Genomic DNA, 57,671 nt, shown 5'->3' on the forward strand with positions numbered 1-57,671 from the left:
GTGATGATGTTTAGCGGTATAATGTAAGTGGTTCATTTGGATAACTCCTGTTCGTTTGATCACTAACAGCATAATCCAAATGGACTTTTTTGTGAACTAAAAAATAAACTAGCACCACGGGTATATATAATATTTCTATCAATTAGATGGGAGTTCTAAGATATGAAGAAATTAAAAGGTTGTTTAAGTGTTATTGTATTGCTGCTGATAATCGGTGCGATTGGTAGTACATTTGGGAAAGATGATGAGAGTAGTGCGAACACTAGCAGTGATTCTAAGGTACAAAAAGAAGTTACCGATACGATTAAAACTACTAAAAAGAAAGCCAGTCAGAAAAAGGCTCGCAAGACATACGGAGTTGGTGACGTTGTCAAAGTTGGCAATGTAGAGTATACGGTTAATTCAGTATCACAAGCAACTAGCGTAGGCTCTGAATATTTTGGAGAGACTGCCCAAGGTGTTTATCTATTGGTAAATATTACTGTGAAAAATAATGGTAAAGAGTCTTTAAGTGTTTCAGATGATTTCTTTAAAATTTATAAGGGAGATACTGAATATAAATCTGATTCTGAGGCTTCTTTGTATGCTAATGATAATACTGGGTTTTTCTTGGAAGAAATTAACCCAGGAAATTCTGTAACAAGTACAGTAGCCATTGATGTCCCCCAAGATGTTGCAAATGCTAAAGGCCTTCAATTACAAGTCCAAACAGGTGTGTGTGTGGGGAACTGAAAAAGAAAGAATTAATATTCAATAATTTTTAAGGCCTAGTAAGGGCTATTATGAGTATGTGTTAAATTAAAAGGTTTGGTTGTGCTCCGAGCCTTTTAATATTATTTGAAATAGAAACGCTAGATTGTTGTTGATTGGACACGCCTATGCTTTTAGTAGTGCTTTAAATAATCACAAAAAAGAGAACCAATTGATTCTCTCCTGCATCTAATTATTGGCTATCAACTATTAATTAGCAAGAAGAACTATAGCTGCTAATTCAATAGTTATCACAAATGACACTTTATGCTTTACGACTCTAAATTGGCTAGACAATATGCTAAATGACAGACTTTAAAAGTCTTTAATATGTGACCTTTTAAAGAAGGCATATTTCACAAATACCCATCAGAATCATTTAGGTACAGCCAATAATTAATATAACTGCCTTTTTCTAGTATTAAAGATACATAGCAAAGTAAAGGTCAACCTTTTCATGGGCATCATAAAAGTTAGAACCAGCGATTCAAGTAGCTTATAATCTAGTTATTTAAACTTTATTATACCTAATTTATATAAGATAATAGATGCTACAATTGCAACTAAAACACCAATAATAAAATACTTCATATTAATAACTCCATCATCAGTCCCAACAGGTAGACAAATATGTGGCTGCACCAGCAGCTGCAGTTAAGCATTCCTGCTTATATGACCTCCTTCTGAAAAAGAGCGATAAAGTCTGTATCTACAGCTTTAAAGTTATTAGGAACCATGTTGCTGTGTTCATAAATTTCTCCTATTTCTAATTAATATCTCTTATTAATATGTAGTTATTAAAGAGAGATGATTTAAGTTTTTAGAGGTTCTCTTTATTTGTTGCAGAAAAAAAGATAGTAAATTATTACTAAGGCAGAAGCAGATATATTTACAAAAAAAAGCAGTTATTTTAGCTATTTTTGTACTAAACTTTTTTGAAAATTTACTAGCAGTATTAATAGAAAAAAGCCAAAAAAGAGCAATTATTAGTTCTTTCATTTAAAAGTTACCTCTTTTTAGTTAATCCGTCTCATTAAAATAACTTATCTCCTTGTTTTAAAGTTATCCAAAGGATAAAAATAATCACATATTTCATAACTAATTAGTCAAACAATCTTCTGCTCTATAACTTAAAACTGAGAGCCATATTTCCTTCAAACGATCCAGCTCCTAACGCCTCTGAATCATTATAAAAAGGCCCCCGACACCATGATGGAGGCGGGGAAATCTAAGTATGGACTACTTTTTTCTAAAAAGTTGAAAAAACTTATTGAGTAAATGATTATTATACTTAAAACCGCTAATGCCAGTAAGATAAACACAAATTTTCCAAAATGTTTATTTGGCAAACAGCAACAAGGCTAATAAAACGATTAAATAGATCAGGAAATTTTCTTTTTAAAAATTTTTCATAACAATAATTAAAGCTGTGAACCAGCAATACCACAGGTAGTTCCTACTACCATTCCTTCACCAACACCGCCAAGAACAGCACCTACAACACTTCCAGCTCCTTTTTCTACAGCTGTACCGGCGATTAAATCTTTACCCGCACCGTCAATTACTCCGCCAACAAATCCTCCAGCAAAGCCAATCTTCACAACAAGTTATTTTGGTTTTTTCCGATTTATCAATTGTATAATTATTATGACAACTAGTGCTGTAATAGCTCCCGTAATGCAATATTTCATATTAACCTCAACAATTCAGTAAATAGTTCACTCCTCCACCAATTCCGCCGGCAACTGCACCAATAAATCCATTTGCAACACCACAAGCAAATGCACCTGTTACAGTCCCTACACCAGGACAAACGGCAGTTCCCCCCATTGCTCCTACCATCGCTCCTTCAGCGGCACCGGTGGCTGCTCCGGCAAGTCCACCATTACCTACGGCATCGTTGAAGCCTTTCCAACTAAAGTTCCCACCTTCAACGTTAACCAAGTAGTTGCTACCTGCTACTTCAAAATTATCAAATGCCATTAAATTTAAAGTTAATGTGTCCATAAAAATTCCCCTTCTTTAAAAATTACGTGGCTATTTTAACGCTTAAAATTTACTTATGCAAGAGAAATCAGGGCGACTTTGTAATATTTAGCATAAATGGTAATAAACCGAAAAACAAAGACAATTTTTCTGATAACTATCATAAAAAGTAAATCAGTGGTTTGAGCAGTGAGTTGATTAAGGCTAGCTAGTTTTCAGACATCAAGAATTGGTTCTACAATTTCTGTAGTCAGTAACCCTACTATGAAAATGATTGAGGTTTTGAGTCCTTATACCTCAAGGCTCTGTCTATCTTTGATTTTTCTTAGATATTGAAATTGAGTTGGGCACTACAGTTTATAAGATGACTGGTATATACCATTTACAAAATGATACAAAAACATTATAATGAAGAAAGGAAATCTCGTTGAAAGAGGGGAATAATAGATGGCAACCTACATTAAGGCCGATCGTTTTTATTATGCTCATGAGACTAAGCCAGCTGGCTATCTTGAAATCCTTGATGGCCGCTTTGGTCAGTGGGTTGAGAATGTACCAAGTGCTGCTCAAATCTTAGATTACACAGGTTATCAGATTGCATCGGGACTAATCGATACCCATATCCACGGTTACGCCGGTCATGATGTGATGGATAATTCCAGAGAGGGACTTCTTACGATCAGTCAGCACTTGCCAGAAGCTGGGGTGACTTCTTTTTTACCGACGACTTTGACGGCTAGCAGTCAGCAGCTGGAGGATATCTGCGCGACTATCGCTGATGTATCGGGATCTGAGATAGGTGCCAAGATTCAAGGGATCTACTTCGAGGGCCCCTATTTCACAGAGAAATATAAGGGAGCGCAAAATCCTTCCTACATGAGAAATCCGAGCTTTGAGGAGCTGGAGCGCTGGCAAAAGGCTGCAAAGGGTCTGCTGTGCAAAATCGGTTTAGCACCTGAGCGTGAAGGAACGGTTGAATTTATCCGCAAAGCCACAGCTTCCGGAGTCATTGTCGCGCTGGGGCACTCTGATGCTACTTATCAGGATGCCAAGCGGGCCGTCCAAGCAGGTGCTAGTGTCTGGGTGCATGCCTATAATGGCATGAATGGTCTCAACCATCGTGAACCTGGTATGGTGGGTGCTGTTTATAATCTTGATAATACCTATGCTGAGCTCATCTGCGATGGCTATCATGTGTCGCCAGTGGCTTGTCAGATTCTTTTCAGGCAAAAAGGTATTGATCATGTGGCTATGATCACCGATTGCATGTCAGCTGGAGGTCAGCCAGATGGTGATTATATGCTGGGTGAGCTGCCTGTGATCGTTAAGGATAATACTGCCCGTCTCAAGGATGGCGGTAACCTAGCCGGTTCCATCCTCAAACTAAAAGATGGCCTTAAAAATGTCGTTGACTGGGGGATTGCTACAGCTGAGGAGGCTGTCCATATGGCCACTTACGTTCCGGCCAAATCTGTCGGTCTTGAAGACAAGTGTGGCCAGCTGAAAGCAGATCTCCCAGCAGATTTTATCGTTTTAGATGCTGACTTGGAACTTAAGGCTACTTATATTAATGGTCAACAGGTATGGGGAAACTAGTTGAGTCGCTATTTGGTCTCGTTTGAGTACTTTAGTATCAGCCGTAGTGCTTCAAACAGTTGGTGCTAGAATTTTGCACCAGCTGTTTTCTTTTGTTAAACTATTAATGGTTTAAGGCAAAAGGCTAGTCTTGCCCAACAGGATTTAATATGGGGAAATTTCAGTATTTTCTGATATACAGCAGTTTTTGGCGATAAACCTTTCTTACTAGAATAACTTTTAGGAGGAATAGATGATGGAATTTATGAAAACACGCGCGGCTGTAGCTTGGGCCCCCAATGAGCCCTTAAAGATCGAAGAGGTCGACCTTATGATGCCCAAGGCGCATGAAGTCTTGGTTCGTATAACAGCAACAGGGGTTTGCCATACGGATGCTTATACACTTTCAGGTCAGGATAGTGAAGGGGTCTTTCCCTGTATCTTAGGGCATGAAGGTGCAGGTATTGTCGAGGCAGTCGGTGAAGGCGTTACTGAGTTTCAGGTCGGTGACCATGTCATTCCGCTTTATACAGCTGAGTGCGGTAAGTGTGAGTTTTGTTTATCCGGCAAGACTAACCTTTGTTCATCTGTCCGTGAGACCCAAGGCCGCGGTCTCATGCCAGATGAGACTGTTCGTTTCTACAAAGATGGTCAGCCTATCTACCATTATATGGGAACCTCTACCTTTGCGGAGCATACGGTGGTTGCTGATGTGTCCTTGGTTAAGGTCCGTGACGATGCTCCTCTTGAGGAAGTCTGCCTGCTTGGTTGCGGCGTGACGACTGGTATGGGGGCTGTGCTCAATACAGCCAAGGTTGAAGAAGGTTCAACTGTAGCTATCTTTGGTTTGGGCGGTATCGGACTTGCCGCGATTATCGGAGCTCGTATGGCCAAGGCTGGCCGTATCATTGCGATTGATACCAATCCTGATAAGTTTGAAAAAGCTAAGGAGCTTGGGGCGACTGACTTTGTCAATCCAAACGATTATGACCGTCCAATCCAAGAGGTTATCGTCGAGATGACCAACGGTGGCGTGGATTATTCCTTTGAATGTATCGGAAATGTCGAGGTCATGCGTTCTGCCTTGGAAGCTTGCCATAAAGGTTGGGGAGAAAGTATCATCATCGGGGTTGCCCCAGCAGGTGCTGAGATTCATACGCGCCCATTCCAGTTAGTGACAGGCCGTGTTTGGCGTGGGTCAGCCTTTGGCGGTGTCAAAGGGAAATCAGATCTTCCGGGTATCGTTGACCAGTACATGGATGGTGAATTCGCCCTTGATGATTTCATCACTCATACTATGCCGCTTGAAGATATCAACAAGGCCTTCGACCTTATGCATGAGGGCAAATCAATACGAACAGTAGTTCATTACTAAGATACCACTGACTTACTCGAACTAAGAGCTAAAGCTCTTATTCTCCTACGAGAATTTCTATGGAAATTCTCTATGTCACTGACTAATCCTAAACTTTCAGTATTATTGACTGAAAGTTTAGGATGGCGCCAAGCCGTTACGCGACTAGAATCTTATTTAAATCCCGAGCTTTAGCCTGTGTTCAGTTAGTCAAAATACAGCAGAGGCCAATAACTCTTAACTAGTGTCTCAATGAAAGACAAGAGGGGCTGGGACAAAAGTCCTTCCTCCTTTAACTATTTAAGATATAGCAGTTTGACGCAGTGGTTGATTAGAGCTAACACTTGCATGAACTTTGTTCATATTATTTCCAACCTCAAAAGGTCTCCCAGACCGCAGAGGTGGGATTGAAATACTCCGGTGGAGGATTTCAATCTGAGCCTAACAATAGGAGAGCAAGGAAAATCAAAATCGTGATTTTACCACGATTTACTGATTTTTGTCCCACTTTCTCTGGTTATCAAATATTTACTTAAACCTATGAAAAATCTAGAATTAATTTCAAGCAACCGCTCTTTTGGCGGTCAACACCAGCGCTATAGGCATTTGTCAACCAGCACTAAGACCCGGATGACTTTTGCCATCTATCTGCCGCCTCAGGTAGAAGCGGGAAAGAAAGTGCCGGTAGTGTATTTTCTGTCAGGTTTAACCTGCACTGATGAAAATTTCTCAACCAAGGCTGGTGCCCAGCAATGGGCTGCTAAGTATGGCCTAGCTCTGGTCATGCCAGATACTTCACCGCGCGGTGAAGGTGTAGCAGATGCAGAGAGTTATGATCTGGGGCAAGGAGCAGGCTTTTATGTCAATGCCACTCAGGAACCTTGGGTTAAACATTACCAGATGTATGATTACATTGTCGAAGAGTTGCCTGAGTTGATCGAGGCCAATTTCCCAGTTACTGACCAGCGTTCGATTTTTGGGCACAGTATGGGTGGGCACGGTGCCCTCCAGATTGGTCTTAAGAATCCTGAGCGCTACGCAGCTATCTCGGCCTTTGCGCCTATCGTTAATCCTCTGGAGACCCCTTGGGGGCAGAAGGCCTTCACCGCCTATCTCGGTGAGGATAAAAAAGCTTGGGAAGTCTATGACAGCACCCAGCTGCTGGCTCAGGTGGATCCTGATAAGTGCTTGCCGATTTTAATTGATCAGGGACTGGCGGATGGCTTTTATCCCGAGCAGCTCCAGCCCGAGCGCTTTGAAGCGGTGGCTAAGGAGCGTCAGCTTCCTGTCACTCTCAATCTGCACGAAGGCTATGATCACAGTTATTATTTTATTGCTAGTTTTGTCCAAGAACATCTAGCTTTTCATGCCGAACATTTGGGGTTAGGGGAAGACTAGCTTTTAAGTCATGAGAGATTTTAGAACAATCGGGTGGTAATTTTTAGAGAGCAGTTTGAGCTGCTCTTTTTTTGTCCAAGACAAGAAAATTTCATTTCTTGAAGTTAGGAAGTTAGGGAAATTGCAATATCCGAGGTCTTGACGAATATCTTTGATAAACTTGTTAGTTGCTTAGAGCTTAATGTTTGAGAAGTCTAGTTCAAGTGCATTTGTGATGTATGGTATGGTTTATATTTATATTTTTTAAAGGTCTTAAAAACAGATAGTAAGAGAACGAATAATTATGAGTAACTAAGAAGCTAGTAGACCTGCTCACATTATTTGAGACTATAGTAATCTTTTTGCTGTTGAATCTAGTAAAAAATGGTTAAACAGAGGAAATCAATTCCTGTGGATCTACGGATTTAGCTTGGTAATAATCGACTGTAACTCTATCTAACACTGAACGAATTGAAGGTAATTTCTTGCTTTTTTATTTACAATCTTTTAATTATTATCAGTATTCGATAAATAACTTATAAATTCAGAAATAGGAAAAGATTTATTAGAAAAGACGGACACACTTCGAGTGAAAGTGTGTTCAAGTTCTTTCATAGAAAGATTTAAAGCGCTATTTTCTACCTTTGTTAAAGCTAATGATTTTGGAAGTATTGTTAAAAAATCAGAATTAGCAACAAATGCTATCGTTGACTCGCTATAGTCTATTTCAAATATAGTTGGCAATTTCATACCTAATTGCTTATAAGAATGGACAAAGTGCTGATGTATGGGACAATACTTTGGGTACATTATTAGTTCGTATTTTTGAAGCTCATCTGTAGATAATGTGTTTTCATAAGAATTAATCTTGCTATTTTTATTAGAAAAAACAGCAACGCAGGGCTCTTTAAATAGTAATACCTCTTCATAATCTCGAATAAGTTGTTCTCTTAGTAGCGAATCCATGATGATGACATCTAAGTTACCATCATTAAAAGGCTCAACCAATTCAGAAATTTTGTTAGTAAGTACTGTACGATTCACTTTGGATAACGAGTCGACAAAGAATTTAGGAAATTTAGATGAAGCAACACTATCCAAAGAACCTATATTTAAATCATTAAAAGTCTTGACTGTCCCTAAATTATGCAAAGATGAAAATTCTTTTAAAATCTTCTTTGCTTTTTGATATAAAATTTCTCCTTCGGGTGTCAAAGTGACCCCTTTCGAGGAACGTATCAGAAGCTGTGCATTTGAAAAGTCTTCCAGCTGTTTAATTTTTTTACTAATTGCTGGCTGTGAAAGGAGTAAGCTCTCACTACTTTTATTGATACTTTTACTTTCTGCTACAACTGTAAAAACAGTCAATAAGTCTAAATTTATTGAATCAAACATAGTGATATTATACTCTAAATTTATTTAGAAAAATGTTACTATTTCAAGTCACATTTTTAATTATATATTGTTTTTACTAATTTCTTTCTGTCTATATGCCATTTAGTTATAAGGGTATAACAAAATGAGTATTCCATTTTGGAAAGTAGCATGTTAAACTCTGTCATAAGAACGTGAGGAGGCTAGAGCAATGAATAGCAGGTTTATATTAAGTAATAAGATAATTGAGCTAGGTAAAGAGAATGTTTCGTCTTTCCATGCTCTACCGATTTCAAGTTATAGCAAAAATATTGCTCAGGGCATTATAAAAGAAAAATTAGATGCTCTTTTAGGTGAAACATATTTACAAGATGAGGTTACCTATAATTGGATAGATAATCCAGTGTTTCCATCTAGTAGTTTAAGAATATCTGAGGAGCTTACAGCAGACACATTTAAAGCAAAAAGGAGTTTATATATTACCTCAGGGACCTCTTCAGCTAATCAAATTTCACTATTTGCAACCGTACAAAGAGGAGATAAGGTGTTAGTTGATAGGACATGTCACCAATCAATCCACTTTGTTTTATCCTTATTGGGAGCGGAAGTACATTATATGGAATTGAATAGTGAGTTTGAAAAGCTTAATAGACGGTTCACGAATTATAGAGAAGCTATAAGTCAATATAGAGATGCTGCCGTAAAAAAGCAACCGTTTAAGATGGTCATTATTAATTCTTGTTCATATGAAGGAATTTGTTGTAAATCAAGTGAACTAATAAAGAAAATGTTGAAAATAAATAGTGATGTTACTTTTTTGATTGATGAGGCTTGGCTGGCATTTTCATTATTCCATGCAGAAACTTCCCACTTATCGCTTCTTAGTAACTTTCCACAATTATCTTGGTCTTTTCCAAAAGCAAATTTTATCATTACTCAATCGGCTCATAAATCTACTATATCATTGAGGCAAGGGTCATACATACATCTAGTAGGGACGAGACAGTTTATTAAAAGAATTGAAGAGAGTAAGTATAAATATCATACTACATCGCCAGATTTTTTGATTTTGGCTTCACTAGAGCTTGCTAGGGAAGATATGGTTTTAAATGGTAGGAGTTCTATTGATAACTCCATAAAATTAAAAAAATATTTTTGTGAAAAGATAAGAAATTTAAATCTGTTTTGTCCTTATGACTTTGATGATGTGGACTACCACTACGATCCTTTGAAACAAATTGTTCTTTTTGAGAAGAAAATTTCTCCAGAAGAACTTAAAGAAAAATTTAAGGTGGGGGGGGTATACATTAGTCTAATTTGTGAGAGCTACTTTTTAGTTAATTTCCATATTGGAATATGTCAGAAAGATGTAGATAAACTGGTTAGCGTATTACAAAAAATTGATACCTCTTTATACCCGACAGGGCAAAATTCTAAAGTATCAGACGAGTTTATTATTCCATATCCGCCTGGAGTTCCTATAGCCGTTCCTGGCGAAGCTATAACTACTGGTCTAAAACAAAGGATAGAAGAATATAGACACTCAGGAAGTAGAGTGGTGCGAGTAAAGAAAGAGGTAAAATAATATGTTAGCATTAGAAAATTTAATTCAAATTAAGAATAGGAATCCAGATAAATTAATTTTAATTTCTGATGAAAAATCGTTTAGTTGGAAAGAATATACCAATTTAGTCATCAATAATTTAATAAATCCGACTTTGAAGTCAATATTGGATAAAACCAATAGGGCAATCATAATTTCTGAAAATACTTGGAAAGTATTTTCAATTTATTCTTGCCTTTCAACACTAAAAATACCGTATTCAGGGATTGATTATTCTATGGAAGACGATAAAAAGATTGCAGCAATAAACAAATCAGGAGCAAATACAGTCTTTTATTCCAAGGATCAAAAACCACCTCAAAATTTAATAGATTCGTTGGGGAATGTTTCGTTTATTTCTCTCGATATTCTTCATGATAATATTGAGGAATCTAATCTATTGGATTTTAATATTAAAAAGCATAGTGATTCAATCGTTAGTTTTGGATTTACTTCTGGAACAACAGGATTACCTAAATGCATATATCGGGATTATTCATTTGCTACAGAAAGAATGAAGGAACTTACTAAATTATATAACTTCAATACCTCTGATGTGTTTTTAGTAACAATGCCGTTTTATCATGTATCTGTCAATGGTTGGGTCAAGCTAACACTAAATAATGGAGGAAGTGTGGTATTAGGGGATTTCAATAACCCAATTGATTTATCATCGAAAATAAAACAATATGGTATTACAACAATGTTAATAACTCCATCAGTTTTAAAATCATTAAATTTTGTACTTGATCAGCAAGGATTTATAAATTCAACAGTACGCTTTATCATGGTAGGGGGAAAAAATTTCCCTCCAGAATTAAAAGAAGAGACTCAAAATTTATTTGGGCCAGTTTTACATGAATATTATGGAAGTTCTGAAACAGGTATTAATGTTTTAGCAAACTCATCAGATATGATGTTACATCCTAGTAGTTCAGGTCGTGTGATGAAAGGGAGCGATGTAATCATTGTTGACAGTGATAATCGTAAGGTTCCAAATAATCACATTGGTAGGGTTGCTATATACAGCTATCAAAATGCAACAGGATATATAAATCAATCATTGGAAAAATTTAATTTCAAACAAAAAGAATATATTTTGACATCCGACTATGGTTACATGAATGATGAAGGGTATATCTTTATTGTTCAGAGGGTCTTAAGTCATGAAAATAATGAAATTATTAATGTATTTCAAATTGAAAACCGACTAAGATTAATCAAAGGTATAGATGATGTAGCAATCGTACAGAAAAATAATCTACTACTAGTCAACGTTAAGCTTAAAAAAATATCAGAAATGAAAAGAAGCTTGGTGAATGATTTGGTATGTTGGATCTTAGAGAAGACAAAAATGTCATATGATTTGAAATATACAGATGAAATTCATTACAGTATGTCTGGGAAAGTCAAATATACTGAAGTTATTAATTCTGAAGGAAGGTAAAAATGAAGAAGAATTACTTGATTGGCGTAGTAATGTGTTTAATTGCAGTCCTATCATGGGGTGGAATGTTTCCGATAATGAGTCCAGCACTTAAAATTATGGATCCATTCTATTTTACGTTATTTAGGTATGGTAGTGTTGCAATTATTTTTTCAATATTATTGTTAATTTTTGAAGGTAAGCAAGCGTTTAAGCCTGAGGGAAATTCATTAAAACTATGGTTTTTAGGGACTTTAGCATTTGCGGGATTTAGTTTCTTAGTTTTTCTAGGGCAGAAGATAGCTGGGGCTTCAGGATCGTTAATTGCTTCTGTGATGATGGCAGTTCAACCTTTGCTAGGAGTATTGGTTGCCTGGAGGTTTCGTGGAGTAAAACCTACAGCGGTATCATTTATTTCAATGGTAATTGCTGGAACTGGGGTCTTTATGGTCGTAACGAAAGGAAATCCGGCTAGTTTATTTAGAAGTAGCTCTTCTTTGCTAGCCGCTCTCTTTATTCTGTTGGGAGCTTTGTGCTGGGTAATATACTCTTCAGGTGGAGCAGAATTTCCTACTTGGTCAATTTTGAGGTATTCAACTCTAACTACAATATATGGGATATTCTCAGTCATCATTATTTTAATGATTGCGACTCTATTAGGACTTCTATCAGTCCCAAGTGTTTCGCAAATTACTGGAGTGGGTGGAGCTCTAGCCTATATGATTTCATTTGCAGGAGTAATTGCTGTTTTTACATGGAATATGGGAAATAGGTTGATTGATTCAATTAATGGTATTTTATTTATGAATTTAGTCCCTATAACTTCATTTGTAATCACAATCTTTATGGGGTATAAAATTTCTTTTTTTGAGATGATTGGGTGTATTTTAACAATTTGTGCGTTAGTCGGTAATAACATATACAATAGGTATCAACTCAAATTAAGTAAGGATAATTAAATTTTTTGGAGGAAATAATAATGGCAGTAAAAATAGGTATTAACGGTTTCGGACGTATCGGACGTTTAGCTTTCCGTCGTATTCAAAATGTTGAAGGTGTTGAAGTTGCTCGTATCAATGACCTTACTGACCCAGCAATGCTTGCACACTTGTTGAAATACGATACAACTCAAGGTCGCTTTGACGGTACTGTTGAAGTTAAAGACGGTGGATTCGAAGTTAACGGTCAATTCGTCAAAGTTTCAGCAGAACGTGATCCAGAACAAATTGACTGGGCTAACGATGGTGTTGAAATCGTTCTTGAAGCGACAGGTTTCTTTGCCACTAAGGAAGCTGCTGAAAAACACTTGCACGATGGTGGTGCTAAGAAGGTTGTTATCACTGCTCCTGGTGGATCAGATGTTAAAACAGTTGTATTTAACACTAACCATGATGTTCTTGATGGTTCTGAAACAGTTATCTCAGCTGGTTCATGTACAACAAACTGTCTTGCACCAATGGCAGATGCATTAAATAAAAACTTTGGCATTAAAGCTGGTACTATGACTACAGTTCACGGATATACTGGTGACCAAATGATCCTTGATGGACCACATCGTAAGGGTGATTTCCGTCGTGCTCGTGCCGCTGCAGTAAACATAGTTCCAAACTCAACTGGTGCTGCTAAGGCAATTGGTCTTGTCTTGCCAGAATTAAATGGTAAACTTCAAGGTCATGCTCAACGTGTTCCAGTTCCAACAGGATCATTGACTGAATTAGTTTCAGTTCTTGACAAGACAGTTACTGCTGATGAAGTAAATGCAGCTATGAAGGCAGCGGCCAACGAATCATTTGGTTACAACGAAGATCAAATCGTTTCATCTGATATCATTGGTATGTCATTCGGTTCATTGTTTGATGCAACTCAAACAGAGGTAACTGAAGGTACTGATGGCACTCAATTGGTTAAAACAGTATCATGGTATGACCACGAAATGTCATACACTTCACAGTTGGTTCGTACTCTTGAATACTTTGCAAAAATCGCTAAATAAATTTTATTGAATAGTGAACACAAAAAGAATCAGTTTGAACTGCTCTTTTGTGTTGCTGTTTAATGGTAAGATCATAACATGAAATACTAGTTACCAAAAAAGTGCCTACTTTACAGTGGAGGCAGAAGAAGAAATCAAACAGTGAGATGGCTTTATGTTTCGCCACCTGCCGAGCTAAGATTCGGTCAGCCCAAGGTGGGTAAAACGGTATTATCGGACGATCATTTGAGGGACAATGCTAGTGGCAAAAGTACTTTAACTTATGCGGACTATGCAGAAGCCTTGATAACAGAAGCGCTTTCTTCTAAGCCTCATGTGCGGGAACATATTTCTTTTTTGGAATCTTAGGGAATGAAAAGAGAATGAGATTGGAAATAGGATGAACAGCGTTCATGGGATTAGATAACCTCCAACAGTTTCATATACTGTTGAGGCTATCCCTTGCATGGCAGCTAAACAGTCTAGTGGATTGTTTAAGGGGGCGCCTGAAAGTGGGCGCCCCAAGATAAGGACCACCAGTCTAGTAAAACTAGAGGAAGATGAAAGAGGCAGAGATTTTTTGTACTGACCTCTTTTTCTTGACATATATTATAAGTTAGCTTATAATATAAACACTTATTAACAAGGAGGAGTTTCTATGAAATTTTCTTTTGAGTTGGCTGTCAATGCTAAAAAAGAAGAAGTTTGGGTCTACTATTCTCAAATTGATCAGTGGTTTGTCTGGGAGAGTGATTTGGAACAGATTGCTTTGGACGGTGATTTCACTACAGGACAAAAGGGGCAAATGAAGCTGGAGGGCATGCCTGAACTTGCCTTCACTTTAGCTGAAGTGCGTGAAAATCAGTGTTTTTCTGATGTAACAGCAACGCCTTTTGGCAATGTTCTCTTTAAGCATGAGATATTTGAAGATCCTGCCGGTGGCATCAGCCTGAGACATTCTGTTTCTTTGACAGACGGTGAGATGACAGAGGACGCTTTGGCCTTTTTGAAACAGGTTTTTGACGATGTGCCAGAAAGTGTTGGAAAACTAAAACAAATTTTGGAGGCGGCATGACAAAAGCTTTTCATTCCCAATATGCGGACAACCATCAGGAATCGACAGGTCTTTTATTTGCCCGGGTCTACAATGTTTGGCATGGCAGAGTAAAGAAAGCTCTGCAAGACGTTGATCTGACGCATCCGCAGTTTATTATTCTGACGAGTTTAGGAGCTTTGGAAGCGAAACAAGATTGGATTACCCAGGTTACTCTAGCCGTTTTTTCGGATATGGATGTGATGACGGTCTCTCAAGTTCTCAAGCTCTTGCTGAAAAAAGGCTTGGTTGAACGGCGGGAACATCCGCAGGACAGTCGGGCAAAAGTTGTCTTTCTGACAGATACGGGCAGAGAGTGCATGAATCAGGCTTTGCCTCTCGTTGAGGCGATTGATCAGGATTACTTTGGCCAGCTGGACAATCAGCTGGCGGATTTCAATCAGCTTTTAATAAAACTGGAGAAAAGAGATGGTTAAATTTTGGGTCGGAGTGGTTTCGGAAAACCATGTTAAACGCGGTGTTGACAGCGGTTTTTGCCAGGTCTGTCATGGCAAGGGCGGGCCCTTGAAACGCATGAAAAAAGGAGACTATCTACTCTATTATAGTCCCAAGGTAGCACTTGATTCTGACCAGAAATTGCAGGCCTTCACAGCTGTGGGGAAAATGAAGGATGACAAGGTCTACCAATTTGAAATGACGCCGGACTTTGTTCCTTTCAGGCGCGATGTTGAGTATTACAAGTCTGTCCGTCCCTGCCCGATTGAAGTGGCAAGACAGCACCCAGACTGGAAAATCTATGCCAGTCAGTTGCGCTACGGGCATTTTGAAGTCAGTCGAGATTTCTTTATGTCTATTTTTGAGTATATGAAAGCGAGGTAAGCCTAGACAATCCGTATCTTTTCTGCTACAATGTACCCCAAGAAGGAATGTTGTTTCAATCGTTTCTCTCAGCGAGTTCGGAATGGTGGAAGCCGAATAGAAAAAAGGAATAACTGGCGCTTTCTCTTAGTTGCTCAACTAAGTTTAATTGTAATAAAATGAAGTAATAAATTAGGGTGGAACCGCGTTTTTAACGCCCCTATGTCACATGGCATGAGGGTTAAAGACATGGTTCTTTTTGTATCCTGGCTTTGCCATTTAATAGAGGAAAAAGGAGGACAGCAATGTCAAAAAAACTAACCTTCCAAGAGATTATTCTTAGCCTACAACAATACTGGAATGATCAGGGTTGTATGTTGATGCAGGCTTATGATAATGAAAAGGGGGCAGGGACTATGAGTCCGTACACCTTCCTGCGGGCTATCGGACCTGAACCTTGGAATGCGGCTTATGTGGAGCCCAGTCGTCGTCCGGCTGATGGGCGCTATGGAGAAAATCCTAATCGCCTTTACCAGCATCATCAATTCCAAGTGGTCATGAAACCATCGCCAAGCAATATTCAAGAGCTTTACCTTGAGTCTTTGGAAAAACTGGGGATCAACCCTTTGGAGCATGATATTCGCTTTGTTGAAGACAACTGGGAAAATCCTTCAACAGGTTCGGCTGGTCTCGGCTGGGAAGTTTGGCTGGATGGGATGGAAATTACCCAGTTTACTTATTTCCAACAGGTCGGTGGTTTGGCAACTGGTCCTGTAACAGCTGAGGTTACATACGGTTTAGAACGCTTGGCTTCCTATATTCAGGAGGTTGATTCTGTTTATGATATTGAGTGGGCGCCGGGTGTTAAGTACGGCGAAATCTTCAAACAACCTGAATACGAGCATTCAAAATACAGTTTTGAAATCTCAGACCAAGACATGCTCCTAGAAAACTTTGATAAGTTTGAAAAAGAAGCTGGCCATGCCTTGGAACAAGGTCTGGTTCACCCAGCCTACGACTATGTTCTCAAGTGTTCACATACCTTCAACTTGCTTGATGCGCGTGGTGCCGTTTCTGTAACGGAACGTGCGGGTTATATCGCCCGCATTCGTAATTTAGCTCGGATCGTTGCTAAGACCTTTGTGGCTGAACGCAAAAAATTGGGTTACCCACTTTTGGACGAAGAAACACGAGTTAAGTTATTAGCTGAAGACGCGGAGTAGTTCAAATTAGGCATTTAAAAAGCGAACGTAGTGAGCTCCAAAGGAGATCTTTCGCCGTGGTGGCAGTGCGATTTATCGTACAAGGGAATCGGCGAGACCTTAGGCTCGAAGATTAGCAATGGAACACCGAAGGTGGTCGCTTGCGACCTCACCACCAAGAAAGATGTCAAAGAAAGGAACATTCGGAGAAAAAATATGACAAAAAATTTATTAGTAGAACTTGGTCTGGAAGAACTTCCAGCCTATGTCGTAACCCCAAGTGAAAAACAATTGGGTAAAAAAATGGCAGACTTTTTGGAAGATAATCGCCTGTCATACGAGGCTATCCAAACTTTTTCAACACCGCGTCGCTTGGCAGTTCGTGTGATTGGCTTGGCTGATGCCCAAACGGATTTGAAAGAAGATTTCAAAGGTCCTGCTAAGAGAATCGCTCTAGACAGTGATGGTAACTTTACCAAGGCAGCTCAGGGATTTGTGCGCGGTAAGGGTCTAACAACAGATGATATCCGCTTTGAGGAGGTTAAGGGTGTTGAGTACGTTTATGTGACTAAAAACGAAGCAGGTAAACCTGCTGAAGATGTTTTGGCAGGCATCCCTGAGGTGCTTAACAGTCTTACCTTCCCCGTCAGCATGCACTGGGCTAAGAATACCTTTGAGTACATCCGTCCTGTTCACACCTTGACCGTACTTTTGGGTGACAAGGCGCTTGATATGGATTTTCTCGATATCAGCTCTGGTCGTATCAGTCGTGGTCACCGTTTTTTGGGTCAAGAAACTGAGATTGCTTCTGCAGATTCTTATGAAGATGTCCTTCGTAAAGAATTTGTGATTGCAGATAGCCTTGAGCGTGAGCGCATGATTGTGGAACAGATCAAGGCTATTGAAGCTAAGGAAAATGTCCAAGTTGATATCGATCCAGATCTTCTCAATGAAGTCCTTAACTTGGTTGAATATCCGACTGCTTTCATGGGGAGTTTTGATGAGAAATATTTGGAGATTCCAGAAGAAGTCCTTGTAACTTCCATGAAGAGTCATCAACGCTACTTCGTTGTCCGTGATCAGGAAGGTAAGCTCAGGCCTAACTTTATCTCGGTGCGTAATGGTAATGATGTCGCTCTGGAAAACGTCGTCAAAGGCAATGAAAAAGTGTTGGTTGCACGCCTTGAAGATGGGGAATTCTTCTGGCATGAGGATCAAAAACTTCGGATTGAAGATCTTGTGGCTAAGCTGTCTCAGGTGACCTTCCACGAAAAGATCGGCTCTCTGGCTGAACACATGGCGCGTGTTGGTGTTATTGCGGACTATCTTTCAAAACTAGCAGAGCTTTCATCAGATGAGGCGGCAGCTGTTGCTCGTGCAGCTGCTATCTATAAGTTTGATCTCTTGACTGGTATGGTCGGTGAGTTCGATGAGCTGCAAGGCATTATGGGTGAGAAGTACGCTCTTCTTGCAGGCGAAGAAGCAGCTGTTGCGACAGCCATCCGTGAGCATTATCTGCCTGATTCGGCTGATGGTGAGCTTCCAGAAACAAAGGTCGGTGCTGTTTTGGCTCTGGCTGATAAATTGGATACGCTCCTTAGCTTCTTCTCAGTCGGCCTTATCCCAAGCGGTTCTAATGACCCTTACGCTCTTCGTCGTGCGACACAAGGGATTGTCCGCATATTGGATACCTTCGGCTGGACCATTGCGATGGATGAGTTGGTGGGCAACCTCTATGGTCTTACGTTTGACAGCTTGACTTACGATAATAAAGCTGAAGTCCTTGATTTCATCCGTGCCCGTGTAGATAAGATGATGGGCAAGACACCAAAAGACATCAAGGAAGCGGTTCTCGCTGGCTCTACTTTTGTTGTATCAGACATGTTAGCTGCAGCGGATGCCCTTGTAGAGGCCTCGCAAAAAGACAACTACAAACCAGCAGTTGAAAGCTTGTCTCGTGTCTTCAACCTGGCTGAAAGAGCTGATAGGAGTGTCGTTATAGATGCTAAGCTCTTTGAAAATGACCAGGAAAAAGCCTTGGCTCAAGCTGTTGCTAAGCTTGAGTTGGGTAAGGATGCAAGTGCAAATATTGAGCAACTCTTTGCCCTCAGTCCAGTCATTGATGCCTTTTTTGACAATACCATGGTTATGGCAGACGACCAAGCGGTGAAAAACAATCGCTTAGCTATCCTCTCAGACTTGGCTGATAAAGCCAGTCAAGTTGCAGCCTTTAATAAGTTGGCGACTAAGTAGGTGCTGGCGAAAGTGCTCTCGTAAAAATAATATAAGAAGGTGATGACAATAGATCCTAAAAAAATTGCTCGGATTAACGAGCTTGCTAAAAAGAAAAAAACGCAAGGCCTAACTGGCCAAGAAAAGGTGGAGCAGGCTGAATTGCGCAAGGAATACATCGAGGGTTACCGGCGAAATCTGCGTCACCACATTGAAGGTATCAAATTGGTGGATGAAGATGGTAATGACGTAACCCCAGAAAAACTCCGCCAAATCCAGCGCCAAAAAGGCCTGCATGGCCGCAGTTTAGACGACCCGAACAGTTGATGAGATAAGCATAGGTTAGCGATTTTCGCTGGCCTTTTTGCATACCCAAATGTAAGCGGGTTGTCGAGATTTTAAAACGCTTTTGTAAGAATGGGTATTTAAAGTGAGGATAAGAAAAAAATGACCGTTGCAATGGCCATTTTTTAATAAGCGGACTTTTTTAAAAGCTATAGAATAAAGGTGTAAGTGGGGAAAAAATTATGGTTGAAAGTCGGAAAAAAATTGATGAGCTTCTCTTCTTTTTGAGCCAGCAATCAGATTACGTGACGGCTAGTCAATTAGCTCAGGCTCTGGGAAGATCAGAAAAGACCATTTATCGGATGATTAAGTCTCTCAATCAAGAACATGGCGGTCAGTTGATTGTTTCTCAAAAGGGCAGGGGGTATTGGCTGAATCAAGAAAAATACCTGACCTTTACTCAAAGATCCTATCTTCTTCATGATGACGTAACGGTTGAGAATAGACAGGAACTGATCTTGGAGCGTCTTTTGCTTAGAGCACCCAAAGGTCTGGCGCTCTATGATTTGTGCCAAGATTATTTTGTCAGCGAATCTGTTATTCAAAAGGATAAGCTGGAGTTACAAAAACTTTTGAATGACTATCAATTACGTTTGCTTAGTCGGGGGCGTACTCTCTCTATTCATGGAGAGGAGCAGAATATTCGCCGGGCTATTGCGGATTTGGTCCCAACGTTTAGAACAATTGATTTGGAGCAATTATCTCTTGGAAAAGATCAAACGATTGATAGGGAGGTGGCTAGCTTTATTCGGGCTGAGCTTCATTCTATTGAACAACATCTGCAAGCAGTTCTTCCCTACCCTTATGATGTTAATGTTTTTTCCCACTTATATATCATGATTATGCGTTCTAAAAAGGGGAAGATTTTCCTGGGAACCCATCAACCTCTTCAGAATTTTGAAGAAACGAACTCCTTGATGAAAGAAAGCTGGCGAGTCATTCAGGATGTTAGAGAAAAATTAGGGATTAGTGTTGATGATAGTGAAGTCTATCATCTCTATCAATATTTGATGGCTTCCCACTTTCAGGATATTCATGAGTCTGCTCCGATTTATTTTTCGCAGCGAACGTTGACAATTACTCACTTCTATTTCGAGCAGATACTTCCCGATAGAGGACAGGCTATTATAGAGGATTCTCCTATCTTTGTCGACTTGGCCAATCATATTAGTCCCATGCTCAGGCGTTTGGACCACAAGATTCGGATAAAAAATGCCATGCTGTCGGATATACGATTGACCTATCCTCAAATTTTTGATCGGGTTCGCCGCGTTTCAGAAGCAGTCAGTCAACGGTATGGTTTCCCGGCTATTAACCTGGACGAAATTGGCTTTATTACCCTCTACTTTGCCCGCTATCAAGAGACTCAATCACCGCCTATTCCTACTTTAATCATGTGTACCTCAGGCATTGGAACCTCAGAGTTGCTTCGCTCCAAGATTGAACAGCAATTTGGCGATTTAGCCATCTTATCGGTTCTGCCCTATCGAGATTTGGCCGATGTCAGTCGGCAATATCCAGAGGCCCAGCTGTTAATTACAACCGTTAATGTAGCGATACCAGAGAATATGACCAAAATCCTAGTCAGTGCCTTGATGACGGAGGATGATCAGAGGCGTATTCGGCGAAAGATTGAGGAGATTCGCTATGGTCACTAATCTTTATGACATTCACTTAGATCTAGCTCTGGCTGGTCGGGAAGAGGTCTATCGGTGTCTAGCAACGGAGCTTGCAAAAGATTCCTCCATTGATCAGTCAGCTATTTTGGAGGCCTTGGTCTGGCGGGAAAAATTGGGTAGTATTGAGATTGCACCGGGAGTAGTCTTGCCCCATATTGAACTTCCAGGTCTAGCCAACCGCATCATTATTAGCAGACTGGCATCAGCAGTCAACTGGTCTGAGACTGTTAATCACGTCCAGCTGGTACTTACTATTGCCTTGGACAGTCAGACCTGTAGTACCGAGCAATTCGCTATTCAGACCTTTGTGCGAAAGTTAGCCGATGAGCACTTTGTTCATCAATTGAGGAAGGTGGATTTAAAACAGTTGGAAATCATGCTAGAAAATTTATGAAGCTGGTTAATAGGCTATGTCTGGTCTTTTCCCAGAAGCCCTATCAAAAGGAGACATTTATGGAAGTAACAGATGTGATTGATAAAAACTTGGTATTGACAGGTCTCACTGCTAGAAGCAAGGATGAGGTATTGCGAAAGCTCTGCCAGCAGCTGGAAGAGCAGGCCTATCTGGAGGATGCCGATGGTTTTTTAGAGGATGTCTATTTGCGTGAAAAAGAAGGGCAGACAGGCATTGGTAATTTTGTAGCGATTCCCCATGGTAAGAGCGAAGCGGTTAATAAAATTGGTGTGGCCATTGCCATTAACAAGTATGAAATTCCTTGGGAAAGTTTAGATGGTAAAGGGGTCAGAGTGGTGATTCTCTTTGCCGTTGGCAATGACACTGACAATGCTCAAGAGCACCTAAAACTTTTAGCGCTCTTTGCTAAAAAATTGGGCAAGGATAGGGTGGTTGAAAATCTTTTAGCGGCTCAGTCGGTTGAAGATGTTGTTGCAGCCTTTGCCTAAAAGGAAATAAATGGAGTTGCTTGGGGTTCTTGATTGAGGCAAGCAAAATTTAGACCAGAACTGAACTCGCCTACGACACTGTGCAAAAAGATATGCAACGGTTTCAGTCTTAGCTGATTACAGTGCAGAGACTTTTAAGTATACAGCCTTCCTAGATATCAAGCATCTGCGTCTGCTTTCCCATTTTGCTGTGTGTCACTTAACACTTTTGTATTTTAAAGAAAGGAAATTATTTATGAAAATTGTTGGAGTTGCAGCTTGTACGGTAGGTATTGCCCACACCTATATTGCTCAGGAAAAACTTGAAAATGCTGCTAAGAATGCAGGGCATGATATCCATATTGAAACTCAAGGAACCATTGGAGTAGAAAATGCGTTAACAGAGCAGCAAATTCAGGAAGCGGATATCGTTATTTTGGCTATTGATGTCAAAATTTCGGGGATGGAGCGATTTGAAGGAAAAAAGGTCATCAAGGTTCCAACAGAAATTGCCATCAAGTCACCTAATAAACTGTTAGAGAAGGCTTTTGAGATAGCACAATCTCAATAAGGGAGGAGCAGATTTATGAAAGATACATGGAAAAAATTAAATCTAAAAGGGCATCTCTTGACTGCTATTTCTTACTTAGTTCCAATTGTATGCGGGGCTGGTTTCCTTGTCGCCATTGGTATGGCTCTTGGCGGTACCGCACAAGATGCCTTGGTTCAGGGGAAATTCACCTTTTGGGATACCTTGGCTACGATGGGAGGGAAAGCGCTAGGGCTGTTACCTGTCATTATTGCAACGGGAATTGCTTATTCTATCGCGGGTAAGCCAGGTATTGCACCGGGGTTTGTTGTAGGCTTATCAGCTAATGCGATCAGTGCTGGCTTTCTGGGTGGTCTCTTAGGCGGCTACTTAGCTGGCTTTTTGGCCTTGGGGATTCTAAAAACTTTTAAAGTTCCCGAATGGGCCAAGGGGTTGATGCCGACGGTCATTGTTCCTTTGCTGTCATCCCTAATTTCTGGCTTGCTGATGATTTATATTGTTGGTATTCCGATTGCGGTCTTTACTGATTGGTTGACGACAGCTTTGCAAGGCCTTAGTTCTTCTTCCATGTTAGTATTTGGTCTAGTTGTAGGTTTTTTGAGTATTGTTGATTTCGGCGGACCGATCAATAAAACGGTTTACGCCTTTACCTTAACCCTTCTAGCGTCGGGAGTAAAAGAACCGGTTACGGCCCTGCAATTAGTTAATACTTCAACGCCTATTGGTTTTGGTTTTGCTTATTTTGTAGCTAAACTACTCCGTAAGAATATTTATGGCAGAGAACAGATTGAAACCTTGAAATCCGCAGTACCCATGGGTGTTCTGAACATTGTTGAAGGAGTTATTCCTATTGTTCTGAATGATATTGCGCGTGCGATTACAGCAGCGGCGATTGGTGGTGCTGCTGGTGGTGCGGTTTCCATGGCTATGGGAGCAGATTCGACGGTTCCGTTTGGAGGCTTTCTGATGATTCCGACGATGTCACATCCCTTAGCTGGTGTTCTTGCGATTATTGTTAATGTATTGGTGACTGGTGTTATCTATGCCTTCATTGCCAAAAATAAAACGGCTGATGAATTAACAGCTGTTTCAGAAATTGAAGAAGAGGATATCAGTTTAGATGATATTGAAATTTTATAGAATGAGAGGTAGGAACCCTATATGGCACATGTTCATTTTTCACCATCACTAATGTGTATGAACCTCGATAAGTTTACTCAGGAAATCACTTTTTTGAATGATCATGCTCAGTCTTATCATATTGATATTATGGATGGTCATTTTGTTCCGAATATTACACTTTCGCCTTGGTTTATTGAGGAAGTAAGAAAGCTCAGTGATTTGCCAATGTCAGGTCACCTGATGGTGACTGATCCTACCTTTTGGGTGGATCAGCTAATCGCTATTAGGTGTGAGTATATCTGCATGCATGCAGAAGTTATTAACGGTCTTGCTTTTCGCTTAATTGACCGTATTCATGCTGCTGGACTAAAAGCTGGTGTTGTTCTCAATCCGGAGACGCCAGTTAGCACCCTCACCCCTTATATTGATTTATTGGACAAAATCACAATTATGACGGTAGATCCAGGTTTTGCAGGACAGCGTTTCCTAGAAACTGCTCTAGAAAAAATAGTTGAATTAAGGAAATTGCGTCAACAGTATGGTTATCATTACTTGATTGAAATGGACGGTTCGTCCAGCCGTAAGACTTTCAAGAGGATCGATCAGGCTGACCCCGATATTTATGTCATTGGCCGCAGTGGTCTCTTTGCAGTCGCGGATACAATTGAAGAGTCTTGGGCAAAGATGTGTCAGGATTATCAAGATATGACGGGGAAAACGGTAGAATAAGAGAATCAGAAGGAGTCTGGGACAAAAGTCCAGACTCTTTAGCATTATCCTAGATTTACCAGATCGACGCAGTGGCTGGGAGTAAGATTTGTTGGCTAGGCCAGTTTAGTCTTACCCCTGCACAAATTCATTAGATGTTTTAGCACCGATGCCCCCTCCCTACTGCTGGCTAGGTTTTCCTTTTACCACAAGGTCAAAGCGGAAAAACTAAATGAATGTGATAAACGTCGTTCGTCTGTGTGCAGGGTGGGAATACGAACCAAAATTTTCAATTTTGGGGTTGATCCCCCTTCTTTTGATAGCCGTATTTCGTTATTTTCTTGAAATAGTCCCTCTAAAAAAGAATGCCATTATGAAAGCCCAGATGAGTGTTTGAGCAATGGTTTTCACTGAGAAAATGTGGCTAAATCCACTCGTAATCGCATTAATAATCCAAAAAATGATGGCAAAGTATATAAAGCATTTGATAGGGGTATTCCAGAAAGCTTGCTGGCGCTTTTCAGTGTCATTTAGTTCATCAGTTTCAACCTTTGTGATGTCGCTGCCATCATATCTCATGTAAACGATAAAAAAGGTGAGAAGGAGCAAGAACGTTAGTGCGGCAGGGTAGGCAATAGCTATGGCGAGTGGGTATCTATCGGTCAACATAACAACGAAGATATCCCCCACAAAAATAAAGGTGGCTAAGCAGATAAAAACCATATTTCCGATAGCATTGGCCTTTTGCAGCTTAAATTCATCCAAGGGACCGCGGATACCATAGAAGCGCTTGATAAGTTTGGTGGTGAAGGTGTCTTTTTTCATAGCGAATGCTTTCCTTTCTCTTTCCAAAAGAGTTGATTGAGGTCGGTATTCAAAGCCCATGCTAGACGCAGACAGAGGTCCAGCGAAGGGTTGTATTTATCATTCTCAATCATGTTAATGGTTTGCCTAGAGACGCCGATTTCCTTAGCCAGAGCCAACTGTGAAATACCAGACTTTAATCGGTAGTGTTTGACGTGGTTCATAACTCTCCTTTTGTCGTATATAGCTGACATTTGTACTATATCACAGAACACTAAAGTAGTCAATTATATTTGACATTTATTTAGCTTATTTAGAAACGAACGAGAACTGCCATATTTCATTTAGGTTAGACTGACTTTATTCTGCTATAATAAAGAGTTGTAGGATGTTGGAATAGCCTTGTATGTTTTAACCATTGAATTTGGGCTAAATCCTAGGACAAAAGAACGGGAAGTCTTGTATGAAATCATAATGTTCTATAATGTCTCGCAGTGGTTGGGAGGTTTGCTATGCTAACTGAGTCTTACCTCTGCAAGTTCATTGGGTGCTTTAGCACCAATGAGTCACTGCGCCAATCTGGTAAATCTAGAATAATGCTAACGAGTCTGGACTTTTGTCTCAAACTCGTAGTAAAACAAATGCTTTTGCATTTAGCTTCACTCTGCTCGTTATATTTTAGAAAGGAAATGAACCCGCCTACACTTCTGTGAAAAAAGACTCCCTTTCCTAGAATCTTATGATTCTTCGTCCTTTTTCACAGTAGTTGATTGGTAACTCTTGTCGTATGCACGACAGCGACTTCCCTAATCAACCTTGTGGCGGTGTTACGACGCTACCACAGATAGCTATAGCACTCGCTATTTTTCTTTGGAGTGCTTAACGGCTTGGCGACACGAAAAAACTTCGGTCGATATTAACGAAGTTTTGAAGTTAGTAAGGGGCATAGGGAACTACTATAGGAGTTCCCGTAGTAAAGCGAATGCATTTGCATTTAGTTTTACTTTGCCCGTTATATCTTAGAAAGGAAATGAACCCGCCTACGACTCTGTGGAATTAGATAAAAACTCCTAGGTGTCTTTTCACCTGCGTCGATGTTCCTAAATTCCTTTGAGTCGTTTAACGGCTTGGTATCTTAGTTATGCAAGATAAGTTAGTAATTCATGGGGCGCGTGCCCACAATTTGAAAGATATAGATGTAGAAATTCCGCGGGATAAGCTGGTGGTGGTGACTGGTTTGTCTGGATCTGGTAAATCCAGTCTGGCTTTTGATACTATCTACGCAGAAGGGCAGAGGCGCTATGTGGAGAGTCTGTCAGCCTACGCCCGTCAGTTTTTGGGCAACATGGAAAAGCCTGATGTAGACAGTATAGACGGTCTTAGTCCAGCTATTTCTATTGACCAGAAAACTACCAGCAAGAACCCGCGTTCAACCGTTGGTACAGCTACTGAAATTAATGACTATCTGCGTTTACTTTATGCGCGTGTAGGGGTTCCTTACTGTCCAAATGGTCATGGAGAGATTTCCGCCAGCTCGGTTGAGCAGATTGTTGATCAGGTTCTGACACTTCCTGAACGCACTCGCATGCAGATTCTGGCACCTGTGGTACGTCGCAAGAAGGGACAGCACAAGACGCTCTTTGACAAGGTTCAAAAAGAGGGTTATGTTCGCGTGCGCGTGGATGGTGAGGTCTATGATGTGACCGAGGTACCTGAGCTATCTAAGTCCAAGATGCATAATATTGAGGTGGTCATTGACCGTCTGGTTAACAAAGAAGGTATCCGCAGCCGTCTCTTTGACTCTGTCGAAGCGGCACTTCGGATTGCGGATGGCTATGTCATTATCGACACTATGGATGGCAATGATCTTCTTTTTTCGGAGCATTATTCCTGTCCAGTCTGCGGATTTACCGTTCCTGAGTTAGAACCGCGTCTTTTTTCTTTCAATGCTCCTTTTGGGTCCTGCCCAACCTGTGATGGCTTGGGGATGAAGTTGGTGGTCGATATGGATCTTCTCATTCCGGATCCTAGCTTGACTTTGCGTGAGGGAGCTCTTGCGCCTTGGAATCCTATTTCTTCCAATTATTACCCAGCCATGCTGGAGCAGGCCATGGAAGCATTTGGGGTTGATATGGATACACCGTTTGAGTCCTTGCCAAAAGAACAGCAAGATTTAGTGCTCTATGGATCAGACGATCGCGAATTTCATTTCCATTATGTCAATGACTTTGGTGGTGTACGCGATATTGATATCCCCTTTGAAGGGGTTGTCAATAACGTCAACCGCCGTTATCATGAGACCAATAGTGATTTCACCCGCAATGTTATGCGAGGTTACATGAATGAGCTGACTTGCGCGACTTGTCACGGCTATCGTCTCAATGATGCTGCGCTATCGGTCAAGGTGGGTGGTGAGACCGGCCTTCATATCGGTCAGATTTCTGATCTGTCTATTCAGGACCAATTGGCTCATCTAGGACACTTAGTTTTATCAGACAATCAAGAAACCATTGCAGCACCTATTTTGAAAGAGATTAGAGATCGTTTGACTTTTCTAAATAATGTTGGCCTTAACTATCTAACTCTTTCCCGTGCCGCTGGGACCTTGTCCGGCGGTGAAAGCCAGCGGATTCGTTTGGCTACTCAGATTGGTTCTAACCTCAGTGGTGTCCTCTATGTCTTGGACGAGCCATCTATTGGTCTTCACCAGCGGGATAACGATCGTCTGATTGCCAGCCTGAAAAAAATGCGTGATCTAGGCAATACCTTGATTGTGGTTGAGCATGACGAAGATACTATGCGACAGGCCGATTGGCTGGTGGATGTCGGTCCGGGAGCAGGTCATTTTGGTGGTCAAATTGTAGCTTCAGGTACTCCAGATCAGGTTTCTAAAAATAAGAAATCTATCACTGGACAGTACCTATCTGGTAAGAAGGCCATTCCTGTCCCATCTGAGCGCCGTTCAGGCAATGGCCGTTTTGTTGAAATTAAGGGAGCTAGCGAAAACAATCTCCAAAATATCGATGTCAAGTTCCCACTTGGAAAATTTATTGCAGTGACAGGTGTCTCGGGGTCTGGGAAATCTACTCTGGTTAATAGTATTTTGAAAAAAGCCATGGCGCAAAAGCTCAATCGCAACTCGGAAAAACCAGGTAAACACAAGGCTATTGAAGGTATTAACCATATTGAGCGCTTGATTGATATTGATCAAAGTCCGATCGGACGAACTCCCCGTTCCAATCCGGCTACTTACACAGGTGTTTTCGATGATATCCGTGATCTCTTTGCCAAAACCAATGAAGCTAAGATTCGTGGTTACAAGAAAGGACGCTTTAGTTTCAATGTCAAGGGTGGTCGTTGTGAGGCCTGCTCTGGCGATGGCATTATTAAGATTGAAATGCACTTTTTGCCAGATGTCTATGTTCCTTGTGAAGTTTGTCATGGTACCCGCTACAACAGCGAAACGCTTGAGGTCCACTATAAGGAGAAAAATATTGCTGAAATCCTTGATATGACCGTTAATGATGCAGTGGATTTCTTTGCGCCTATTCCAAAGATTGCCCGCAAACTCCAAACGATTAAGGATGTGGGGTTGGGCTATGTTACGCTAGGTCAGCCGGCTACGACTCTATCAGGTGGTGAGGCTCAGCGTATGAAGCTGGCCAGTGAACTCCATAAGCGTTCGACTGGGAAATCTTTCTACATCTTGGATGAGCCGACAACAGGACTCCATACTGATGACATTGCCCGCTTGCTTAAGGTGCTGGAACGGTTTGTTGATGAAGGAAATACGGTTCTCGTTATTGAACACAATCTAGATGTCATCAAAACTGCTGATTATCTTATCGATCTTGGTCCAGAAGGTGGTATCGGCGGCGGTACTATCGTTGCAACCGGAACACCAGAAGAAGTTGCTCAAAATGAGCAATCTTTTACTGGTCGATACTTAAAAGAAAAATTGAAATGAAGTAAAAAACGTCAGTGTTGTAGTGCTTGCAGAGCATAGCCAACGCTGACGCTTTTATTTATGTTTTTAGTCGGTATAAAAAATGGAATTCTTCACCGCTTAGCAAGAGTAAAAGGATTGGAGAAAATGGATCTCCGCCTGTCGATCTCTGTCTCAGTTTTCCTCTAATAACTTATTGACATGCCGATTAAAACCAAAATGAGAATAAGGAAGAGGAAGATAATAGGAAGAGCTAATCCAATGCTGTTAAGGATAATTTCTGTCTTATATTTATGGGGTTTATTATTTTGAACGAGAGAAAGGATTAGGCCGATAATGCCCAAAATGAAGCCGATAAAGACAAAGTATAAACTTAAATCTAAAATGATAGATAAGATTCCTAGAACTAGGGGAGCCTGAGACTTAGCCGGCTGTGGCATTTGGAAGGACTGAGGATAAGGTGGCTGTGTGGGTTGTTGAGGCTGTTGATAGAAGTATTCCTGCTGCTGTTGTAGGTAGGTTCCATTTGGTTGTTGCTGGGTATTTGGATTTTGTTCTTGGTAATATTGCCCCTGTTGCTGCCACTGGGGATATGGGGCTTGCTCTTGATAAGCAGTTCCCTGCTGTCCCTGAGGGTAGGTTTCTTGTGCTTGGGGTTGTTGATTTGGGATCTGCTCTGATGGCTGACTTTGCCCGTTTGGTTCTTGTGGTATTTGAGATTGAGGGAATTCTGGTTGGGTCATTTTGGTTCTCCTTGACTAATATTTCTGCTCTCATTTTATAGACTCTGTAAAGTTTTGTCAAATGACGACTCTGCACTCCATTGTAGACGCGGGAGGCGCGGAGATGGTATACTAAATATTATTGCTGAGCTTTATTGGGCTTTGAAAGCGTAGCGCTAAGAGATGTGTAATGAGGAGGACGAAGGATGTCGGAAAGATTATCGTGGCAGGACTATTTTATGGCTAATGCGGAACTGATTTCTAAGCGATCGACCTGCGATCGTGCTTATGTTGGTGCTGTTTTGGTCAAGGATAAACGAATTATTGCCACCGGCTATAACGGCGGTGTATCTGAGACAGATAACTGTGACGAAGTTGGACACTACATGGAGGATGGTCACTGTATTCGAACTGTTCATGCAGAGATGAACGCCCTCATTCAATGTGCTAAAGAAGGGATTTCGACTAAGGATACGGAAATTTATGTGACGCATTTTCCCTGCATTAACTGCACTAAGGCCCTGTTACAGGCAGGTGTTAAAAAAATTACCTACAAGGCTAATTACCGCCCAAGTGCTTTGGCAGTCGAATTGATGAAGCAAAAGCAGGTTGAATATGTTCAGCATGATGTTCCAGAGGTGTCCCTAGGGATGAATCAGTGAGCGCCGATTAACCCCCTATTTCCTATCAAAACAGTGCTTTTATGCCCTGTGTAAGGCTATTAGAGTATTCTTAAAAAATTTGAGTATCCCTTGTAATTATGATAGAATGAAGTGATAATTAAATTTAATAAAGGGGTAGTTAAAACATGATTGAAGCAAGTAAGCTCAGAGCTGGTATGACGTTTGAAACGGCTGATGGAAAGCTGATCAAGGTACTTGAAGCCAGCCACCACAAACCTGGTAAGGGTAATACAGTTATGCGCATGAAGCTGCGTGATGTACGTACTGGTTCAACTTTTGATACGACTTACCGTCCAGAAGAAAAATTCGAACAGGCTATTATTGAAACGGTACCTGCACAGTATCTTTATAAGATGGACGACACTGCCTATTTCATGAATAATGAAACTTATGACCAGTATGAAATTCCTGTTGCTAATGTTGAAAATGAATTGCTCTATGTTTTGGAAAATGGTGAGGTTAAAATTCAATTTTATGGAACAGAAGTTATCGGAGTGCAAGTACCTACAACAGTTGAGCTGACAGTGACAGATACTCAGCCATCGATTAAAGGGGCAACGGTTACTGGTTCAGGTAAGCCGGCTACTTTAGAAACTGGTCTTGTAGTCAATGTACCGGATTTCATTGAAGTGGGTCAAAAGTTAGTGATTAATACGCAAGAGGGAACTTATGTTTCCCGTGCTTAATGATGAGGCAAGCGTATCAGATTTATAGAAAAAACTAGAAAGGACAGACCTATGGCAGAAACAATCGGAGACATTGTCATTGCTCCGCGTGTGCTTGAAGTCATCACGGGGATTGCAGCGACAAAGGTTGAGGGGGTCTATTCTCTTAATAACAAGGCCGTGACAGATAGCATCAGTAAGACCACACTCAGTCGGGGGGTCTACCTAACGACCAAGGAAGGCGATAAGGTAACCGCTGATATTTATTTACAACTCCAATATGGAGTGAATGTACCGGCTGTCTCAATTGAAGTTCAGCGTGCTGTTAAATCAGCTGTTTATGATATGGCTGAAGTAGAGATTTCAGACGTCAATGTCCATGTAGTCGGTATTGTCCCCGAAAAGACACCTAAACCGGATATGGCTGCTTTGTTTGATGAGGATTTCTTAGATGACTGATTCAAGACGTAACTTACGTGAGCGTGCTTTCCAGGCTATTTTTAGTTTAGAATTCGGTCAAAGTGACTTTCTCCAAGCAGCTGAGTTTGCTTATAGCTATGATAAGGATTTAGAGAACAGACAGGAAACAGAGGTTCCTGCCTTTCTTCTGAACCTTGTTAAGGGTACTGTTGATGAGCGTCCAGAGATAGATGATCTTATCGTTGAAAATCTAAAAAAAGGCTGGTCTCTGGAGCGTCTAACCTTGACAGACCGCAGCCTTCTGCGCTTGGGTTTGTTTGAAATCAAATATTATGATGAAACACCTGAACGTGTAGCTTTAAATGAGATTATCGAGTTGGCTAAGTTATATTCAGACCAAACATCAGCCAAGTTTGTCAATGGTATCTTGACAAAGTTTGTGGAAGAAGAAGCTTCGTAACGACGTTAACAAATAAATAAAACTCGGGGAAACAAAATTTATTAGTTAGTTTCCCCGAGTTTTTATTATGAGAATTTTAGCCCGTTTGGCCTCCTATGGTGCAAGGTAAGAGAGGTCGAAATAAACATCTAGAATTTTAACCTGCGCTGATTCAATATAGTAGTATATAAAAGAGAGTAATGAGCACTTGGAACTCATTACTCTTTTGTATTTATAGGGATTTTCCTGTCAGCAAGCTGATTGGAAGAATGTAGCTTTCTTGAACAGGATGCCCTTCAATCTTAGACAGAAGAACATCTACTAAGAGCTCTGCGATTTCTTTAATCGGCTGCTTGATGGTAGCTAACTGCGGAAAGTAATTTTCAACAAATTGAGTTCCATCGTAACCAACAATCTTAAGATCTTGTGGGATATTCAGTCCCAGATCCTCAGCTATTTTCATTGTCAGAATGGCAGTCATATCATCGGAGGCGAAAATACCATGAGGTTTTTCGTTGTTGAGGATCGTTTTAATTTCCATTTCTTTGCGGATAGCTGAATAATCGCTGGGAATATTAAAAACTTTGGCTTGTGGTAGAACAGCGTTAAAACCTTGACGGCGCAATCCTGTTGTTGAGTTGGAATTGTCATTGCCAGTAAACATGATAATGTTATTGCAGCCAACCTTTTGTAAGGCGAAAGCAGCCATCTTGCCTCCTTCAAAATTATCTGATGAAACGACAGGGATATGCGGAGCAAGGTTACGGTCAAAAGCAACGATAGGAGCTTCCACTTGTTCGTAATCTTTGATATCCAGATTATGACTGGATGAAATGATGCCATCCACCTGGTTGGCCGCCAGCATCTCTAAATATTCTCGCTCCTTTTGGGATTCATTTTGGCTATTGCAGATAATGACCTTGTAGCCGTGATAAAAGAGAATGTGTTCCAAGTGTTCAATAATTTCAGCGTAAAAAACATTGCTGATTTTTGGGAAAATCAGCCCGATCAGCTTTGAGGATTTGCCTTGCAGTCCGCGGGCTAAATTATTGGGCTTATAGCCTAACTGGCGCATAGCAGTATGGACTTTTTCCTTGGTCTTTTCAGATAGATAGCCTTTGTTATTGATGACACGTGATACAGTTGTTGGACTAACTCCAGCTAACTCTGCGACATCTGTTAGTTTTGCAACCATAGGCTTATTTACGCTTTCAATTCAAAGTATGATCCAGCCGGTTGACCAGATAGGATTTTGATACCGGATTGTCCTTTTTCGGGGAAGACACGGCTGGTAAAGACTTTTTCTCCTTTGTTGATAAAGATTTCTACGATTGAGTTATCAACAAAGATATTGGCAGTCTGAGCCTGTTCAATACGGCATTCACGACTGGTACCAAAGTCGGTTGCATACTGGATTCCAGCTTTAGAGCGGTCTAGTGTGACAGTACCGGTGGTATTATCGACCGTCAGTTTTAGCCCTTGCCCTTTTTCATCTGCAAAGAGTAGAAGCTCTGTTTTTTCCTTTGCTTTAAAGTTGACTTCTAATTCGTAGGTGTTTGAGGTCTCAAGCATATTTGTCAGCCTGCCTTGTGATGAGCGCAGGGAAGTGATGGCAGGTACGGGATACTGGTAGAGTTTGCCATTCTTGATAGTTAATTCTTTAACGAGGCTCATAGCTCCTTGATAATTGTATTGGTCGGTTGGGTAGTCGATATCAGGGAGACCGATCCAGCTAACGATCAAGGCACGGCCATCTGGAGTGTTAAAACCTTGGGTAGCATAAGCTTCAAAACCATAATCAAGGTTGCTAATTTTAGAAGCACCTATCAGGGCAGGTTGGTTTGTGTCAAACGTTTGACATATCTTATAGGTGTTAGGGTAGATGTTATCATAGCTCAATTCAGTTTTGCTCAGCCCCTGTGGACTGTAAAGCAGAACTGGCCTGTTATCAACAAATACTAGGTTAGGACATTCAATCATATATTCAGAGCCTGTCCCGCCAAAGTCCAAATTGCCGACTTCCTGCCAGTTGTAAACATCATTATCAAGAGCTTTGTAGAGTTTGATGAAGCCTTGTTTATTTAAGCTTTGAGCACCAACAATCGCATAAAACTGGTCTTGGTATTTAAAAATTTGGGGATCGCGGAAGTGTTCGGTGACATCGTTTGGCTGTGGAATAAGGACGTCTGTAAATTTCTCGATCTTACCATTTTTATCCATCCAGGCCCCAATCTGCAGAGGGTCGCGAACCCAATTTTCATCGCGGACATTGCCGGTGTAAAAGAGAAAGAGTTTATCACCAATTGGGTAGGCGGAACCAGAGTAAGCCCCGTGGCTATCATTTTTGTTATCAGGTTCAAGAGTGACACCTGTCTCTTCAAAATGAACTAAATCGCTTGATTGGGTGTGTACCCACTGTTTTAAACCGTGCGCAGCTCCAAAGGGCCAATTTTGGTAAAAAAGGTGAAACTTTCCATTAAAATAGGAGAAACCATTAGGGTCATTTAGCAGCCCGGTTTTTGGCTCAATATGGTAGTGGGTATGCCAAGGGGATTCGGCTACCTTAGCCCTGATTGCTGCACGTTCTTCCTGGGTCCAGTCAGCATAGGGGCGGTAGCGTACCTCTGTTGGTAGATTCATAATTGTTTCCTCCGATATAGGTCGATCATCTGTCAAAAGATGTCACTTCTTTAACATAGTAAAGGTTTTCAAAAAAAAAATCAAGGTGTAACTCTGCAATAAAAATAAAAAGTATGTAAAGCGGTTGACATATTTTGTTGAGTGTGATAAATTAGGAAATGTAAAAAAGCGTTTTCAAAAATGAGATGCTAAAAAATTAAAAGGAGTTACGCTATGGATTATTCTAAAGTAGCTGCTGACGTCATTAAGGCGGTCGGTAAAGATAATCTTGTCGCTGGAGCTCACTGTGCAACTCGCCTTCGTCTGGTTTTGAAAGACGATAGCAAGGTTGATCAGGAAGCTCTTGATAACAATCCCGATGTTAAGGGAACTTTCAAAATGGATGGCCAATACCAAGTGATTATTGGTGCTGGTGATGTTAATCATGTTTATGCTGAACTGATTAAGCAAACGGGTCTGAAAGAAGTTTCAACAGAAGAAGTTAAGCAAATTGCTGCTCAAGGGTCCAAGACCAACCCAGTGATGGCATTTGTCAAGATGCTTTCTGAAATTTTCGTCCCAATTATCCCAGCTCTCGTCGCTGGTGGTTTGTTGATGGCGGTTAACAATATTTTCAAGTCTCCGGATTTGTTCGGACCCCAGTCACTTGTTGAACAGTTTCCGCAAATCTCTGGTGTTTCTCAGCTTTTGACAGTTTTGGCTGATGCGCCCTTCATCTACATGCCAGTTCTTATTGGTATTTCTACTGCCAAACGCTTTGGTGGTAACCAGTTCTTAGGTGCGGCTCTGGGCTTGATGATGAGTTCGCAAGAGCTCAATGAATTCGTAGCTAAAGCAGCAGATTTCTCTCTTGACTGGAACTTCTTTGGTTGGACGCTTCATGCGCAGCAGTACACATCGCAAGTTATTCCTGCCATTATTGCTGTATGGTTGATGTGTGTCGTTGAAAAATGGTTCCATAAGCATTTGCATTCAGCAGTTGACTTTACCTTCACGCCGCTTCTGACGATGATTATTACTGGTTTCTTGACATTTGCTGTTATTGGACCAGTCTTTGGTCAAGTATCTGATTGGGTAGCCAACGGCTTGGTTTGGCTGTATGATACGCTTGGTTTCCTTGGTATGGGCATTTTCGGTGCCTTCTATACCCCAATCGTAGTTACAGGTCTGCACCAATCCTTCCCCGCTTTTGAAACTATTCTTTTGAATTCTTGGAAAGATGGTCAAGGTTCAGGTGATTTCATCTTTGTTGTTGCCTCAATGGCCAATATGGCTCAAGCAGCGGCAGCCTTTGCAGTCTTTACTTTGACGAAAAACTCTAAAACAAAAGGTCTCTCAAGTTCCGCTGGTATTTCAGCCCTTCTTGGTATTACAGAACCTGCAGTCTTTGGGGTTAATCTGAAATACCGCTTCCCATTCTTCTGTGCTTTGGTGGGCTCAGCAGTCTCTGCAGCTGTTGCGGGGCTTCTTAGAGTCATTGCAGTATCACTTGGTTCGGCTGGTGTGCTCGGTCTTATCTCTATCTATCCTAAATCAATTCCATTCTATCTAATTTGTGAAGTTATCTCATTTGTCATTGCATTTGCGATTACTTATTACTATGGTAAAACAAAAGCGGCTAATGTTTTTGCAGCCGAAGCAGCCGTTGCAGCAGCTGAAGCTGATGTAGAAGAACACAACGAGGTTGCTGCTGCAGACAAACCAGCGGCAGAGGTAACTGAAGAAACCATTTATGCTCCGCTTGATGGTAAAACCGTTGATCTCTCTGGTGTCAATGATCCAGTATTCTCGTCGGGTGCTATGGGGAAAGGAATTGCTGTAAAACCTAGTGGAAATACAGTTGTTTCACCAGTTGATGGCTTAGTACAGATTGCCTTTGAAACTGGCCACGCTTATGGTCTAAAATCAGATAATGGCGCTGAAGTCTTAATTCATATTGGTATTGATACAGTCTCTATGGATGGTAAAGGTTTCGAGCAAAAAGTCAAGGCTAATCAAAAGGTTAAGAAAGGTGATGTTTTGGGAACATTCGATTCAGAAGCTATCGCTGAAGCTGGCCTTGATAATACTACAATGGTTATCGTCACGAATTCAGCTGACTATGCTGAAGTTACCCCTGTGGCTAATGGTGATGTCAAAGCTGGTGCTGACTTGATTGCTGTTAAATAAGATGGTTATCAAGATAGTCTATTGATAATAGATGAGGAGGTTGGGCTGATGTCTCAGCCTCTTTCTTGTTGGCAGCAACTCAATTATCATTGATTTATAGTCCCAATTTTTTTATAATGGGAAAGAAAAGAAGTTAAGTCATTTATTAATGAAACATAGGCTAAAAGCGTCGGGAAAAAGCAGTGCGGTTGTTAGAATTTTAGTTCTTACAGATGTAACTATTCTGGAGTGTAAGTATTTCTAAATGTTATTACACGCTCACCGCACTTCTCGTTTTCATCGCTGAATGGCTTAGTATTGTTTGGAGGAAGGGTATATGAAATTATACGGAAGTGTGGAAGCGGGCGGAACAAAGTTTGTCTGTGCAGTTGGTGATGAGAATTTTCAAATCGTCGAAAAGGTTCAGTTCCCTACAACGAAGCCTTATGAAACCATTGATAAAACGGTTGAATTTTTTAAAAAATTTGAGGACGATTTACAAGGCATCGCAATTGGATCATTTGGTCCAGTAGATATTGATGAGAATTCTAAGACCTATGGTTATATCACCAAGACGCCTAAACCCAATTGGTCTAATGTTGATTTAGTTGGTCTGATTTCTAAGGAGTTCAAAATTCCATTTTATTTCACAACAGATGTAAATTCGTCAGCTTATGGTGAGGCTCTGGTGCGTCCAGGTGTGGATAATCTGGTCTATTATACTATTGGGACAGGTATTGGTGCTGGCGCAATCCAAGGAGGAGAGTTTATCGGAGGTGCTGGTCACACTGAGGCTGGTCACGTCTATGTTGCCTTGCATCCAAGTGATGTTGCCAATGAATTTCACGGAACCTGTCCTTTCCACAATGGCTGCTTGGAAGGTCTGGCGGCAGGCCCTTCACTGGAAGCTCGTACCGGTACTCGCGGTGAGTTGATTGAACGGAATGCGGATGTTTGGGATATTCAGGCTTACTACATTGCCCAAGCTGCCGTGCAGGCAACCCTGCTTTATCGCCCAGATGTCATTGTATTTGGCGGCGGCGTGATGGCACAGGAGCACATGCTTAGACGCGTGCGTGAAAAATTTGCTGGCTTGTTAAATGACTATCTGCCGGTTCCTGATGTGTCTGACTATATTGTGACGCCAGCTGTTGCTGGCAATGGCTCAGCAACCCTTGGTAACTTTGCTCTAGCGAAAAGAGTGGCAGAACGCTAAATTAATGAGAGTAATCAACCAGCTCCTGAAGCTTGTCTTTGGGAGCTTTTCACTTAGGAGGAAAGTATGAATTTTAAAGAGCGGATTTCGCTTCAATTTACGAATCTGACAAAAACTGATAAAAGAATTATCAATATATTACTTAAGTCTCCGAATTATTTAATTGATAATAGTGTTCAAGAGGCAGCAGCTCTGATTGAAACCTCCCCTGCTGCTTTAGTTAGACTGGCTAAGAAGATTGGTTATAAGGGTCTGCCAGATTTTAAAATATCATTGGAGGAGTATTTTCAGGAAGGAGAAGCCAGTGAGGCTCATTCAGACAAAAGTTTAATCACTAATGTTGTTGATAATTACCGCCATAACTTAAATCTTGTTGAGAGTCAACTGGATGAAGAGCAATTAGAGCGTGTATCGCAACTGCTAATTTCATCGTCTAATATTAAAATTTTGGGAATCGGAAGTTCTGGTTTAAGTGCTGAGCAGATGGTTTACTTTTTACTCTATCAGGATAAATATGCAGAAAGTGTCACTAGCAAGACAAAAATGTACTACTTATCTCGTAATCTGAAAAAAGAAGATGTCTTGATTTTTTATACTGTATCAGGCAATAAAGACTATCAAGAGATTTTCAATGCAGCTCAGAAGGTCGGTTGTACGACAGTCATCATAACAATGGATGATAAAAGGGAATTGCGAGAACTGGCATCAGAGTTCATACTCTTACCTTCTAATCTGTCACTATTCCTTGGCGATTCACAGGAAATTTATCAACTCGATAATCGTTCCATATTTTTAATTTTTTCAGAAATTCTAGCGGCCTATATTAATAAAAATATGAAATAAATTTTATTTTTATAAAATAAATTGAAATATATTTTATAAATGATATAATGAGCATGTAATAAATCACATTTCAAAAGGAGATCGCCATGAACAGATTTATGGACATGCTTAGTGAAAAGGTATTGCCGATAGCAACGATTTTGGGCAATAATAAATATTTGCTGGTGCTGCGCGATGCTTTTATGTTATCGTTTCCTCTGACGATGTTTGGCTCTTTGATTGTTGTTTTTAATAATCTGCCATTTTGGCCGGATAATTTAAAGGTACAATTTGCAGATTTATTTGGCAACGGACAGAGCGCTACAATGTCTATTATGACCATTTTTGTCAGCTTGGGTATTGGTTATTATTTAGCCAAGGCTGAGGAGCTGGAAGAAGGACTTTATGCAGCTGTTGTTGCTCTGGCTTCATTTTTGATTTTAACACCGTTTTTCTTTGATGTTTTAGGGGATAATGGTAAGGTTGTAGCTAAAGCAACTGGTGCGCTTAGCCTTGATAGATTGGGAGCTAAAGGGATGTTTTTAGGTATCATAACATCCTTTGTTGCTGCTAAATTATTTGTCTATCTAACCAAGCGTGGTTTTACGATTAAAATGCCAGAAAGTGTTCCGCCAGCGGTTTCTAAATCATTCTCTGCTTTAATTCCTGCAATTGGAACCTTGATGGTTTTCTTGTTGGTCAATGCTTTGATGACATCGGTTTTCAATACTAATTTACACGATGTTATTTATAGTCTTATTCAACAACCGCTGACTGGTTTGGGAACGAGTCTGTTTGCAACAGTTGTCGCTGTATTCTTTGTACAATTTTTATGGTTTTTTGGTCTACATGGCCAAGTTATTGTCAATTCAGTATTTGAGCCCTTCTGGCAAACCAATATGCTGGATAATGCAAGGCTGACTCAAGAGGGAGCAGATGCCTTGGCGCAGCATGGGCATATTGTTACTAAAACGTTCATGGACACTTTTACCGTTGGTCTGGGAGGTTCCGGTTCAACTTTAATTGTGGTCGTTATGATGGCGTTCTTAATGAAGCAGAGGCAATATCGCGAAGTGGGTCGCTTTGCCTTGGCACCTGGTATCTTCAATGTGAACGAGCCGGTAATTTTCGGTTTGCCTATGGTCATGAATGCTAGTATCTTTATTCCTTGGCTGCTTGCACCGATTGCTTCAGTGATCGTAGCTTATCTTGGTTTTGCAAGTGGACTAGTGCCTCTAACAACTGGCGCTCAGGTTCCTTGGACAATGCCAATTTTCGTTTCAGGATTTTTGGCGACCAATTCCATTATGGGCTCCTTGCTACAATTGGTTCAAGTTATTGTTATTGCGATTATCTGGCTTCCGTTTCTGAAAATAGTTGACCGTCAATTGGACTGATAAAGGCTGGTTCGTGAGATGTTTAAGCCAAAGAAGCTTGGAATATTATTCCAGCTTCTTTCATTAGGAGGGAAGAAAATGACGAGATTAGAATTTCCAAAAACGTTTTGGTGGGGAGGAGCTACGAGTGGCCCACAGCTAGAAGGTCGTTTTAAAAAAACGCATCAGAATGTGATGGATTACTGGTATGATAAGGCACCGGAAGATTTCCATAATCATGTTGGCCCTGATGTGGCCTCCAATTTTTATCATGATTTTAAAGAAGATATTAAACTGATGAAAGCCAGCGGTCTTAATAGCATTAGAACATCTATTCAATGGTCACGTTTGATCGATGATTTAGAAAAAAATACAGTTAATGAAGCGGCAGCAGCTTTTTATAATGCAATTATTGATGAATTTTTAGCGAATGGTATTACCCCTTTTATCTGCCTTCACCATTTTGACCTACCAGTTGAGTTACTGCATCGGTATGGTGGCTGGGCGAATAAGCATGTTGTTGAGCTATTCGCTGGATTTGCAGAAAAATGTTTTGAACTTTTTGGTGATCGCGTAAAACACTGGTTTACTCATAATGAGCCTCTGGTAGTGGTCGAAGGAGCTTATCTGCATCAATTTCATTATCCTAAGCTTGATGATGGCAAAGCAGCAGTTCAAGTGGCTTACAATTTGCAATTAGCTAGCAGTATGGCTATCGAGAAATATCGCCAATTAGGATTAGATGGTCAAATTGGTATTATTTTAAATTTAACCCCAGTCTATCCAGCTAGTCAGGAAAGGGAAGATGCAGAGGCTGGGAATATTGCTGACTTATGGTACAACCGACTTTTTATGGATGCCAGCAGTAAAGGGGCTTTTCCGAAAGATTTGGTCACTTTATTAGATCAAGAAGGGGTTCTTTGGGAAAGTAGTCAAGAAGAATTAGAGCTTATTGCTGCCAATACGATTGATTTCTTAGGCATTAATTTTTATCATCCCAATCGCGTTCAGCGTCCGCGCTATTCGCCTAATAGTTTAGCCGTTGATTTTCGTCCGGATAAGTATTGGCAGGCTTATGATATGCCTATGGCACGAATGAACGTTGATAAAGGATGGGAGATTTATCCCAAGGCTGTTTATGATATCGCCAAGGACATTCAAAATAACTATGGCAATATCTCATGGTACATCAGTGAAAACGGTATGGGGGTGTCGCATGAAGAGCGTTTTCTTAATAGGGATGGTATGATCGAGGATGATTATCGTATTCAATTTATTCAGGAGCATTTATTTTGGTTGCACAAGGGAATTGTTGAGGGAAGCAACTGCCTAGGCTATCATTTGTGGACACCGATTGACTGTTGGAGCTGGGCAAATGCTTACCGCAATCGTTATGGATTAATTTCGAACAATATCCATACGCAGGTTAAAAGGCTAAAAAAATCTGGTTATTGGATGAAGACACTAGCTGAAAATGCCTATTTTGATATGTGACATGCTATAATGGAGGCAGAATGATTAGACAGGAAGTGGTATGATGGCAGAACCATTATTTTTACAATCAACCATGCACGATAAAATCTGGGGTGGGACACGCTTGCGAGATGAGTTTGGCTATGATATTCCTACGGAGACAACTGGGGAATACTGGGCGATTTCAGCTCATCCTAATGGTGTCTCGGTAGTAGAAAATGGTCCTTACACTGGTATGGGATTAGACCGTCTCTATCGGGAGCAGCCAGAGCTTTTTGGCAATCCATCCAGCCCAGTTTTTCCGCTTTTAACGAAGATTTTAGATGCCAACGACTGGCTCAGCGTCCAAGTGCACCCTGACGATGCCTATGCCAAGGAGCGCGAGGGTGAATTAGGTAAAACTGAGTGCTGGTATATTCTGGCTGCTGATGAGGGGGCAGAAATTATCTATGGGCACACCGCCCAGAGTCGCCAGGAATTAGCAGAGCAGATTGAGGCTGGAGAATGGGAACAACTCTTAACGAGAGTGCCTGTCAAGGCTGGTGATTTCTTTTATGTTCCAAGTGGCACGATGCATGCCATTGGTAAGGGAATTATGGTGTTGGAAACTCAGCAGTCCAGCGATACAACCTACCGGGTCTACGACTTTGACCGTCCTGATGCGTCAGGAAATTTGCGCCCTCTGCATATCCAGCAGTCCATTGATGTCATGACGATTGGCCAACCGCAAAATTCCCACCCTGCCACTTTAAAAACGGGTGACTTAACATCCACTTTGTTGGTAGCCAATGAATTCTTTACGGTCTATAAGTGGGATGTTGGTGGCCAGACTAATTTTGAGGCTGTTGCCCCTTACTATCTTGTCAGTGTCATTGATGGTCAAGGTCAGATTAAGATTGCTGATCAATCCTATCCATTGGGGAAAGGACAGCACTTTATTCTGCCTCACACAGTTCAAGAATGGGAAATGACAGGAAACCTGTCGCTGATTGTCAGTCATATAGCTCATTGAATAAAGTAAATCAAGGAGGAAAACTCCTTGGTTTTTTTATTTTTTGAAAGTGCATCAAGGTTCTGCATACTAGAGATTCATAAGCGCGGTCATATGAAAATAATTAAAAATATTACATTTTAGTTGCAATTATTTTTCTTTGTTTTATAATTAGAGTGGTTATGTTTGCTTTTGACAATAGACGTTTGAAAGTGTTTATAATCAACATAAAATATTTAGAGAGGGATGGATACATTCTATGAAACCTAAGCCTAGGAAATCTAAGTATTCTATTCAAAGGAAAGAATACTTTTCTATTCGTAAGTTTAAGTTTGGCGCAGCTTCGGCCTTGATCGGGGTCAGTTTGTTCGCTGCCGGTAGCGTTCTTGCTGAAGAGCAGCCCCAAACTCAGTTTACAGTCGTAGCTGTTCAGTCTTCGGAAGGGGCCGGTCAGTCGGTTAGTTCGGACCAGACAGTGACGCCAGCGCAGGATGCTGATTCTAGTAATAGCACTGGTGAAAGTCAGACGAGCCCATCAAGGGAGAATGGCAGCTCGGCAGAAACGTCACAAAATGCAGAACCAACTACCGATAAAGGTTCAACTGCTGATCACACATCAGCAAGTGAGGACTCACAATCAAACAGCCATATTAATGATTCGGCTAGAGTGGATGCTGCAGGGCAGAATGCCTATGTTTTTTATAAGGTCCGTTATGTTGAACAAGGAGCTGATGGTTCCGAATCAACAGTTGGTCAAACGCCAGCTAAATCCTTGGTGATTCCTGCTCATGATTTAGCTGATAAAATTGTGACTGAAACAGCCAACTTAAATCAACTGGGCTTATCAGGTTATGCTTTAGCTCCGAATCAAGCGGATACGCAAGCAGTTGCAGCCTTAGAACTTCAAAAGTCCAAGTATGTAACGTTCTATGTTCAAAAGACTGCTAATCAAGTGACAGCTGCAGCAAGTAATGGACAAACGTCTGTTCAGCATCAGGGCAGTCAAATGGATACTGAACAGCGTGGTGGTCAAGCCCAAGGCACCCTTGGTGTGACTATTGGTCGTGACTATCAATCGTTGAATGAAGCAAGCAGTATCCGTCCCATTGCTATCACAGCGACTCAATCTGGTCAGGCGATTAATCTTGTTCCTGCGGGAAGTGTTGATGAAGATGAGGAGGAAGCATCAGATAGTAAGGTAGCTCAGGCAGAATTATCCTTTAGTTACACTAAGGAAGGGACGGCTGAAGTTATTGATGGATTGCCTGCCGGCCTCTTCTATGATGCTGAAAATGGTACCTTAACAGGGTCAGTCCTCCAATCTGGTCAATATACGATTCAAGTTACTGTTCAGTCTGTTGATGGTGCGACAGTCAGCAAAACGATTGATCTGGATGTTAATGCGCTGCCTAAGAGTGATCAGGCTGTCTTTTCTGGTCGTAAAATTTCTGGTATTGCCGTTAATGGTGGAGTTAATGCGGTCTCAACCAAATTTAGTTATAGTGCAACTATCAATGGAAAAACAGTGACCAAGGATGGTTTACCAGATGGTCTAGTGTATGATTCATCTACTGGTAAAATTGAAGGGCAGGTTACTCAGGCCGGCAGCTATACTATTTTGTCGCAGGCTAGTGTTGAAGCAACAAACCCTGACGGTACCTATGTTGGTTCAGGTGCTGTAACTTATGTAACAGAAAGCCATTTATATGTAGCTGAACAAAATGGCCCTGGTCTGCCATCTATTTCGCTTACAGCTAACCCGATAAATGCATCAGCAGTGTCTGCTCAGCCAACCCAATCGGGCGGTTCTGTATTTAGGGCTGTAGCTGGTGAAAATCCTGTGGGTACCGTTCATCTGGGTGACAACGCGACACCATCCAACAATCACGATACCGCTATTGGTTACTATGCAGAAACCAATGTTGATTTGGATAATAAGGGTGGTGCAGTTGCTCTTGGTACTTATACAAAGGCCAATGGTGAAAATGCGATTGCTATTGGTAATACTGCCAATGCTAGCGCTAATTCAGCCATTGCTCTCGGTGGTAAGGCAAGCGGTGTTGGTGCAATAAATATTGGTTATACAGCCTCTGCTGATGCTCCTTCAAGCGTTAGCATAGGTTACTATGCCAATGCTCAATCGTCAAATAGTGTTGCGCTTGGTACCCAAGCTAAGTCGGAAGCTATTCTGGCTTCAGCAATTGGTCCTTCAGCGCAAGCTACTTACTATAATTCTGTTGCTCTTGGTGCAGGTTCTATAACAGATTCTGATGCAACAACAGAAGATAGCGCTACTATTAATAACATAACTTACTCAGGATTTGCAGGTCAGACGAAAGCTGCTGGAGATCAGGTTTCAGTTGGTTATAAGGACAAAGAACGTCAGATTAAAAATGTAGCTGCAGGTGCAATTTCCGAAACATCTACAGATGCTATTAATGGTTCTCAATTGTACCTTCTGACTAGAGATTATCATTGGATTGCTACATCTGGTACTGCTGGAACAGGTACACAAAATCAAGTAAATGATACCAATGTTGCTCCTGATGCTCAGCAGGTTCATGGTGGTGACACCATTACTTTCCGCGCAGGAAATGGCCTTAATATTGAGCAAAATGGTAATGTCTTCACCTATTCGATTAATACTCAGAAACCTAAGCTTGAAATTACTCCAGGTGAAAACGGCACTTACACGGTTAAATACACTGATGCCTTTGGACAAGAAGCTTCGGCGCAGTTTACCATTAATACTATTAAAGGTGAAAAAGGTGACAAGGGTGATACCGGAGCCGCAGGTCGCGATGGCCGTGACGGTGTAGATGGTAAAGATGGTAAAGCCGGCGCCGCAGGCTTCGTTGATGTCAAGGATAACAACAATGGTACTAAGACCATCACCACAGGAACTGATACCAACGGTGACGGTGTAGTCTCTGAAGACGAAAAGACTAGCGTAACTGTTTCTGATGGCGCTAAAGGTGAAAAAGGCGATAAGGGCGACAAAGGAGACACAGGTGCACAAGGTGTCAAAGGTGATAAAGGCGACACTGGAGCCGCAGGTCGCGATGGCCGTGACGGCGTAGACGGTAAAGATGGTAAAGCCGGCGCTGCTGGTTATATCAATGTTGTGGATAACCACGATGGCACTAAGACGATTACGACTGGTACCGATACCAACGGTGATGGTGTAGTTTCCGAAGATGAGAAAAACAGCGTGACGGTTTCCGACGGTGCTAAAGGAGATACCGGAGCTGCTGGCCGTGATGGCGTAGACGGCAAAGATGGTAAAGCTGGCGCCGCAGGCTTCGTCGATGTCAAGGATAATAACAATGGCACCAAGACCATCACCACAGGTACAGATACCAACGGCGACGGTGTAGTCTCTGAAGACGAAAAGACTAGCGTAACTGTCTCTGATGGTGCTCAAGGAGCCAAAGGCGATAAGGGAGATAAAGGTGACACCGGTGCTGCCGGTCGTGATGGCCGCGACGGCGTAGACGGCAAGGACGGTAAAGCTGGCGTCGCAGGCTTCGTCGATGTCAAGGATAACAACAATGGCACCAAGACCATTACTACAGGTACAGATACCAACGGTGATGGCATCGTTTCTGACGATGAGAAGAACAGTGTGACCGTTTCTGATGGCGCTCAAGGAGCTAAAGGCGATAAGGGCGATAAAGGTGACACCGGTGCTGCCGGTCGTGATGGCGTAGACGGCAAAGATGGTAAAGCTGGAGCCGCTGGTTACGTTAATGTCGTAGATAATAACAATGGCACCAAGACCATCACCACAGGAACTGATACCAACGGCGACGGCATCGTTTCCGAAGACGAAAAGAGCAGCGTGACCGTTTCTGACGGTGCCCAAGGAGCTAAAGGCGATAAAGGTGATAAAGGTGACACCGGCGCTGCAGGTCGTGACGGCGTAGACGGTAAAGCCGGTGCCGCAGGTTTCGTCGATATCAAGGATAACAACAATGGCACTAAGACCATCACCACAGGAACTGATACCAACGGCGATGGTGTAGTCTCTGACGACGAAAAGACTAGCGTAACTGTCTCTGATGGCGCTCAAGGAGCTAAAGGCGATAAGGGCGATACCGGAGCAGCTGGACGCGATGGCCGTGATGGTGTAGATGGTAAAGCTGGTGCCGCAGGCTTCGTCGATGTCAAGGATAACAACAATGGCACTAAGACCATCACTACAGGTACTGATACCAACGGCGATGGCATCGTTTCTGACGATGAGAAGAACAGTGTGACCGTTTCTGACGGCGCTCAAGGAGCTAAAGGCGACAAGGGAGATAAGGGTGATACAGGCGCAGCTGGCCGCGATGGTCGTGACGGAGTAGACGGCAAAGATGGTAAAGCTGGCGCCGCAGGTTACGTTAATGTCGTAGATAATAACAATGGCACCAAGACCATCACTACAGGTACAGATACCAACGGCGACGGCATCGTTTCCGAAGACGAAAAGAGCAGCGTAACTGTCTCTGATGGCGCCCAAGGCGCTAAAGGCGACAAGGGAGACACCGGAGCCAAAGGTGACAAGGGCGAAAAAGGTGACACCGGAGCCGCAGGCCGTGATGGTCGTGACGGCCAAAACGGTAAGTCAGCCACTGCCACAGCTAAAGACAACGGAAATGGTACGTATACGATTACACTCATTAATGGTGATGGGACAACGTCATCCGTAACTGTACGAGATGGTAAAGACGGAAAAGATGGTAAATCACCAACTGTAACGGTTAGCGATAATCACAACGGTAGCTACACTATTACAGTAACAAACGCAGATGGTTCAACATCAAGAGTAGTAGTTAGAGATGGAAAAGACGGTCGTGATGGTATTTGTGGCTGTCCACCGATAATTCCTGACCAACCGCTTTCTCCAATTCCTCCTCTCCCTCCAACCCTACCTAATGTGCCTATAGTCAATCCACCTAGTGGTTCGGGTAACTATGACCCTGATCTTCAACCCTCGCTTTCTAATGAAGGTGTGAAGAAAGGCATCATTGCTAATGAAAAGTCTGTACAGTCGGTGACGAGAAAACAGGATGTACAGTCAAATCGTTTGCCAGATACAGGTGATAAGGGCATAAGCCTTGCCACTCTTGCAGGTACAGCTCTTGTTCTTGTAGTTATGGTTGGGGTATTCGGGAAAAGACGGGATGAAGATATTTAACCTATATGATATGGAAGATTAACTATAGCTTAATTTAGTCTAATTAATAGTCCAACGTGACAAAAGCAACAGTGAATTTAGCTGTTGCTTTTTAGCTTGAAATGATTTTAAATGGCCTGTTTCTATGTTATGAGGAAATGATTATGCTACGGTTAGGTAAACGTCACGAAATGTAGCAGGCAATCCCATTAATGCTATAGCTCGGTATTAAATGATTTTATTATCGACAAATTAATATCATAAAGAGAGCTATTTATGGGACAAATATAGAAGTTATAACAGACTCTCAAACTATTTTGTCATTAGCGTAACAAATACTATTTTGGGCTAATTATTTAGATGAGTCAGATTGGTTGAATTCTTGTATCAGTATGGCTTTTATGATAAAATATGGTGTTAGTGACTATCGAAAGGAAAAGAGATGGCAAATATATTACGCAAGGTCATTGAGAATGACAAAGGCGAACTTCGAAAATTAGAAAAAATAGCTAAGAAGGTTGAATCTTATGCGGATGACATGGAAGCATTGTCAGATTCAGAACTTCAAGGCAAAACAGAAGAATTTAAAAAGCGTTATCAAGATGGGGAGAGTCTTGATCATTTACTACCAGAAGCTTTTGCGGTTGTACGTGAAGGAGCGAAGCGAGTTTTAGGACTTTACCCTTACCGTGTTCAAATCATGGGAGGCATTGTTCTGCATAATGGGGATGTCCCAGAGATGCGTACCGGTGAAGGTAAAACGTTAACAGCGACTATGCCTGTATACCTCAATGCTTTATCTGGTGAAGGTGTGCATGTTATCACCGTCAATGAGTATCTTTCCGCCCGCGATGCAACTGAAATGGGTGAACTCTATAGCTGGTTGGGTCTATCAGTGGGGATTAATCTATCTTCTAAGTCTCCAGCTGAAAAGCGAGAAGCCTATAACAGCGATATTACCTATTCTACCAACTCAGAGGTTGGTTTTGACTATCTCCGCGATAACATGGTTGTCCGCAAGGAAGACATGGTTCAGCGCCCGCTGAATTATGCCTTAGTCGATGAAGTTGACTCTGTTTTGATCGATGAAGCGCGGACCCCCTTGATTGTATCAGGTCCTGTAAGCTCTGAAACCAGTGCACTCTACACGCGGGCTGATAGGTTTGTTAAAACACTAGAATCTGTTGACTATGCTATCGACGTTCCGTCAAAAACAATTGGTCTGATGGATTCTGGAATTGATAAGGCAGAAGACTTCTTTAACTTGGATAATCTCTACGATATTGAAAATGTTGCTCTGACTCACTATATCGATAATGCATTGAGAGCCAACTATATTATGAATCTCAATATGGACTATGTGGTTAGCGATGGAGAAGTTTTGATTGTCGATCAATTTACTGGCCGGACAATGGAAGGCCGCCGCTTTTCAGATGGTCTTCACCAAGCGATTGAAGCTAAAGAAGGTGTGCCAATTCAGGATGAGTCTAAGACATCAGCATCTATCACTTACCAAAATATGTTCCGGATGTACCGCAAACTTTCAGGAATGACGGGTACTGGTAAAACAGAGGAGGAAGAATTCCGTGAAATATATAATATGCGCGTTATTCCGATTCCGACTAATCGCCCCGTGCAGCGGATTGACCACCCTGATTTACTTTATGCGACAACAGAAGCTAAGTTTAGGGCAGTTATTGAAGATATTAAAGAGCGCCATGAAAAAGGACAGCCTATTTTGGTTGGTACCGTAGCTGTTGAGACTTCTGATTTTATTTCTCAAAAACTACAGAAGGCTGGGATCCCGCATGAGGTTTTGAATGCTAAGAACCACGAAAAAGAGGCCCAGATTATTATGAATGCTGGGCAGCGTGGTGCTGTTACGATTGCAACTAACATGGCTGGTCGTGGTACAGATATCAAGCTCGGTAAAGGCGTTGTAGAGCTAGGAGGCCTTTGTGTTATCGGTACAGAACGCCATGAAAGTCGCCGGATTGATAACCAGCTGCGGGGGCGTTCTGGTCGGCAAGGAGATGAGGGTGAGTCTCAATTTTACCTCTCCTTTGAAGACGATCTGATGAAGCGTTTTGGATCTGAGCGTGTCAAGTTCTTCTTGGAGAGACTCTCGCCAGAAGATGAGGATGTCGTAATCAAATCGCGTATGCTAACGAGGCAGGTAGAATCAGCGCAAAAACGGGTTGAAGGAAACAACTACGATATCCGTAAACAAGTTCTTCAATATGATGATGTCATGCGGGAGCAGCGTGAAATTATTTATGCTGAACGCTCTGATGTCATTACGGCTGAACGTGATTTAGGTCCTGAAATCAAGGCTATGATTAAGCGGACGATTGACCGAACAGTCGATGGTCACAGCCGTGGTGATGTAGATGAAGCTTTGGAAGCGATTTTGAATTTCGCTCATACTAATCTTTTGCCTGAGGATTCCCTAAGCTTGGATGACTTGGATGAGTGGACTTATGAAGAAATGAAAGATGAGCTCTATGAGCGAGCTCTTGATGTTTATGATTCGCAAATTGCTAAACTGCCAGATCAAGAATCTGTTGTTGAATTCCAAAAGGTTCTTATTCTTCGAGTTGTTGATAGCAAGTGGACAGATCATATCGATGCATTAGATCAGCTTCGTAATTCAGTAGGATTGCGTGGCTATGCTCAAAATAATCCGATTGTTGAATACCAATCAGAAAGCTTCCGCATGTTCAATGACATGATAGGTGCTATTGAATTTGATGTGACGCGTTTGATGATGAAGGCACAAATTCATCAGCAAGAGCGCGAAAAGACTACTGCTCATGCTCATACAACAGGGGCGGCTAACATTGCAGCACAGCGTCCACATCAGCTTGTTGATGATGCAGATCTTGACTTGACCAATGTCAAGCGTAATGATCCGTGTCCATGTGGTTCAGGTAAAAAATTTAAAAATTGTCATGGGCGTCAGCGAGCGGTTTAGAACTAATGAAATATTCTGATAATAGATTGAAATAAGCCTAGAAAGTGATATAATGGAGAAGTTATATCACTTTTATTTTCTCTAAATCCTGGGGAAAGATTTTATCAGTATTGAGGGAGGTACAGTATGGCATTTATACCGGTAAGCGATAAGATTGATATCGAAGACGTTCGGCAGCTGTCCAAATTAAGAGGAGAGGCTTTAGCGCGCAAGGAGCAGCGAGACAGAGAGCTCGAAGCAATTATTAAAGGAGAAGATGATCGTCTTCTTTTGGTTATCGGGCCATGTTCGTCTGATAATGAAGAGGCTGTTCTTGACTATGCCCACCGCTTAGCTGATTTGCAGGAAAAAGTTAAAGATCGCGTCTTCATGGTCATGCGAGTCTATACAGCTAAGCCCCGTACTAATGGTGACGGCTATAAGGGTTTAGTTCACCAACCGGATGCACAGGGTCAGCCTAATCTTATCAATGGTATTAAGGCAGTCCGTAATCTCCACTACCGTGTGATTACGGAAACAGGTTTGACAACGGCTGATGAAATGCTGTATCCAGAAAATCTGTCCTTGGTTGATGATTTAGTATCTTATATTGCCATCGGAGCTCGCTCAGTAGAGGATCAGCAGCACCGCTTTGTAGCCTCAGGTATTGATGTCCCTACAGGTATGAAGAACCCAACCTCTGGCAATTTAAAGGTCATGTTTAATGGAATGTATGCAGCCCAATCCAAGCAGAACTTTCTTTACAATGGGCAGGAAGTTAATACATCCGGCAATCCTTTGGCTCACGCTATTTTGCGTGGGGCTCTCAATGAAACAGGGAAAAATATCCCTAATTATTACTATGACGATCTTTTGGATACTATAAATCAGTATGAAAAATTGGGTTTAGAAAATCCTTTCATTATCATTGATACCAACCATGATAATTCCGGAAAACAGTACATGGAACAGGTGCGGATTGTCCGCCAAACACTTATTAACCGAGATTGGAATGACAAGATCAATCAGTATGTTCGAGGTTTTATGATTGAGTCCTACTTGGAAGATGGTCGTCAAGATGTACCAGATGTGTATGGGAAATCAATTACAGATCCTTGCTTAGGCTGGAGTAAGACAGCTGAGCTGGTTCAAGAAATTTATGAAACGCTAGGAAAATAATATGGGAATTCATCAAAAAAGCCAAAAAATCAATGTAGCAGAAGTTAAGCAACTTTCAAAGTTAGAAGGTGGTGCTTTAGCTAGGAAGCAGGCGCGTGATCAAGAATTAGAAGCTATTATCAAAGGTGAAGATAATCGCACGCTTCTAGTCATTGGACCGTGTTCATCCGATAATGAAGAGGCTGTTCTGGAATATGCCCGTCGTCTATCAGCCCTACAGGAAGAAGTTAAGGACCGTGTTTTCATGGTCATGCGGGTTTATACAGCTAAGCCTCGTACTAATGGGGATGGCTATAAAGGTCTTATTCATCAGCCTGATACTTCAAAATTGCCGGATTTAATCAATGGTATTGCAGCCGTCCGCAATCTTCACTACCGTGTCATTACTGAAACGGGTCTGACAACTGCTGATGAGATGCTCTACCCATCTAATTTACCCTTAGTTGATGATCTGGTTTCTTATCATGCGATTGGAGCGCGTTCAGTTGAAGACCAGGAGCATCGCTTTGTAGCCTCAGGTATTGATGTGCCGACTGGTATGAAAAATCCAACATCTGGTAATCTTAATATAATGTTTAATGCCATCTATGCCGCTCAGAATGAACAGAATTTTATCTACCATGATGCTGAAGTTGACACTGACGGAAATCCGCTGGCGCACGCTATTTTGCGAGGAGCGACCAATGAGCACGGTGAAAATGAACCAAACTTCTATTATGATATTTTGGTCAAATCAATTGAACGATATGAGCAGATGGGCCTGTCTCATCCTTTCATCCTAATTGATACTAATCATGATAATTCTGGTAAAAATTATTTAGATCAGATCCGTATTGTGCGCCAAACCTTGATAAATCGTGATTGGAATGATAAGATTAACCAGTATGTCCGAGGCTTTATGATTGAATCTTACTTGGAAGATGGCCGTCAGGACAAGCCAGAGGTCTTCGGGAAATCCATAACGGACCCTTGTCTGGGGTGGGATAAGACGGAGAAACTTATCCGTGAAATCCATCAAACTCTGGGTAAGAATTCATTTGAAGAAATGCTAAATGACTAAAGGGAGGAGAGCTGGGCAACTCGGCTCTTTTTCTATAGGGGGATTAGAAAATGATTATCGGCCATGGGATTGATCTGCAGGAAATTTCTAAGGTTCAAGAAGCATACGAAAAAAATCCAGTTTTTGCCAAAAAAGTACTGACAGATTTAGAATTTGAGCGTTTCAGCGACTTGAGCGGACAGCGGCAAATGGAATATTTGGCTGGTCGTTGGTCTGCTAAAGAAGCTTTTGCAAAAGCGTGGGGAACCGGTATTGGTAAGTTACGTTTCCATGATATTGAGATTGCGACCAATGAAAAGGGGGCTCCTATTATCAGCAGTTCGGTTTTTTCAGGCCGCAGTTATGTTTCTATTTCACACAGTGGCAATTTTGTACAAGCTAGTGTAATTTTGGAGTCTTAATGCTTCTAGCAAGTGAGAGCTACAGTAAGATAAACATGGCTCTTAGAATTTTGTGAGAAACGCAGCAAATAGTCCGTTTCATGTTAGTAAGATTCAATTGTGCTAGGTGGATCAGGTTGGAGATGAGATGAACAGCCTTCATCACATGAGTCTGGGAGACCTTTGGAGGTTGGAAGTAAGATGAAGAATGTTCCTCACATTCGTTTAGGCTTTTCCGCTTTAGCCTTGCGGCAAAGGGAAAGCCAGCAGTGATTCATTGGTACTAAAGAACCAACTGTACAGGGGTAAGACCAAGCTGGCGTTGCTAACATTCTTGCTTCCAACCACTGCATCAAGAGTTTATTCTAAAATAAGAATACTGGACAAGTTTTTGCCCAGCCTCTGTCCGGCATCTGATTTTTGGGTGCCTTACCTGTTAGTCTTTCTTTCTCAGTGTTTTGATTTTGGCAATATCTGTTATAAATAAGTGAGGTTTTAATTAGCATGATTTCAAGTTTGCACCGGCCGACCTTGGCCAAGGTTGATTTGTCAGCCATTTCATCCAATATTGAGCAGGTTCAGCACCATATTCCCAAAGGGGTAATGACTTACGCAGTTGTTAAGGCTAATGCTTACGGTCATGGAGCTGTTGCTGTTGCCAGTCATATTCAGACTATGGTGGACGGTTTTTGTGTCTCTAATATTGATGAAGGAATCGAGTTACGTCAAGCAGGTGTCCGCAAGCCGATTTTGATTTTGGGTGTTGTTCTGCCAGATGAGGTAGCATTGGCACGAGATTACCGCTTGACGTTAACAGTAGCAAGTTTAGAATGGTTGCACTTAGCTCAAGATAAGAAAATCGATCTAAATGGCTTAACTGTACATATTAAGGTTGATTCTGGCATGGGGCGGATTGGTGTTCGTAGTCTAGCAGCTGCTAATCAACTGATTGCTGGTCTGCAAGAAGCTGGAAGCTATGTCCAAGGTGTTTTTACGCACTTCGCAACGGCCGATGAATATAAGGATAGTAAATTTCAAGAGCAACTCACTTTCTTTAAAGAAATACTAGCTGGACTGGCTTATTGCCCAGAAATTATCCATGCCAGTAATTCAGCTACGAGTCTCTGGCATGGAGAGGGAATTTTTACTGCTGTTCGCCTAGGTCTTATTATCTACGGCCTCAACCCCAGCGGGCAGGTTTTGGAATTGCCTTATGCTGTCAAGCCAGCATTGAGTCTGGAATCGGAATTGGTCCATGTCAAGCAAGTACCAGAGGGAAGTGATATTGGCTATGGAGCAACTTATACGGTTCGTCAGGAAGAGTGGATCGGTACTCTGCCACTTGGTTATGCGGATGGTTGGACGCGCGATATGCAAGATTTTAATGTCCTCATTGACGGTCAAAGCTGTCCGATTGTCGGCCGTGTTTCTATGGATCAGATTACAGTCAAATTACCCCAGGCTTATCCTTTAGGAACAAAGGTAACTCTGATTGGAAGCAACGGTGGTGCTACTATTACTGCAACGGATGTCGCTAAACAGCGGGGAACTATCAATTATGAAGTTCTCTGTTTGCTCAGTGACCGTATCCCACGCGAATATGAATAAAAGAATAAAACAGAGCCCTAGCTTGTGATAATCACTACAGGGTTCTTTTTGTTATAATAGGGATATGTTATTAAGTGAACCAATTGCAGCACTTAAGGGGTTTGGACCGAAGTCTGCAGAAAAATTTACAAAATTGGGTCTTTATACTATCGGTGATTTATTACTTTACTATCCTTTTCGCTATGAAGACTTTAAAAGCAAGTCTGTTTTTGAACTGGTAGACGGTGAAAAGGCGGTTATTACAGGGACAGTTGTGTCACCTGCTAATGTCCAATATTATGGTTTTAAGCGCAACCGTCTCTCTTTTAAGATTAAGCAGGGAGAAGTTGTTATTGCGATTAGTTTTTTCAACCAGCCTTATCTAGCAGACAAGATTATCTTGGGGCAAGAGGTAGCTGTTTTTGGCAAATGGGATGCGCTTAAGTCCTCTGTAACAGGTATGAAAGTTTTGGCACAGGTCGAAGATGATATGCAGCCCGTTTATCATCTAGCTCAAGGTGTTTCACAAACGGCTCTTATCAAGGCGATTAAGGCAGCTTTTGATAGTGGTGCTCTGACAGCCTTGCCAGAAAATTTACCGAGTATTTTGTTAGATAAATATCGACTTTTGGATCGTCAAAGTGCAGTGCGTGCCATGCATTTTCCCAAGGACTTAGCAGAGTATAAGCAGGCCTTGCGCCGAATTAAGTTTGAGGAGCTATTTTATTTCCAACTCAATTTGCAGATGTTAAAGTCGGAAAATAAGTCGGAAAGCAACGGTTTAGCTATTGTCTACGATGGCGAGAAGGTGGAAAAGCAGATTGCCAGCTTGCCTTTTGCCTTGACAGAAGCGCAAAAGCGTAGTCTGTCGGAGATTTTGCAGGATATGCGCTCGGGTGCCCACATGAATCGGCTCTTGCAGGGGGATGTCGGTTCAGGAAAGACAGTCATTGCCAGCCTAGCCATGTATGCTGCTTATACAGCTGGTTTGCAGTCAGCACTCATGGTTCCTACGGAAATTTTGGCTCAGCAGCATTTTGAAAGCCTAGTCACCCTTTTTCCCAGTCTAAATATTGCCTTGTTGACCTCAGGAATGAAACCAGCTGTAAAAAAAGCAGCTCTAACTGCAGTTGCCGATGGATCGGTTGATATGGTTGTTGGAACACATGCTTTGATTCAAGATAGTGTCACCTACCACAGATTGGGTCTGGTTATTACGGATGAGCAGCACCGTTTTGGTGTAAATCAACGCCGAATCTTCCGTGAGAAAGGGGATAATCCCGACGTTCTTATGATGACGGCGACTCCTATCCCTAGAACTCTAGCTATTACGGCTTTTGGTGAAATGGATGTGTCGGTTATCGACCAAATGCCAGAAGGACGTAAACCTATCATTACTCGCTGGGTCAAACATGAGCAGCTAGACACCGTTTTAAATTGGCTTAAGGGTGAATTGAATCAGGCAGCTCAGGCTTACGTTATTTCACCTTTAGTTGAAGAATCTGAGAGTATGGATTTGAAAAATGCAGTGGAACTGCACCAAGAATTAATAAACTTTTTCGATGATGATCTTAAAATTGCTCTTGTACACGGACGTATGAGGAATGACGAAAAAGAAGCAATTATGCAAGATTTTAAAGATGGACATTCTCAGATTTTGGTTTCAACGACAGTTATTGAGGTGGGCGTTAATGTCCCCAATGCTACAGTTATGATTATTATGGATGCTGATCGCTTTGGACTCAGTCAACTTCATCAGTTACGTGGACGTGTCGGTCGTGGACACAAGCAATCTTATTGTATATTGGTTGCTAATCCTAAAAATGATGTCGGTAAGCGCCGCATGTCGGCTATGTGTGAGACGACTGATGGTTTTGTTCTGGCTGAGGAAGACCTTAAGATGCGAGGTTCCGGGGAAATTTTTGGCACACGTCAATCTGGAATTCCTGAATTTCAGGTTGCCGATATTGTTGAGGATTATAATATCCTAGAAGAGGCGCGCAAAGTCGCCAGTCAGATTGTTCAAGATACTCATTGGCAGGAAGACCCACGTTGGCAGATCTTATTGCCCCATTTGAAAGAGACAGGGAACTTTGACTGATAGCAATTAATTTTAGCTACCAACACCGGATGAATTCACTTTCTAAAGTCCGGTTTGTTCCTTGGCGCTAATAGGTACAAGAAGAGGCTGGCGAAACTCGTCCAGTCTTCTTATTTTAAAATGAATTCTTACTCCTGCACAGTTCATTAGCTGATGAACCACTGCTGGCTGATTTTCGTTTTGCCACATGAGGTCTGAGGAGAGATCATTTCAGGTTTCCATCTTAAAATTAGGACGTGGAGAGAGCCAAAATTTTCAATTTTTAGGTTGATCCCACTTCCTTTTTTTATTCTCAACAAAAAAATATCAAAAAACGATAAAAATTATTGACAAACAGCTTTCTGTGTTGTAATATAAAAATATCGAAATACGATAATTATATTCCGAAAAAGAGAAATATTAGTCATAAGGAGAATCAACATGGAAACCATTTATACGAATCAAGATCTTATTGCTTTAGCTGGCTATGCCATCGCGCTTGGCATTGGCCTAGCCTTTATCTTGATGGAAGTCATTGTCAATGCTGTTCTCTTTCAGAGAGCAGGAGAATCTTGGTGGAAGGCGATCATCCCCTTTTATAATAGCTTTACCAAGCATAAAATCAGCTTTGGCGAAGAAAATAAGTGGTTCTGGTTCCTCCTCATTTTTGGGATATATGACCTCTACACGAATTTTTCTTATGTAAGAAGCTATGGCAAGAGCTTAGGTTTCTGCGTCTTTGCTGTGATTCTGCGGCCGATTGCTAGCCTCGTCATGCTTATACAAGGAGATCGCTACCAAGGTCCACGCCCGCATGTTTTGAGAAGTCTGTAGTTAAAGGAGAAAGATTATGACTAAACAAACTAAATTTATTAAA

General features: G+C 41.5%; 48 protein-coding genes and 1 pseudogene (1 of these 49 running past the window's edge). 41 read left to right on the forward strand and 8 right to left on the reverse strand.

Annotated elements, in window-relative coordinates:
* The first annotated feature begins 162 nt into the window (after positions 1-162).
* A complete protein-coding gene (locus tag AC4HAL_RS05425) occupies positions 163-732 on the forward strand; it encodes a DUF4352 domain-containing protein (RefSeq protein WP_491093332.1) in 570 nt (189 codons plus the stop codon).
* A gap of 1,439 nt (positions 733-2,171) precedes the next feature.
* Here AC4HAL_RS05425 and AC4HAL_RS05430 read toward each other — a convergent pair.
* Complete coding sequence (locus AC4HAL_RS05430; protein ID WP_491093383.1) at positions 2,172-2,351, reverse strand: hypothetical protein; 180 nt, start codon at positions 2,349-2,351, stop codon at positions 2,172-2,174.
* Positions 2,352-2,448: 97 nt separating this feature from the next.
* Positions 2,449-2,757, reverse strand: coding sequence for a hypothetical protein (locus AC4HAL_RS05435; RefSeq protein WP_491093333.1), 309 nt, complete (start codon positions 2,755-2,757; stop codon positions 2,449-2,451).
* Between the two features lie 426 nt (positions 2,758-3,183).
* On the opposite strand from AC4HAL_RS05435, the gene nagA reads away from it, so the two are divergent.
* From nagA to fghA, 3 genes are all read left to right on the forward strand, one after another.
* Positions 3,184-4,332 (forward strand): N-acetylglucosamine-6-phosphate deacetylase, encoded by a 1,149-nt coding sequence (gene nagA, locus AC4HAL_RS05440; RefSeq protein WP_491093334.1) that lies wholly within the window; start codon positions 3,184-3,186, stop codon positions 4,330-4,332.
* 235 nt (positions 4,333-4,567) lie between these two features.
* Positions 4,568-5,686 (forward strand): S-(hydroxymethyl)glutathione dehydrogenase/class III alcohol dehydrogenase, encoded by a 1,119-nt coding sequence (locus AC4HAL_RS05445; RefSeq protein ID WP_491093380.1) that lies wholly within the window; start codon positions 4,568-4,570, stop codon positions 5,684-5,686.
* A gap of 519 nt (positions 5,687-6,205) precedes the next feature.
* The gene (gene fghA, locus AC4HAL_RS05450) at positions 6,206-7,063 is read left to right on the forward strand and encodes an S-formylglutathione hydrolase (protein ID WP_491093335.1); all 858 of its coding nucleotides are present in this window, start codon (positions 6,206-6,208) and stop codon (positions 7,061-7,063) included.
* 486 nt (positions 7,064-7,549) lie between these two features.
* Here the strand turns inward: fghA and AC4HAL_RS05455 are convergent, their stop codons facing one another.
* A complete protein-coding gene (locus AC4HAL_RS05455; protein ID WP_491093336.1) occupies positions 7,550-8,437 on the reverse strand; it encodes a LysR family transcriptional regulator in 888 nt (295 codons plus the stop codon).
* 190 nt (positions 8,438-8,627) lie between these two features.
* Here AC4HAL_RS05455 and AC4HAL_RS05460 point away from each other — a divergent pair, with 190 nt between their 5' ends.
* From AC4HAL_RS05460 to alsE, 17 genes and pseudogenes are all read left to right on the forward strand, one after another.
* Entirely contained in the window at positions 8,628-10,001 is a 1,374-nt protein-coding gene (locus AC4HAL_RS05460) for an aminotransferase class I/II-fold pyridoxal phosphate-dependent enzyme (RefSeq protein WP_491093337.1), read from the forward strand.
* A 1-nt stretch (position 10,002) separates the two neighbouring features.
* Positions 10,003-11,466 carry a class I adenylate-forming enzyme family protein gene (locus tag AC4HAL_RS05465; protein ID WP_491093338.1) on the forward strand — a complete coding sequence of 488 codons (1,464 nt, stop codon included), beginning with the start codon at positions 10,003-10,005 and terminating at the stop codon, positions 11,464-11,466.
* A 2-nt stretch (positions 11,467-11,468) separates the two neighbouring features.
* Positions 11,469-12,404, forward strand: a complete 936-nt coding sequence (locus tag AC4HAL_RS05470) for a DMT family transporter (RefSeq protein WP_491093339.1) — start codon at positions 11,469-11,471, stop codon at positions 12,402-12,404.
* Between the two features lie 20 nt (positions 12,405-12,424).
* Complete coding sequence (gene gap, locus AC4HAL_RS05475) at positions 12,425-13,438, forward strand: type I glyceraldehyde-3-phosphate dehydrogenase (RefSeq protein WP_491093340.1); 1,014 nt, start codon at positions 12,425-12,427, stop codon at positions 13,436-13,438.
* A 141-nt stretch (positions 13,439-13,579) separates the two neighbouring features.
* A complete protein-coding gene (locus AC4HAL_RS05480) occupies positions 13,580-13,786 on the forward strand; it encodes a hypothetical protein (protein ID WP_491093341.1) in 207 nt (68 codons plus the stop codon).
* Between the two features lie 289 nt (positions 13,787-14,075).
* The gene (locus tag AC4HAL_RS05485) at positions 14,076-14,492 is read left to right on the forward strand and encodes an SRPBCC family protein (RefSeq protein ID WP_004228121.1); all 417 of its coding nucleotides are present in this window, start codon (positions 14,076-14,078) and stop codon (positions 14,490-14,492) included.
* Complete coding sequence (locus AC4HAL_RS05490; RefSeq protein ID WP_491093342.1) at positions 14,489-14,947, forward strand: MarR family winged helix-turn-helix transcriptional regulator; 459 nt, start codon at positions 14,489-14,491, stop codon at positions 14,945-14,947. The genes AC4HAL_RS05485 and AC4HAL_RS05490 overlap by 4 nt, the downstream gene beginning before the upstream one ends.
* Positions 14,940-15,350 (forward strand): EVE domain-containing protein, encoded by a 411-nt coding sequence (locus AC4HAL_RS05495; protein WP_491093343.1) that lies wholly within the window; start codon positions 14,940-14,942, stop codon positions 15,348-15,350. The genes AC4HAL_RS05490 and AC4HAL_RS05495 overlap by 8 nt, the downstream gene beginning before the upstream one ends.
* A gap of 284 nt (positions 15,351-15,634) precedes the next feature.
* Positions 15,635-16,552 carry a glycine--tRNA ligase subunit alpha gene (gene glyQ / locus AC4HAL_RS05500; RefSeq protein WP_491093344.1) on the forward strand — a complete coding sequence of 306 codons (918 nt, stop codon included), beginning with the start codon at positions 15,635-15,637 and terminating at the stop codon, positions 16,550-16,552.
* A 195-nt stretch (positions 16,553-16,747) separates the two neighbouring features.
* Complete coding sequence (gene glyS / locus AC4HAL_RS05505; protein WP_491093345.1) at positions 16,748-18,784, forward strand: glycine--tRNA ligase subunit beta; 2,037 nt, start codon at positions 16,748-16,750, stop codon at positions 18,782-18,784.
* 48 nt (positions 18,785-18,832) lie between these two features.
* A complete protein-coding gene (locus AC4HAL_RS05510) occupies positions 18,833-19,090 on the forward strand; it encodes a DUF896 family protein (RefSeq protein ID WP_491093381.1) in 258 nt (85 codons plus the stop codon).
* A 200-nt stretch (positions 19,091-19,290) separates the two neighbouring features.
* On the forward strand, positions 19,291-20,766 hold the full coding sequence (locus AC4HAL_RS05515; protein ID WP_491093346.1) for a BglG family transcription antiterminator: 1,476 nt from the start codon (positions 19,291-19,293) through the stop codon (positions 20,764-20,766).
* Positions 20,756-21,181, forward strand: coding sequence for a PTS sugar transporter subunit IIA (locus tag AC4HAL_RS05520; RefSeq protein ID WP_491093347.1), 426 nt, complete (start codon positions 20,756-20,758; stop codon positions 21,179-21,181). Before AC4HAL_RS05515 ends, AC4HAL_RS05520 begins: the two co-directional genes overlap by 11 nt.
* A 59-nt stretch (positions 21,182-21,240) precedes the next feature.
* Positions 21,241-21,690 carry a PTS sugar transporter subunit IIA gene (locus AC4HAL_RS05525; RefSeq protein WP_491093348.1) on the forward strand — a complete coding sequence of 150 codons (450 nt, stop codon included), beginning with the start codon at positions 21,241-21,243 and terminating at the stop codon, positions 21,688-21,690.
* Positions 21,691-21,826: 136 nt separating this feature from the next.
* A pseudogene (locus AC4HAL_RS05530) lies at positions 21,827-22,240 on the forward strand (PTS fructose transporter subunit IIB); the annotation flags it as partial.
* 15 nt (positions 22,241-22,255) lie between these two features.
* Positions 22,256-23,359 carry a PTS fructose transporter subunit IIC gene (locus AC4HAL_RS05535; RefSeq protein ID WP_491093349.1) on the forward strand — a complete coding sequence of 368 codons (1,104 nt, stop codon included), beginning with the start codon at positions 22,256-22,258 and terminating at the stop codon, positions 23,357-23,359.
* A gap of 21 nt (positions 23,360-23,380) precedes the next feature.
* Positions 23,381-24,070: a D-allulose 6-phosphate 3-epimerase gene (alsE, locus tag AC4HAL_RS05540; RefSeq protein ID WP_491093350.1), complete on the forward strand. Its 690-nt coding sequence runs from the start codon at positions 23,381-23,383 to the stop codon at positions 24,068-24,070.
* A gap of 312 nt (positions 24,071-24,382) precedes the next feature.
* On the opposite strand, the gene AC4HAL_RS05545 is transcribed toward alsE, so the two are convergent.
* Both AC4HAL_RS05545 and AC4HAL_RS05550 read right to left on the reverse strand, forming a co-directional pair.
* A complete protein-coding gene (locus AC4HAL_RS05545) occupies positions 24,383-24,874 on the reverse strand; it encodes a DUF3278 domain-containing protein (RefSeq protein ID WP_491093351.1) in 492 nt (163 codons plus the stop codon).
* Positions 24,871-25,077: a helix-turn-helix transcriptional regulator gene (locus tag AC4HAL_RS05550; RefSeq protein WP_491093352.1), complete on the reverse strand. Its 207-nt coding sequence runs from the start codon at positions 25,075-25,077 to the stop codon at positions 24,871-24,873. The genes AC4HAL_RS05545 and AC4HAL_RS05550 overlap by 4 nt, the downstream gene beginning before the upstream one ends.
* 917 nt (positions 25,078-25,994) lie before the next feature.
* Between AC4HAL_RS05550 and uvrA the strand changes: the two genes are divergently transcribed.
* A complete protein-coding gene (uvrA, locus tag AC4HAL_RS05555; protein WP_491093353.1) occupies positions 25,995-28,820 on the forward strand; it encodes an excinuclease ABC subunit UvrA in 2,826 nt (941 codons plus the stop codon).
* A 164-nt stretch (positions 28,821-28,984) separates the two neighbouring features.
* Here the strand turns inward: uvrA and AC4HAL_RS05560 are convergent, their stop codons facing one another.
* On the reverse strand, positions 28,985-29,542 hold the full coding sequence (locus AC4HAL_RS05560) for a hypothetical protein (RefSeq protein WP_491093354.1): 558 nt from the start codon (positions 29,540-29,542) through the stop codon (positions 28,985-28,987).
* 185 nt (positions 29,543-29,727) lie between these two features.
* Here AC4HAL_RS05560 and AC4HAL_RS05565 point away from each other — a divergent pair, with 185 nt between their 5' ends.
* The 4 genes from AC4HAL_RS05565 to nusB all read left to right on the forward strand — a co-directional run bounded on the left by AC4HAL_RS05565 (position 29,728) and on the right by nusB (position 31,749).
* Positions 29,728-30,183 (forward strand): deoxycytidylate deaminase, encoded by a 456-nt coding sequence (locus AC4HAL_RS05565; protein WP_447451892.1) that lies wholly within the window; start codon positions 29,728-29,730, stop codon positions 30,181-30,183.
* Between the two features lie 146 nt (positions 30,184-30,329).
* Entirely contained in the window at positions 30,330-30,890 is a 561-nt protein-coding gene (gene efp / locus AC4HAL_RS05570) for an elongation factor P (RefSeq protein ID WP_447451893.1), read from the forward strand.
* Between the two features lie 51 nt (positions 30,891-30,941).
* Positions 30,942-31,328 carry an Asp23/Gls24 family envelope stress response protein gene (locus AC4HAL_RS05575; RefSeq protein WP_447451894.1) on the forward strand — a complete coding sequence of 129 codons (387 nt, stop codon included), beginning with the start codon at positions 30,942-30,944 and terminating at the stop codon, positions 31,326-31,328.
* On the forward strand, positions 31,321-31,749 hold the full coding sequence (gene nusB / locus AC4HAL_RS05580; RefSeq protein ID WP_447451895.1) for a transcription antitermination factor NusB: 429 nt from the start codon (positions 31,321-31,323) through the stop codon (positions 31,747-31,749). The genes AC4HAL_RS05575 and nusB overlap by 8 nt, the downstream gene beginning before the upstream one ends.
* 211 nt (positions 31,750-31,960) lie before the next feature.
* On the opposite strand, the gene AC4HAL_RS05585 is transcribed toward nusB, so the two are convergent.
* A complete protein-coding gene (locus tag AC4HAL_RS05585; protein ID WP_491093355.1) occupies positions 31,961-32,923 on the reverse strand; it encodes a LacI family DNA-binding transcriptional regulator in 963 nt (320 codons plus the stop codon).
* A gap of 8 nt (positions 32,924-32,931) precedes the next feature.
* A complete protein-coding gene (locus AC4HAL_RS05590) occupies positions 32,932-34,368 on the reverse strand; it encodes a sucrose-6-phosphate hydrolase (RefSeq protein WP_491093356.1) in 1,437 nt (478 codons plus the stop codon).
* 213 nt (positions 34,369-34,581) lie between these two features.
* Here AC4HAL_RS05590 and AC4HAL_RS05595 point away from each other — a divergent pair, with 213 nt between their 5' ends.
* From AC4HAL_RS05595 to AC4HAL_RS05665, 15 genes are all read left to right on the forward strand, one after another.
* Positions 34,582-36,537, forward strand: coding sequence for a sucrose-specific PTS transporter subunit IIBC (locus AC4HAL_RS05595; protein ID WP_491093357.1), 1,956 nt, complete (start codon positions 34,582-34,584; stop codon positions 36,535-36,537).
* Between the two features lie 316 nt (positions 36,538-36,853).
* Positions 36,854-37,732, forward strand: coding sequence for a fructokinase ScrK (gene scrK, locus AC4HAL_RS05600; RefSeq protein ID WP_447451899.1), 879 nt, complete (start codon positions 36,854-36,856; stop codon positions 37,730-37,732).
* 66 nt (positions 37,733-37,798) lie between these two features.
* On the forward strand, positions 37,799-38,575 hold the full coding sequence (locus tag AC4HAL_RS05605) for a MurR/RpiR family transcriptional regulator (RefSeq protein ID WP_491093358.1): 777 nt from the start codon (positions 37,799-37,801) through the stop codon (positions 38,573-38,575).
* An 86-nt stretch (positions 38,576-38,661) separates the two neighbouring features.
* Positions 38,662-39,951 carry a PTS sugar transporter subunit IIC gene (locus tag AC4HAL_RS05610; protein ID WP_491093359.1) on the forward strand — a complete coding sequence of 430 codons (1,290 nt, stop codon included), beginning with the start codon at positions 38,662-38,664 and terminating at the stop codon, positions 39,949-39,951.
* 78 nt (positions 39,952-40,029) lie between these two features.
* Positions 40,030-41,424: a glycoside hydrolase family 1 protein gene (locus AC4HAL_RS05615; RefSeq protein WP_491093360.1), complete on the forward strand. Its 1,395-nt coding sequence runs from the start codon at positions 40,030-40,032 to the stop codon at positions 41,422-41,424.
* A gap of 43 nt (positions 41,425-41,467) precedes the next feature.
* Positions 41,468-42,415 (forward strand): mannose-6-phosphate isomerase, class I, encoded by a 948-nt coding sequence (gene manA, locus AC4HAL_RS05620; protein ID WP_491093382.1) that lies wholly within the window; start codon positions 41,468-41,470, stop codon positions 42,413-42,415.
* Positions 42,416-42,653: 238 nt separating this feature from the next.
* Complete coding sequence (locus AC4HAL_RS05625) at positions 42,654-47,576, forward strand: collagen-flanked surface repeat-containing protein (RefSeq protein ID WP_491093361.1); 4,923 nt, start codon at positions 42,654-42,656, stop codon at positions 47,574-47,576.
* Positions 47,577-47,997: 421 nt separating this feature from the next.
* Complete coding sequence (gene secA / locus AC4HAL_RS05630) at positions 47,998-50,529, forward strand: preprotein translocase subunit SecA (RefSeq protein ID WP_491093362.1); 2,532 nt, start codon at positions 47,998-48,000, stop codon at positions 50,527-50,529.
* A gap of 126 nt (positions 50,530-50,655) precedes the next feature.
* Positions 50,656-51,687: a 3-deoxy-7-phosphoheptulonate synthase gene (locus AC4HAL_RS05635; RefSeq protein WP_491093363.1), complete on the forward strand. Its 1,032-nt coding sequence runs from the start codon at positions 50,656-50,658 to the stop codon at positions 51,685-51,687.
* Position 51,688: 1 nt separating this feature from the next.
* Positions 51,689-52,747, forward strand: coding sequence for a 3-deoxy-7-phosphoheptulonate synthase (locus AC4HAL_RS05640; RefSeq protein WP_491093364.1), 1,059 nt, complete (start codon positions 51,689-51,691; stop codon positions 52,745-52,747).
* 50 nt (positions 52,748-52,797) lie between these two features.
* Positions 52,798-53,148, forward strand: coding sequence for a holo-ACP synthase (acpS, locus tag AC4HAL_RS05645; protein WP_447451907.1), 351 nt, complete (start codon positions 52,798-52,800; stop codon positions 53,146-53,148).
* 483 nt (positions 53,149-53,631) lie between these two features.
* Positions 53,632-54,735 carry an alanine racemase gene (gene alr, locus AC4HAL_RS05650; RefSeq protein ID WP_491093365.1) on the forward strand — a complete coding sequence of 368 codons (1,104 nt, stop codon included), beginning with the start codon at positions 53,632-53,634 and terminating at the stop codon, positions 54,733-54,735.
* A 64-nt stretch (positions 54,736-54,799) separates the two neighbouring features.
* Positions 54,800-56,815 carry an ATP-dependent DNA helicase RecG gene (gene recG, locus AC4HAL_RS05655; protein ID WP_491093366.1) on the forward strand — a complete coding sequence of 672 codons (2,016 nt, stop codon included), beginning with the start codon at positions 54,800-54,802 and terminating at the stop codon, positions 56,813-56,815.
* 420 nt (positions 56,816-57,235) lie between these two features.
* Positions 57,236-57,628, forward strand: a complete 393-nt coding sequence (locus AC4HAL_RS05660; protein WP_491093367.1) for a DUF5684 domain-containing protein — start codon at positions 57,236-57,238, stop codon at positions 57,626-57,628.
* A gap of 16 nt (positions 57,629-57,644) precedes the next feature.
* On the forward strand, positions 57,645-57,671 hold the start of the coding sequence (locus AC4HAL_RS05665; protein ID WP_491093368.1) for a DUF2975 domain-containing protein. It continues 486 nt past the right edge of the window; 27 of the gene's 513 nt are visible here — the first part of the coding sequence; its start codon is at positions 57,645-57,647; the stop codon falls past the right edge of the window.

The sequence above is a fragment of the Streptococcus sp. ELY_125 genome, from assembly GCF_058314535.1.

What these genes read in the sequence shown, in the direction of transcription:
- AC4HAL_RS05615 (WP_491093360.1), top strand. Translation starts at nt 40,030, where the DNA reads ATGACGAGATTAGAATTTCCAAAAACGTTTTGGTGGGGAGGAGCTACG.
- nagA (WP_491093334.1), top strand. Translation starts at nt 3,184, where the DNA reads ATGGCAACCTACATTAAGGCCGATCGTTTTTATTATGCTCATGAGACT.
- AC4HAL_RS05535 (WP_491093349.1), top strand. Translation starts at nt 22,256, where the DNA reads ATGAAAGATACATGGAAAAAATTAAATCTAAAAGGGCATCTCTTGACT.
- AC4HAL_RS05495 (WP_491093343.1), top strand. Translation starts at nt 14,940, where the DNA reads ATGGTTAAATTTTGGGTCGGAGTGGTTTCGGAAAACCATGTTAAACGC.
- AC4HAL_RS05640 (WP_491093364.1), top strand. Translation starts at nt 51,689, where the DNA reads ATGGGAATTCATCAAAAAAGCCAAAAAATCAATGTAGCAGAAGTTAAG.
- secA (WP_491093362.1), top strand. Translation starts at nt 47,998, where the DNA reads ATGGCAAATATATTACGCAAGGTCATTGAGAATGACAAAGGCGAACTT.
- AC4HAL_RS05460 (WP_491093337.1), top strand. Translation starts at nt 8,628, where the DNA reads ATGAATAGCAGGTTTATATTAAGTAATAAGATAATTGAGCTAGGTAAA.
- AC4HAL_RS05550 (WP_491093352.1), bottom strand. Translation starts at nt 25,077, where the DNA reads ATGAACCACGTCAAACACTACCGATTAAAGTCTGGTATTTCACAGTTG.
- alr (WP_491093365.1), top strand. Translation starts at nt 53,632, where the DNA reads ATGATTTCAAGTTTGCACCGGCCGACCTTGGCCAAGGTTGATTTGTCA.
- acpS (WP_447451907.1), top strand. Translation starts at nt 52,798, where the DNA reads ATGATTATCGGCCATGGGATTGATCTGCAGGAAATTTCTAAGGTTCAA.
- AC4HAL_RS05545 (WP_491093351.1), bottom strand. Translation starts at nt 24,874, where the DNA reads ATGAAAAAAGACACCTTCACCACCAAACTTATCAAGCGCTTCTATGGT.
- manA (WP_491093382.1), top strand. Translation starts at nt 41,468, where the DNA reads ATGGCAGAACCATTATTTTTACAATCAACCATGCACGATAAAATCTGG.
- AC4HAL_RS05625 (WP_491093361.1), top strand. Translation starts at nt 42,654, where the DNA reads ATGAAACCTAAGCCTAGGAAATCTAAGTATTCTATTCAAAGGAAAGAA.
- AC4HAL_RS05565 (WP_447451892.1), top strand. Translation starts at nt 29,728, where the DNA reads ATGTCGGAAAGATTATCGTGGCAGGACTATTTTATGGCTAATGCGGAA.
- AC4HAL_RS05590 (WP_491093356.1), bottom strand. Translation starts at nt 34,368, where the DNA reads ATGAATCTACCAACAGAGGTACGCTACCGCCCCTATGCTGACTGGACC.
- AC4HAL_RS05525 (WP_491093348.1), top strand. Translation starts at nt 21,241, where the DNA reads ATGGAAGTAACAGATGTGATTGATAAAAACTTGGTATTGACAGGTCTC.
- glyQ (WP_491093344.1), top strand. Translation starts at nt 15,635, where the DNA reads ATGTCAAAAAAACTAACCTTCCAAGAGATTATTCTTAGCCTACAACAA.
- scrK (WP_447451899.1), top strand. Translation starts at nt 36,854, where the DNA reads ATGAAATTATACGGAAGTGTGGAAGCGGGCGGAACAAAGTTTGTCTGT.
- AC4HAL_RS05520 (WP_491093347.1), top strand. Translation starts at nt 20,756, where the DNA reads ATGGTCACTAATCTTTATGACATTCACTTAGATCTAGCTCTGGCTGGT.
- AC4HAL_RS05575 (WP_447451894.1), top strand. Translation starts at nt 30,942, where the DNA reads ATGGCAGAAACAATCGGAGACATTGTCATTGCTCCGCGTGTGCTTGAA.
- AC4HAL_RS05490 (WP_491093342.1), top strand. Translation starts at nt 14,489, where the DNA reads ATGACAAAAGCTTTTCATTCCCAATATGCGGACAACCATCAGGAATCG.
- AC4HAL_RS05610 (WP_491093359.1), top strand. Translation starts at nt 38,662, where the DNA reads ATGAACAGATTTATGGACATGCTTAGTGAAAAGGTATTGCCGATAGCA.
- AC4HAL_RS05445 (WP_491093380.1), top strand. Translation starts at nt 4,568, where the DNA reads ATGGAATTTATGAAAACACGCGCGGCTGTAGCTTGGGCCCCCAATGAG.
- alsE (WP_491093350.1), top strand. Translation starts at nt 23,381, where the DNA reads ATGGCACATGTTCATTTTTCACCATCACTAATGTGTATGAACCTCGAT.
- fghA (WP_491093335.1), top strand. Translation starts at nt 6,206, where the DNA reads ATGAAAAATCTAGAATTAATTTCAAGCAACCGCTCTTTTGGCGGTCAA.
- AC4HAL_RS05455 (WP_491093336.1), bottom strand. Translation starts at nt 8,437, where the DNA reads ATGTTTGATTCAATAAATTTAGACTTATTGACTGTTTTTACAGTTGTA.
- AC4HAL_RS05585 (WP_491093355.1), bottom strand. Translation starts at nt 32,923, where the DNA reads ATGGTTGCAAAACTAACAGATGTCGCAGAGTTAGCTGGAGTTAGTCCA.
- AC4HAL_RS05595 (WP_491093357.1), top strand. Translation starts at nt 34,582, where the DNA reads ATGGATTATTCTAAAGTAGCTGCTGACGTCATTAAGGCGGTCGGTAAA.
- AC4HAL_RS05435 (WP_491093333.1), bottom strand. Translation starts at nt 2,757, where the DNA reads ATGGACACATTAACTTTAAATTTAATGGCATTTGATAATTTTGAAGTA.
- efp (WP_447451893.1), top strand. Translation starts at nt 30,330, where the DNA reads ATGATTGAAGCAAGTAAGCTCAGAGCTGGTATGACGTTTGAAACGGCT.
- AC4HAL_RS05635 (WP_491093363.1), top strand. Translation starts at nt 50,656, where the DNA reads ATGGCATTTATACCGGTAAGCGATAAGATTGATATCGAAGACGTTCGG.
- AC4HAL_RS05425 (WP_491093332.1), top strand. Translation starts at nt 163, where the DNA reads ATGAAGAAATTAAAAGGTTGTTTAAGTGTTATTGTATTGCTGCTGATA.
- AC4HAL_RS05660 (WP_491093367.1), top strand. Translation starts at nt 57,236, where the DNA reads ATGGAAACCATTTATACGAATCAAGATCTTATTGCTTTAGCTGGCTAT.
- AC4HAL_RS05515 (WP_491093346.1), top strand. Translation starts at nt 19,291, where the DNA reads ATGGTTGAAAGTCGGAAAAAAATTGATGAGCTTCTCTTCTTTTTGAGC.
- AC4HAL_RS05560 (WP_491093354.1), bottom strand. Translation starts at nt 29,542, where the DNA reads ATGACCCAACCAGAATTCCCTCAATCTCAAATACCACAAGAACCAAAC.
- AC4HAL_RS05465 (WP_491093338.1), top strand. Translation starts at nt 10,003, where the DNA reads ATGTTAGCATTAGAAAATTTAATTCAAATTAAGAATAGGAATCCAGAT.
- AC4HAL_RS05605 (WP_491093358.1), top strand. Translation starts at nt 37,799, where the DNA reads ATGAATTTTAAAGAGCGGATTTCGCTTCAATTTACGAATCTGACAAAA.
- uvrA (WP_491093353.1), top strand. Translation starts at nt 25,995, where the DNA reads ATGCAAGATAAGTTAGTAATTCATGGGGCGCGTGCCCACAATTTGAAA.
- AC4HAL_RS05470 (WP_491093339.1), top strand. Translation starts at nt 11,469, where the DNA reads ATGAAGAAGAATTACTTGATTGGCGTAGTAATGTGTTTAATTGCAGTC.
- gap (WP_491093340.1), top strand. Translation starts at nt 12,425, where the DNA reads ATGGCAGTAAAAATAGGTATTAACGGTTTCGGACGTATCGGACGTTTA.
- nusB (WP_447451895.1), top strand. Translation starts at nt 31,321, where the DNA reads ATGACTGATTCAAGACGTAACTTACGTGAGCGTGCTTTCCAGGCTATT.
- recG (WP_491093366.1), top strand. Translation starts at nt 54,800, where the DNA reads ATGTTATTAAGTGAACCAATTGCAGCACTTAAGGGGTTTGGACCGAAG.
- glyS (WP_491093345.1), top strand. Translation starts at nt 16,748, where the DNA reads ATGACAAAAAATTTATTAGTAGAACTTGGTCTGGAAGAACTTCCAGCC.
- AC4HAL_RS05485 (WP_004228121.1), top strand. Translation starts at nt 14,076, where the DNA reads ATGAAATTTTCTTTTGAGTTGGCTGTCAATGCTAAAAAAGAAGAAGTT.